The organism is Oryzifoliimicrobium ureilyticum (assembly GCF_037199735.1).
Taxonomy (GTDB): Bacteria; Pseudomonadota; Alphaproteobacteria; order Rhizobiales; family Rhizobiaceae; genus Rhizobium; species Rhizobium ureilyticus.
This window is the reverse complement of sequence record NZ_JBBBVQ010000012.1, coordinates 114630-170236: the sequence shown is the minus strand read 5'-3', so window position 1 is coordinate 170236 and position 55607 is coordinate 114630. Positions and strand designations below refer to the sequence as shown.

Annotated in this window: 58 protein-coding genes (2 of these 58 cut by a window edge); 39 read left to right on the top strand and 19 right to left on the bottom strand. The window is 57.4% G+C overall.

Annotated features, from left to right (window positions below; all coding sequences use genetic code 11):
• On the top strand, positions 1–539 hold the 3' portion of the coding sequence (thpR, locus tag VQ830_RS17340) for an RNA 2',3'-cyclic phosphodiesterase (RefSeq protein WP_337269391.1). 49 nt of this gene lie to the left of the window's left edge; the window shows 539 of its 588 coding nt (coding positions 50–588); its start codon lies off the left edge, out of view; the stop codon is at positions 537–539.
• Here thpR and VQ830_RS17335 read toward each other — a convergent pair.
• Positions 452–958, bottom strand: a complete 507-nt coding sequence (locus tag VQ830_RS17335) for a low molecular weight protein-tyrosine-phosphatase (protein ID WP_337269390.1) — start codon at positions 956–958, stop codon at positions 452–454. The two genes, thpR and VQ830_RS17335, sit on opposite strands and share 88 nt — an antisense overlap.
• Positions 959–1079: 121 nt before the next feature.
• Here VQ830_RS17335 and VQ830_RS17330 point away from each other — a divergent pair, with 121 nt between their 5' ends.
• Complete coding sequence (locus VQ830_RS17330) at positions 1080–1385, top strand: 4a-hydroxytetrahydrobiopterin dehydratase (protein ID WP_337269389.1); 306 nt, start codon at positions 1080–1082, stop codon at positions 1383–1385.
• A gap of 105 nt (positions 1386–1490) precedes the next feature.
• Positions 1491–1880, top strand: coding sequence for a YkvA family protein (locus VQ830_RS17325; RefSeq protein ID WP_337269388.1), 390 nt, complete (start codon positions 1491–1493; stop codon positions 1878–1880).
• A gap of 85 nt (positions 1881–1965) precedes the next feature.
• On the opposite strand, the gene VQ830_RS17320 is transcribed toward VQ830_RS17325, so the two are convergent.
• The gene (locus VQ830_RS17320) at positions 1966–2526 is read right to left on the bottom strand and encodes a sigma-70 family RNA polymerase sigma factor (RefSeq protein WP_337269387.1); all 561 of its coding nucleotides are present in this window, start codon (positions 2524–2526) and stop codon (positions 1966–1968) included.
• Positions 2527–2848: 322 nt separating this feature from the next.
• On the opposite strand from VQ830_RS17320, the gene VQ830_RS17315 reads away from it, so the two are divergent.
• Entirely contained in the window at positions 2849–3415 is a 567-nt protein-coding gene (locus VQ830_RS17315; RefSeq protein WP_337269386.1) for an invasion associated locus B family protein, read from the top strand.
• Between the two features lie 239 nt (positions 3416–3654).
• On the top strand, positions 3655–4890 hold the full coding sequence (rlmN, locus tag VQ830_RS17310; RefSeq protein ID WP_337269385.1) for a dual-specificity RNA methyltransferase RlmN: 1236 nt from the start codon (positions 3655–3657) through the stop codon (positions 4888–4890).
• A 23-nt stretch (positions 4891–4913) separates the two neighbouring features.
• On the opposite strand, the gene VQ830_RS17305 is transcribed toward rlmN, so the two are convergent.
• Both VQ830_RS17305 and VQ830_RS17300 read right to left on the bottom strand, forming a co-directional pair.
• Positions 4914–5555: a LysE family translocator gene (locus VQ830_RS17305; RefSeq protein ID WP_337269384.1), complete on the bottom strand. Its 642-nt coding sequence runs from the start codon at positions 5553–5555 to the stop codon at positions 4914–4916.
• Positions 5556–5588: 33 nt separating this feature from the next.
• Positions 5589–6461, bottom strand: a complete 873-nt coding sequence (locus tag VQ830_RS17300; RefSeq protein WP_337269383.1) for an aldo/keto reductase family oxidoreductase — start codon at positions 6459–6461, stop codon at positions 5589–5591.
• A gap of 100 nt (positions 6462–6561) precedes the next feature.
• Between VQ830_RS17300 and VQ830_RS17295 the strand changes: the two genes are divergently transcribed.
• Entirely contained in the window at positions 6562–7479 is a 918-nt protein-coding gene (locus tag VQ830_RS17295; RefSeq protein ID WP_337269382.1) for a LysR family transcriptional regulator, read from the top strand.
• Between the two features lie 6 nt (positions 7480–7485).
• Here VQ830_RS17295 and VQ830_RS17290 read toward each other — a convergent pair whose 3' ends face one another.
• Both VQ830_RS17290 and VQ830_RS17285 read right to left on the bottom strand, forming a co-directional pair.
• A complete protein-coding gene (locus VQ830_RS17290) occupies positions 7486–8343 on the bottom strand; it encodes an SDR family NAD(P)-dependent oxidoreductase (protein ID WP_337269381.1) in 858 nt (285 codons plus the stop codon).
• A 60-nt stretch (positions 8344–8403) separates the two neighbouring features.
• Positions 8404–8583 (bottom strand): hypothetical protein, encoded by a 180-nt coding sequence (locus tag VQ830_RS17285; protein WP_337269380.1) that lies wholly within the window; start codon positions 8581–8583, stop codon positions 8404–8406.
• Between VQ830_RS17285 and VQ830_RS17280 the strand changes: the two genes are divergently transcribed.
• Entirely contained in the window at positions 8582–9805 is a 1224-nt protein-coding gene (locus VQ830_RS17280; RefSeq protein ID WP_337269379.1) for an argininosuccinate synthase, read from the top strand. The genes VQ830_RS17285 and VQ830_RS17280 overlap by 2 nt on opposite strands.
• 78 nt (positions 9806–9883) lie before the next feature.
• Here VQ830_RS17280 and VQ830_RS17275 read toward each other — a convergent pair whose 3' ends face one another.
• Positions 9884–10309, bottom strand: a complete 426-nt coding sequence (locus VQ830_RS17275) for a hypothetical protein (RefSeq protein WP_337269378.1) — start codon at positions 10307–10309, stop codon at positions 9884–9886.
• 264 nt (positions 10310–10573) lie between these two features.
• On the opposite strand from VQ830_RS17275, the gene VQ830_RS17270 reads away from it, so the two are divergent.
• The 4 genes from VQ830_RS17270 to ppa all read left to right on the top strand — a co-directional run bounded on the left by VQ830_RS17270 (position 10574) and on the right by ppa (position 16224).
• Complete coding sequence (locus VQ830_RS17270; RefSeq protein WP_337269377.1) at positions 10574–12661, top strand: M3 family metallopeptidase; 2088 nt, start codon at positions 10574–10576, stop codon at positions 12659–12661.
• 187 nt (positions 12662–12848) lie between these two features.
• Positions 12849–14669 (top strand): translational GTPase TypA, encoded by a 1821-nt coding sequence (typA, locus tag VQ830_RS17265; RefSeq protein WP_337269376.1) that lies wholly within the window; start codon positions 12849–12851, stop codon positions 14667–14669.
• Positions 14670–14921: 252 nt separating this feature from the next.
• A complete protein-coding gene (locus VQ830_RS17260; RefSeq protein ID WP_337269375.1) occupies positions 14922–15428 on the top strand; it encodes a GNAT family N-acetyltransferase in 507 nt (168 codons plus the stop codon).
• A 259-nt stretch (positions 15429–15687) separates the two neighbouring features.
• Positions 15688–16224 carry an inorganic diphosphatase gene (ppa, locus tag VQ830_RS17255; protein ID WP_337269374.1) on the top strand — a complete coding sequence of 179 codons (537 nt, stop codon included), beginning with the start codon at positions 15688–15690 and terminating at the stop codon, positions 16222–16224.
• On the opposite strand, the gene VQ830_RS17250 is transcribed toward ppa, so the two are convergent.
• The 8 genes from VQ830_RS17250 to hemC all read right to left on the bottom strand — a co-directional run bounded on the left by VQ830_RS17250 (position 16217) and on the right by hemC (position 22811).
• A complete protein-coding gene (locus VQ830_RS17250; RefSeq protein WP_438618122.1) occupies positions 16217–16555 on the bottom strand; it encodes a DUF167 domain-containing protein in 339 nt (112 codons plus the stop codon). The two genes, ppa and VQ830_RS17250, sit on opposite strands and share 8 nt — an antisense overlap.
• Positions 16531–16821, bottom strand: a complete 291-nt coding sequence (locus VQ830_RS17245; RefSeq protein WP_337269372.1) for a YggT family protein — start codon at positions 16819–16821, stop codon at positions 16531–16533. The genes VQ830_RS17250 and VQ830_RS17245 overlap by 25 nt, the downstream gene beginning before the upstream one ends.
• 195 nt (positions 16822–17016) lie before the next feature.
• Positions 17017–17784 carry a glutamine amidotransferase gene (locus tag VQ830_RS17240; protein WP_438618104.1) on the bottom strand — a complete coding sequence of 256 codons (768 nt, stop codon included), beginning with the start codon at positions 17782–17784 and terminating at the stop codon, positions 17017–17019.
• On the bottom strand, positions 17759–18244 hold the full coding sequence (locus VQ830_RS17235) for a tellurite resistance TerB family protein (RefSeq protein WP_337269371.1): 486 nt from the start codon (positions 18242–18244) through the stop codon (positions 17759–17761). The genes VQ830_RS17240 and VQ830_RS17235 overlap by 26 nt, the downstream gene beginning before the upstream one ends.
• 14 nt (positions 18245–18258) lie before the next feature.
• A complete protein-coding gene (locus VQ830_RS17230; RefSeq protein WP_337269370.1) occupies positions 18259–19854 on the bottom strand; it encodes a heme biosynthesis protein HemY in 1596 nt (531 codons plus the stop codon).
• Positions 19855–19856: 2 nt separating this feature from the next.
• Positions 19857–21092: a hypothetical protein gene (locus VQ830_RS17225; RefSeq protein WP_337269369.1), complete on the bottom strand. Its 1236-nt coding sequence runs from the start codon at positions 21090–21092 to the stop codon at positions 19857–19859.
• A gap of 88 nt (positions 21093–21180) precedes the next feature.
• Positions 21181–21876 (bottom strand): uroporphyrinogen-III synthase, encoded by a 696-nt coding sequence (locus VQ830_RS17220; protein ID WP_337269368.1) that lies wholly within the window; start codon positions 21874–21876, stop codon positions 21181–21183.
• Between the two features lie 5 nt (positions 21877–21881).
• Positions 21882–22811, bottom strand: coding sequence for a hydroxymethylbilane synthase (gene hemC / locus VQ830_RS17215; protein ID WP_337269367.1), 930 nt, complete (start codon positions 22809–22811; stop codon positions 21882–21884).
• Positions 22812–22883: 72 nt separating this feature from the next.
• Here hemC and tsaD point away from each other — a divergent pair, with 72 nt between their 5' ends.
• From tsaD to VQ830_RS17190, 5 genes are read left to right on the top strand one after another with little or no spacing between them, the layout of a single operon-like run.
• Entirely contained in the window at positions 22884–23981 is a 1098-nt protein-coding gene (gene tsaD, locus VQ830_RS17210; RefSeq protein ID WP_337269366.1) for a tRNA (adenosine(37)-N6)-threonylcarbamoyltransferase complex transferase subunit TsaD, read from the top strand.
• Positions 23978–24961, top strand: a complete 984-nt coding sequence (locus VQ830_RS17205) for an NAD(P)H-dependent glycerol-3-phosphate dehydrogenase (protein ID WP_337269365.1) — start codon at positions 23978–23980, stop codon at positions 24959–24961. Before tsaD ends, VQ830_RS17205 begins: the two co-directional genes overlap by 4 nt.
• Positions 24962–24969: 8 nt before the next feature.
• Complete coding sequence (locus VQ830_RS17200; protein ID WP_337269364.1) at positions 24970–25263, top strand: YciI-like protein; 294 nt, start codon at positions 24970–24972, stop codon at positions 25261–25263.
• A gap of 5 nt (positions 25264–25268) precedes the next feature.
• Positions 25269–25700 (top strand): EVE domain-containing protein, encoded by a 432-nt coding sequence (locus VQ830_RS17195; RefSeq protein WP_337269363.1) that lies wholly within the window; start codon positions 25269–25271, stop codon positions 25698–25700.
• 4 nt (positions 25701–25704) lie between these two features.
• The gene (locus tag VQ830_RS17190; protein WP_337269416.1) at positions 25705–26352 is read left to right on the top strand and encodes a class I SAM-dependent methyltransferase; all 648 of its coding nucleotides are present in this window, start codon (positions 25705–25707) and stop codon (positions 26350–26352) included.
• Here VQ830_RS17190 and VQ830_RS17185 read toward each other — a convergent pair.
• Complete coding sequence (locus VQ830_RS17185; protein WP_337269419.1) at positions 26342–26698, bottom strand: hypothetical protein; 357 nt, start codon at positions 26696–26698, stop codon at positions 26342–26344. The two genes, VQ830_RS17190 and VQ830_RS17185, sit on opposite strands and share 11 nt — an antisense overlap.
• A 289-nt stretch (positions 26699–26987) precedes the next feature.
• Here VQ830_RS17185 and sdhC point away from each other — a divergent pair, with 289 nt between their 5' ends.
• The 15 genes from sdhC (at position 26988) to lpdA (ending at position 43027) form a co-directional block, all read left to right on the top strand.
• A complete protein-coding gene (gene sdhC / locus VQ830_RS17180) occupies positions 26988–27383 on the top strand; it encodes a succinate dehydrogenase, cytochrome b556 subunit (RefSeq protein ID WP_337269362.1) in 396 nt (131 codons plus the stop codon).
• 10 nt (positions 27384–27393) lie between these two features.
• The gene (gene sdhD, locus VQ830_RS17175) at positions 27394–27774 is read left to right on the top strand and encodes a succinate dehydrogenase, hydrophobic membrane anchor protein (protein WP_337269361.1); all 381 of its coding nucleotides are present in this window, start codon (positions 27394–27396) and stop codon (positions 27772–27774) included.
• A 7-nt stretch (positions 27775–27781) separates the two neighbouring features.
• Positions 27782–29623: a succinate dehydrogenase flavoprotein subunit gene (sdhA, locus tag VQ830_RS17170; protein ID WP_337269360.1), complete on the top strand. Its 1842-nt coding sequence runs from the start codon at positions 27782–27784 to the stop codon at positions 29621–29623.
• Positions 29624–29640: 17 nt separating this feature from the next.
• Positions 29641–30420: a succinate dehydrogenase iron-sulfur subunit gene (locus VQ830_RS17165; RefSeq protein ID WP_337269359.1), complete on the top strand. Its 780-nt coding sequence runs from the start codon at positions 29641–29643 to the stop codon at positions 30418–30420.
• A 187-nt stretch (positions 30421–30607) separates the two neighbouring features.
• Entirely contained in the window at positions 30608–31129 is a 522-nt protein-coding gene (locus VQ830_RS17160; RefSeq protein WP_337269358.1) for a protease inhibitor Inh/omp19 family protein, read from the top strand.
• A gap of 142 nt (positions 31130–31271) precedes the next feature.
• Positions 31272–32432, top strand: a complete 1161-nt coding sequence (gene zapE / locus VQ830_RS17155) for a cell division protein ZapE (RefSeq protein WP_337269357.1) — start codon at positions 31272–31274, stop codon at positions 32430–32432.
• 181 nt (positions 32433–32613) lie between these two features.
• The gene (gene mdh / locus VQ830_RS17150) at positions 32614–33576 is read left to right on the top strand and encodes a malate dehydrogenase (protein ID WP_337269356.1); all 963 of its coding nucleotides are present in this window, start codon (positions 32614–32616) and stop codon (positions 33574–33576) included.
• Between the two features lie 21 nt (positions 33577–33597).
• The gene (sucC, locus tag VQ830_RS17145) at positions 33598–34794 is read left to right on the top strand and encodes an ADP-forming succinate--CoA ligase subunit beta (RefSeq protein WP_337269355.1); all 1197 of its coding nucleotides are present in this window, start codon (positions 33598–33600) and stop codon (positions 34792–34794) included.
• Between the two features lie 6 nt (positions 34795–34800).
• Entirely contained in the window at positions 34801–35703 is a 903-nt protein-coding gene (sucD, locus tag VQ830_RS17140; protein ID WP_337269354.1) for a succinate--CoA ligase subunit alpha, read from the top strand.
• Between the two features lie 163 nt (positions 35704–35866).
• Entirely contained in the window at positions 35867–38851 is a 2985-nt protein-coding gene (locus tag VQ830_RS17135; RefSeq protein ID WP_337269353.1) for a 2-oxoglutarate dehydrogenase E1 component, read from the top strand.
• Positions 38852–38861: 10 nt separating this feature from the next.
• Complete coding sequence (locus tag VQ830_RS17130; protein WP_337269352.1) at positions 38862–39221, top strand: hypothetical protein; 360 nt, start codon at positions 38862–38864, stop codon at positions 39219–39221.
• Complete coding sequence (gene odhB, locus VQ830_RS17125; RefSeq protein ID WP_337269351.1) at positions 39211–40473, top strand: 2-oxoglutarate dehydrogenase complex dihydrolipoyllysine-residue succinyltransferase; 1263 nt, start codon at positions 39211–39213, stop codon at positions 40471–40473. The genes VQ830_RS17130 and odhB overlap by 11 nt, the downstream gene beginning before the upstream one ends.
• Before the next feature lie 15 nt (positions 40474–40488).
• Entirely contained in the window at positions 40489–40902 is a 414-nt protein-coding gene (locus VQ830_RS17120; protein WP_337269350.1) for an MAPEG family protein, read from the top strand.
• A gap of 22 nt (positions 40903–40924) precedes the next feature.
• Positions 40925–41563 carry a LysE family transporter gene (locus VQ830_RS17115; RefSeq protein ID WP_337269415.1) on the top strand — a complete coding sequence of 213 codons (639 nt, stop codon included), beginning with the start codon at positions 40925–40927 and terminating at the stop codon, positions 41561–41563.
• A gap of 60 nt (positions 41564–41623) precedes the next feature.
• A complete protein-coding gene (gene lpdA, locus VQ830_RS17110; protein ID WP_337269349.1) occupies positions 41624–43027 on the top strand; it encodes a dihydrolipoyl dehydrogenase in 1404 nt (467 codons plus the stop codon).
• Between the two features lie 91 nt (positions 43028–43118).
• On the opposite strand, the gene VQ830_RS17105 is transcribed toward lpdA, so the two are convergent.
• Complete coding sequence (locus tag VQ830_RS17105; protein ID WP_337269414.1) at positions 43119–44195, bottom strand: TraB/GumN family protein; 1077 nt, start codon at positions 44193–44195, stop codon at positions 43119–43121.
• A gap of 172 nt (positions 44196–44367) precedes the next feature.
• A complete protein-coding gene (locus VQ830_RS17100; RefSeq protein WP_337269348.1) occupies positions 44368–45303 on the bottom strand; it encodes a tyrosine recombinase XerC in 936 nt (311 codons plus the stop codon).
• Between the two features lie 144 nt (positions 45304–45447).
• Here VQ830_RS17100 and VQ830_RS17095 point away from each other — a divergent pair, with 144 nt between their 5' ends.
• From VQ830_RS17095 to VQ830_RS17060, 8 genes are all read left to right on the top strand, one after another.
• Positions 45448–46365 carry a GNAT family N-acetyltransferase gene (locus VQ830_RS17095; protein ID WP_337269347.1) on the top strand — a complete coding sequence of 306 codons (918 nt, stop codon included), beginning with the start codon at positions 45448–45450 and terminating at the stop codon, positions 46363–46365.
• Positions 46366–46596: 231 nt separating this feature from the next.
• A complete protein-coding gene (locus VQ830_RS17090; protein ID WP_337269346.1) occupies positions 46597–48813 on the top strand; it encodes a primosomal protein N' in 2217 nt (738 codons plus the stop codon).
• A 76-nt stretch (positions 48814–48889) separates the two neighbouring features.
• A complete protein-coding gene (locus VQ830_RS17085; RefSeq protein ID WP_337269345.1) occupies positions 48890–49279 on the top strand; it encodes an AGROH133_08824 family phage infection protein in 390 nt (129 codons plus the stop codon).
• A gap of 255 nt (positions 49280–49534) precedes the next feature.
• Complete coding sequence (locus VQ830_RS17080; protein WP_337269344.1) at positions 49535–50101, top strand: F0F1 ATP synthase subunit delta; 567 nt, start codon at positions 49535–49537, stop codon at positions 50099–50101.
• Positions 50101–51630, top strand: a complete 1530-nt coding sequence (atpA, locus tag VQ830_RS17075) for a F0F1 ATP synthase subunit alpha (RefSeq protein ID WP_337269343.1) — start codon at positions 50101–50103, stop codon at positions 51628–51630. The genes VQ830_RS17080 and atpA overlap by 1 nt, the downstream gene beginning before the upstream one ends.
• A 25-nt stretch (positions 51631–51655) precedes the next feature.
• On the top strand, positions 51656–52540 hold the full coding sequence (locus tag VQ830_RS17070) for a F0F1 ATP synthase subunit gamma (RefSeq protein WP_337269342.1): 885 nt from the start codon (positions 51656–51658) through the stop codon (positions 52538–52540).
• Between the two features lie 24 nt (positions 52541–52564).
• Positions 52565–54001 (top strand): F0F1 ATP synthase subunit beta, encoded by a 1437-nt coding sequence (gene atpD / locus VQ830_RS17065; protein WP_337269341.1) that lies wholly within the window; start codon positions 52565–52567, stop codon positions 53999–54001.
• A gap of 74 nt (positions 54002–54075) precedes the next feature.
• Positions 54076–54483 carry a F0F1 ATP synthase subunit epsilon gene (locus VQ830_RS17060; RefSeq protein WP_337269340.1) on the top strand — a complete coding sequence of 136 codons (408 nt, stop codon included), beginning with the start codon at positions 54076–54078 and terminating at the stop codon, positions 54481–54483.
• A gap of 321 nt (positions 54484–54804) precedes the next feature.
• Here the strand turns inward: VQ830_RS17060 and VQ830_RS17055 are convergent, their stop codons facing one another.
• On the bottom strand, positions 54805–55607 hold the 3' portion of the coding sequence (locus tag VQ830_RS17055; RefSeq protein WP_337269339.1) for an OFA family MFS transporter. It continues 847 nt past the right edge of the window; only the last 803 of its 1650 coding nucleotides appear in the window; the start codon falls outside the window, past its right edge; it ends in the stop codon at positions 54805–54807.

Genomic DNA, 55607 nt, shown 5'->3' with positions numbered 1-55607 from the left:
GCCTTTCATTGTTGCGCGGTGGTCTTCCCGGAGCCAGATGGATCGATGTGGAGAATTACCACATCACACTCCGTTTCATCGGCGATATAGACGGGCGGACCGCTGATGAGATTGTCGACCGGCTTGACCGCATCGACCGTCGGGAATTCCAGATCAGACTTGAAGGCATCGGCTCTTTCGGTTCCAAAAAGCCACACAGTATTTGGGCGGGCGTGTCGCCTTGTCCGGAAATGGTGGCTCTACAGGGCGAAATAGAGCGGATTTGCCAGCGCATCGGCTTGCCGCCTGATCCCCGCAAGTTTTCGCCCCACGTCACTCTGGCGCGCCTTAAATCGTCGCGCGTCGACGACGTCGTGCACTATCTCAGCGGACGGGGCAATTTCCACACGCTCAACTTCACGGTGCCGCGTTTCGTGCTCTTATCGTCGAAAGAATCGGTTGGCGGCGGCCCCTATCTGACCGAAGAGATCTTCCCGTTGCGCGAAAGCGTGGGAGCATCTTCCAGCAGCTTCCTGCAACCCGACAAGAGTCTCGTATAAACGAGTTCGAAGTCTTCAAGGTCACCATAGTAGGGTTCTTGGATATCTTCGCCCGTTTCGAGCGCCAGATCTCCGAAGAGGTGGATATTTGCCGAGTGTGGGGCAAGCCGGCGTAATTCGCCCATATGACCGCGGTCCATCGCCAGAACAAGATCGAACGCCGTAAAGTCGTTCGGCTTCAGGCGTCTGGCCTTTTGGCGGGAAATGTCGATGCCGTGTTTCTTCGCGGTGGCGACAGCGCGGTTGTCCGGCGGTTGGCCAACATGCCATCCGCCTATGCCCGCAGAATCGATCGTGAAGCGTCCAATAAGACCTGCCTTTTCCGCAAGATGTGTGAAAATGCCTTCTGCCAGCGGCGAGCGGCATATATTGCCAGAGCAAACGAAGAGGACGCCGAAACGATTTTCCGTGGCCGACATTGTTATCTCTCATCGATCCGATCGCATGCGACCGGCGTAATGGCCCGGGATGGAGCCGGTGGATGATCGGTTCTTCATTCAACGAGGCCGGATTATCCTCTAACCGATAAGGATATCAAGAATGGCAAGACGCAAGTTTGAAGAAGCAGAGATCAAGGCAGAATTGGGAAAGCTTCACGGCTGGGCTCTGGCAGATGATGCCGGTTCTATCAATAAGCAGTTCGCATTCTCGAATTTCCCTGAGGCGTTTGCCTTCATGACCGAAGTTGCGCTGACGGCAGAAAAACTCGACCATCATCCCGACTGGCGCAATGTCTATTCACGCGTAGACGTTAGTCTGTCCACACACGACGTTGGCGGGCTGACCGAGCTTGATTTTAAGTTGGCGCATGCAGCAGATCGCGCGGCCAGCCGTTTGCGGGTTTAATTCGCCTTACCCACGCCCCATATCAACCGCATGAATAGGTTTGCGCATCGGGATCCGTTGGATGATATCGGATTGGCGCATCTTGACCCCCATGGGAAGAACGCGATGGACGACATCAAATACGGTGAGATCTTGTTGCCGGGCGACGAGGAAACCCAGAATGAACGCGAGCGGACGGTTCGCAAGAAATTTTGGCCGACCTTTCGTCGCGCTGTGAGACACATTCCCTTCTCGCGCGATGTGGTCGCCGCCTTCTATTGCGCGCTCGATCCTCAGACGCCGACACGCGTGCGGGGCATCCTTCTTGCTGCGCTCGCCTATTTCGTCATGCCGATCGATATCATCCCGGACTTCTTCGCCGTTATCGGTTTCTCTGACGATGTTGCCGTTCTGTCCGCAGCTTTCGCGCTGGTCAATCGCCATATCAATCAGGCGCATTATGAGGCCGCCGATCGCGCCCTTGCTGACGAAACGGCTGCGACAAAGGCAAGCTAAAGCCTCGATCAGCTGTCCGTCGAAGCGAGGGGAATGTCGCTGCATGTTCTGAGTGCAAGAACCTGCTGCCTTCTTTGGCGCGGGTTCAGTCCCGGTCGTCTTCCAGGATCCGGCGCAGCTTTGTAAAGGCAAGGCGGATGCGCGATTTGACGGTCCCCAGCGGCAGCCCGGTTTCTTCGGCAATTTGAGAATGCGATTGCCCGATAAAGAAGGCGCTGCGCAACAGGTTGCGTTGTTCTTCCGGCAATTCGTTCAACGCCATTCGAACCCGTTGGTCACGCTCGTCATTGCTCACGAGGTCATCGGGGCTCTCTTCCGGCAAAGGCAGGAGGGTAGGATCGCTTTCATCCAGCCGGCGCGTATTTGCGCGTCTTGCAAGGTCGATCTGTCGATTGCGGGCAATGCGAAAAATCCAGGTCGACAGCGATGAGCGGGCGGGATCGTAAAGGGCGGCCTTATGCCAAACCACTGTCATCACATCCTGAACGAGTTCCTCCGCTTCGGAGGAAGACATTTTACGTCGAAGAAGCCAGGACTTCAGGCGCGGTGCGAAATAGTCGAAAATATCGGCAAATGCTTGTTGGTCTCGATGATCCGCTACCGCCTTTGCGAGCTCGGCGAAGCGTTGTCTTTCTTCAGTCTCCATATTGTACCCGGCATCCCCCGCTAAGAAACTGATGACTTGATTGTTACCCTAAAGACCTACGAGGCTTTTTAAAAAGGTCAAACTCTTGCCTCTTTCTTTTTGTCTTAAATTTTTTCGCAGGGCGAGTCTCGCCGTGAACGCATCAACCTCCATAATCTTGCTCTATCATGCCTGAACTTGGGTAGAAATGGCACCGTCAATGGCAATTTCCTATAAGCGTTGACGCTTTGGTAACCTGAATAAAGTCAAAATAAAGCAGATCGTGATCAAGCGACGTTCACCTCGTACTGAGCCCGCATCGCAAGAACCGGCAGGAAATTCCATGTTTGTTAGAAGTCTCGCAATTGCCCTCACACTCGTTCTCGCTGGTGCTGGTGTTGCATCTGCCCAACCGAAGAAGAAGGCACAGCCACAAGAGCAGCCTGCGCAGGCTGCACAGCCGGCTGCATCTTCGGCTCCCACCCGAATCCAGCAGTTCCAGGCATGGGGCGCATATTCTTATAAGTCCGGCGCCAACACCGTCTGCTATGTGCTGTCCGTACCGACGCAGAAGTCGCCAAACAATATCGATCATGGCGAAAATTTCTTCATCGTCTCGCAGCGCCCGGGTCAGAACATCTCCTACGAACCCCAGGCGATGATGGGCTATAGTGTCAAGGAAGGCTCCAAAATCAACGTGACGATCGACAACAAGACCTTTGTCATGTTCACCAAGGACAAGGCCGGCTGGGTTGAAAATGCCGCTCAGGAACCTGCTCTTGTCGCTGCCATGAAAACCGGTCACGCGATGACTGTCGCTGCGACGTCCAAGCGCGGCACCGGAACTTCGTACAGCTATTCCCTGGCGGGCATTTCTGCAGCATTGAAGCAGATCGAAAGCTGCAAATAACAGTGTTGAGGTCGATCGATCTTCCCAAGGCCGGCGCAAGCCGGCCTTTCGCTTTTGGTTGACCGGCAAATCGCGGGCAGGGAGGTGACGCGGCTTTGAATTCATGCTAGAGGGCGCACAAATGCGGCGTGATGCGACCTCAAGACGCCGCCAAATTTTCTAACGACATGCGCCTTACTCTTACCGGATCGCTTGTATTCCGGCGTCTGATGCGCGTGGTTGAATTCGGGATTGAGATCATGTCCGTCACGGATGCTGTTGCCGTTAAATCGTCTTTTTCGCCGGTGCCGGCGACAGCCGAACAGAACACAAAGCCGTCTCTCATCGGGTTGTCACGCGAAGAGATGGGGGATGCCCTTCGCCAGAAAGGCGTACCGGATCGCCAGGTTAAGATGCGCGTGTCGCAGATCTGGAACTGGGTCTATGTCCGCGGTGTTTCGGATTTCGATCATATGAGCAATGTTGCGAAAGACATGCGCGACATGCTGAAGACGCATTTCACGATCGCTCGGCCTGAGATCGTCGAAGAGCAGGTCTCCAACGACGGTACGCGCAAATGGTTGCTGCGGTTTCCGCCACGCGGCGCAGGACGGCCCGTTGAGGTCGAAACTGTCTACATTCCCGAGGAGGGGCGCGGCACGCTCTGCATATCGAGCCAGGTGGGCTGTTCGCTGACCTGCTCCTTCTGTCATACCGGAACGCAGCGTCTCGTTCGCAACCTCACCGCTGAGGAAATTTTATCGCAATTGCTTCTTGCACGCGACCGGCTAGGTGATTTTCCAGATCGTGATGTTCCTGTGGGTGCCATGGTGCCCGCGGAAGGTCGCAAGGTCAGCAATATCGTCATGATGGGCATGGGAGAGCCGCTCTACAACTTCGAGGCCGTCAAGCAGGCGCTTTTGATCGCGTCGGATGGAGATGGTCTGTCGCTTTCCAAGCGGCGCATTACGCTGTCTACCTCTGGCGTCGTGCCAGAAATCATTCGCACGGGCGAAGAGATTGGTGTGATGCTGGCGATCTCGCTGCATGCGGTGCGCGATGATCTGCGTGATATCCTCGTTCCGATCAACAAAAAATATCCATTGAAGGAACTGATTGACGCGTGCCGGAAGTATCCAGGGCTTTCCAATGCGCGGCGCATCACTTTCGAATATGTGATGCTGAAGGACGTCAATGATAGCCTCGAGGATGCCAAAGGCCTTATTCAGCTTCTGAAGGGCGTTCCGGCCAAGATCAATCTTATCCCCTTCAATCCCTGGCCCGGCACAAATTATCAGTGCTCGGAGTGGAGCCAGATTGCGCGCTTTGCCGATTTTATCAACAGCGCCGGCTATGCCTCGCCAATCCGCACGCCACGCGGACGCGACATCCTGGCCGCTTGCGGCCAGTTGAAGTCTGAATCCGAACGCATGCGCAAGACCGAACGGCTTGCTTTCGAAGCGATGATGATCGCCAATCACGGCGCCGACGACTAAGGAACGGGCCGCCGACTCTTGGGTCAGCGTGCCTGCGTCAGCAAGATCTTTGCCGCGAAGGCCGAAAAGACGGCGGCAAAGCTGTAGTCCATTCCCCGCAAAACCTTGCGATTGTTCTGCAGCCAAGTTGACAGCCGGTCGGCTCCAAAGACGATGAGCGTGTTGACCGGCATGCCGATGACAATAAAAAACAGACCGAGGAAAATCAGCTTCTGCGTCACGGCAGGATCGCCGGCAGTGACGAACTGAGGTAAGAAGGTCATGAAAAAGATGATGACCTTCGGGTTCAGAAGATTGACTGAAAAGCCGCTGGCCATATTGGAAAGAGCTGATTTTTGCTTGGTCTCGGTTTTCACGACCGCAAGCTTTGAGCCGAAGCGAACGGCTTGGACGGCGAGCCAAAAAAGATAGGCCGCCCCGCCCGTCTTCAAGATCAAGAAGGCAGTCGGCGAGGCGGTGATGAGGGCGCTGACGCCGAATGCGACCAGCATCGTGTGAACCACGATGCCAAGGCTGGTTCCGAACACGACCCACAGGGCAGGTTTGCGCCCTTGCGACAGAGCGCGGCTGATCGAAAGCGTCATATCCGGACCTGGGGTGGCTGCCAGAAGGAGGCTTGCTGCCGAAAATGTTAGAAGGGTCGGTAAGTTCGGCAGAAAGTCCATCACAGGCTCCGGGGAGATCGAATTTCCTCGATCTTATCCCTGTTTTCCGATCCCGTCGAGTTGCGCCAGGGCATCGGCAGGCAATGTTAACGAAGCTGCCGCAAGGTTTTCCATCAGATGGTTGACCGATGACGTTCCCGGGATCAGCAGAATATTGTCTGACCGCTGCAAGAGCCAGGCCAGCGCGACTTGCATCGGCGTTGCGCCGAGCGTTTTCGCAACCGTATCGAGCGTCGAGGACTGAAGCGGCGAGAAGCCCCCAAGCGGGAAAAACGGTACATAGGCGATACCCTTTGACGCCAGTTCGTCAATCAAGGCGTCATCCTGCCGATTGGCAAGATTATACTGATTTTGAACGCAGACGATGTCGCAAATCTTGCTTGCCTCTGCGACTTGCGCCGATGTCACATTGCTGAGACCGATATGACGGATCAATCCCTTGCGCTGAAGGTCCGCCAAAACGGTGACCTCGGCCTCCAGCGAGCCTTCGGCTGGGCCATGGACATCCAGCATGCTGCGGAAGTTGACGACGTCGAGAACATCAAGGCCTAGATTGCCCAGATTGTCATGGATCGCTTGCGTAAGCGCTTCGGGCGAGGTGGCCTTAAGCCACTCGGCCTTTTCGCCGCGCACAGCGCCGACTTTGGTGACAATGACAAGATCGTCCGGATAGGGGTGAAGTGCTTCCCGGATCAGCTTGTTCGTTACATGAGGGCCGTAAAAGTCACTGGTATCGATGTGATTGACGCCCTGCTCGAGCGCAGTGCGCAGCACATCGAGCGCGGCCTTATGATCTTTCGGCGGACCAAAGACGCCTGGGCCAGCAAGCTGCATGGCGCCGTAACCCATGCGTTTGACGGCTTTATCGGCGAGACGGAAGGTTCCTGCCTGATCGATTGTTGTCATGGTCTTTGCTCCTTCATTGTGGTGTGACCCGTAAGATAATCCTTGAGTGGCTGCGCGATAACAGGCAATAATCCTGACAGGTTGTGCGGGATAGCGAACAATGAAGGTGGAACTCGGGGATCTTCAGGCCTTTGTTGCCGTTGCACGCGCCGGTGGATTTCGCGAATGCGCACGCCATAGCGGGACAAGCGCCTCGGGACTGAGCGAGGCGGTACGCCGGCTCGAAACGCATCTTGGCGTCAGGCTTTTGCATCGCACGACGCGCAGCGTGTCCCCTACCGAAGCCGGTCGCGGTCTTCTAGAGAGGCTGGCTCCGGCGCTGGCCGAGGTGGAAGCCTCGCTCGACGTTGTCAATCTCTTTCGTGACCGCCCGGCTGGGCTGTTGCGACTGAACGTGCCGATCAGCGCTGCACGTCTTGTTTTGCCGCGTATCGTTCCGCCCTTTTTAACTGCCTATCCTGAGATTCGCCTTGAGGTCGTGACGGAGGACAGCTTCGTCGATGTGCTCGACAGAGGTTGCGATGCCGGCATCCGATATGACGAAAAGCTCGAACAGGATATGATCGCCGTACCGATCGGGCCACGGGTTCAGCGTTTTGCCACCGCTGCCGCGCCATCCTATCTCGATCGGCGTGGACGCCCGCAACATCCGCGCGATCTTCTCGAGCATGCCTGTATGCGGGGCCGTTTTCCCAGCGGAACGATGTTCCCTTGGGAATATGAAAAAGACGCAGAGATCTTCAAAATTGAACCGTCCGGACCGCTGCTGATTGAAGGCAATGCAGGCATTGATCTCGCCGTCGAGGCGGCTCTCGCAGGCATGGGCATCATCCATCTTTTTGAGGACTGGTTGCGGCCTCTTCTCGAAAACGGCAGCCTGGAGCCTGTTCTTGAATCCTGGTGGCAGCCATTTTCCGGCCCCTTTCTCTATTATCCAGGACGCCGGCTAACGCCGGCGCCATTGCGGGCCTTTATCGATTTCATCAAGAAGCCAGGGATGTTCGGACCTGCTTTATAAACGCCATCAGCCCTTTTCGACGAAGGAGCGAAAGGCATCGGCGTAATCCTTGTGCCAGCGCGACAAGGGCGGCCTGTTCTCGATGATGTCGCCGATTGCCCATGCCATGCGCTTTTCATCCAATGCGCGCGACACGTCGTTATCTGGGCAAAGAATGTAAAAGTCGCCGCGCTCCAGGCTTTCGAGCATAAAGTCCACGGTCTGGTCCGGTGTCCAGGCACCGGATGGTTTTTCCGTGCGGCCATTGGCCGTCAGGCCGGTGAAGACGAAGCCGGGGATCAAAAGGTGGGCCGTCACATGACAGCCTTCGGTATTCCGTAACTCATGCTGGAGCGCCTCCGTAAAAGCCTTCACGCCAGCCTTGGCAACGTTATAGGCGGGATCGCCCGGCGGCGTGGTGATGCCTTGCTTGGAGCCCGTATTGATAATCAGCGCGGTATCGCCGTGCGCAATCATCTTGGGTGCGAACACCCGCGTGCCATTGATCACCCCGCCGAGGTTTACGGCGAGCACATCGTCCCAATTTTTCTGCGGGCCGAACAGAGCGCTGCCCGGCTGAATGCCGGCATTGTTCATGAGGACATGGACCTTGCCGAACTTCTGCAGAACGGCCTGCTCGAGCGCTTCCACGTCTTCGCGCTTGGAAACATCAGCGGCGATTGCAACCACCTCGCTGTCGCCTTTTTCATGAAGAGCTGCGACTTGCGAGGCGGCTGCTTTCAGGCGATCGCCCTCCAGATCGACGAGCACAACACTCATCCCCTTTCGGGCAAAGGTCTTGGCTGCAGAAAGGCCGATGCCTGAAGCAGCTCCCGTAATGACGGCGACATTGCCTTTGGCCAGAGCTGGGTGAGAAGCGGTCATGATTATTCCCTTCTATCTCTTGGTTGGTCTTGAGGGATATGGAAGCCGAGGCGACAAGCGTCAACGGAGTTCTCGCCAGGCTTGCTGAAAGGCCGCGGAATCCCTTTCGGCCGGATGACATTCGGCACCAGATCGCGCCGGGTTTTCCTTGCGCGTCGCAATAAAACCGCTAAAAGTGCCGAAATTCCAAGTAACTTCGGGTTCACCCCCTTCCTTTTTGATAGACGGATTATCTGCCATGGCTCTTCCGAAAGACGTAAAGAAGGTCGTGCTCGCCTATTCCGGCGGTCTCGACACCTCCATCATCCTGAAATGGCTTCAGACCGAGCTCGGGGCTGAAGTCGTGACGTTTACGGCCGATCTCGGTCAGGGTGAGGAGCTTGAGCCAGCGCGCAAGAAAGCCGAAATGCTCGGCATCAAGGAAATCTTCATCGAGGATGTCCGCGAGGAGTTCGTCCGCGATTTCGTTTTCCCGATGTTCCGCGCCAATGCCGTTTATGAAGGCGTATACCTGCTCGGTACTTCGATCGCCCGTCCGCTGATTTCCAAGCATCTGATCGAAATCGCCAAGAAGACCGGCGCCGATGCTATCGCGCACGGCGCAACCGGCAAGGGCAACGACCAGGTTCGTTTCGAACTATCGGCCTATGCCCTCAACCCGGATATCAAGATCATCGCCCCTTGGCGCGACTGGTCGTTCAAGAGCCGAACTGACCTTCTGGAATTTGCCGAAAAGAACCAGATCCCGGTTGCCAAGGATAAGAAGGGCGAGGCACCGTTCTCCGTCGACGCCAATCTTCTGCACTCCTCCTCCGAAGGAAAAGTCCTGGAGGATCCGTCTCAGGAGGCGCCTGAATACGTGCATATGCGCACGATTTCTCCCGAGGCTGCTCCCGACCAGGCAACGACCATCAAGATCGGCTTCCGCAAGGGTGATGCGGTATCCATCAATGGCGTTGAGATGAGCCCTGCAACGCTTCTTGCGAACTTGAACAACTACGGCCGTGACAACGGGATTGGTCGCCTTGACCTCGTCGAAAACCGTTTCGTCGGCATGAAGAGCCGCGGCGTCTATGAAACCCCAGGCGGCACGATTCTTCTTGCTGCTCACCGTGCTATCGAATCGATCACACTGGATCGCGGTGCGGCCCATCTCAAAGACGAACTGATGCCGCGTTACGCCGAACTGATCTATTATGGCTTCTGGTTCTCGCCGGAACGCGAAATGCTGCAGGCGGCCATCGACTTGTCGCAGAAGAACGTCGAGGGCGAGGTTACCCTCAAGCTCTACAAGGGCAACGTCATGGTAATCGGACGCGAGAGCGAGAAATCTCTTTATTCCGACAAGCTCGTCACCTTCGAAGACGATCAAGGAGCCTATGACCAGAAAGATGCGGCAGGCTTCATCAAGCTGAATGCGCTGCGTCTTCGCACCTTGGCAAAGCGCAATCTCAAGGGATGATCATGTCGGGGCGCTCGATCCCATCATATCGAGCGCCCCGATCATGGTTCGGCCAGACGAATTTTGGATCGCTGCTATTTAGCCCATAAAGTTGACGACGGACCGAAGTCGGTCGACGTCATAGGCGTCGCCAATCGATGTGGCGATCTGTAGCCTGTCCCGATAATAATCGCGAAAATTGAAATTCGTGGCATCGCTGACGCCGGACAGATCGACAACATTACCCATCGTGTCGATGGTTTGCATCGGCAAGGGTTCCGATAACGTTGCAAATGTCTCGCCATCGATCGACCCTTGATCGAAGCTCTCTCGCGCGAGACGACGAAGTTCGGCCGCACTGATACTGTTGAAGTCTGGCTTTTCGACCGCGTCTTGACGCACTTCAAACGTCGGCCGAATCTGAGTTAGAGATCCGAACGTTCCATCTGCTGATCGCGCCGCAGAGGGCTTGTCTTTTTGACCGAAGAGCCAGCTCTGCGAAGAACGCACTGGAAAAATTTCCATGGCAATGCTCCCGCATTCTGAGGCCCGAATCTATCGAAATGGCCCGCATATCGTCAATCGTTAACAAATGGTTAATTTTTACGGGCGATTTCTTGGAAATTCAGCTTGGTCCAAGTGTTGCTGCCCTGGGCGGCATGTCATCGGCAGTCGCGCGCCTCACTGCCTAATATCGATTGTCAGGTGGTTCGGAAAACAAAGCGGTGCCTGAGCCTTGCCGCTTTTCCTTGGCAGTATAATTTGGACAAAAAGCAAAGGATGCATTTCATGACCCTGCCATCATCGATCAATCCCGCTCTTGTCGAATGGAACGGCTTTGAAGGATTGCCGCGCTTCGAGGCTTTGAAGGATGAGGACTTCGCGCCGGCTTTCGATGCGGCTTTGGCTACGCATCAGGCTGAGATCGATGGTATTGCCAACAATCCGCAGGCTCCGACTTTCGACAACACCATTGCAGCGCTCGAAGCGGCGGGCGACGAACTTTCTCGCGTCTCGTCACTATTTTGGAACCGTGCCGGCGCTCATACGAACGACACGATACAGGCGCTCGAACGCGAAATTTCCCCTAAAATGTCTCGGCACTATTCGCGGATCAATATGAATGCCGCCCTTTTTGCCCGTGTCGACACGCTGTGGCAAAAGAAAGAGGAGCTCGGCTTAACGGTCGAGCAGGCGCGGGTGCTCGAACGGTACTGGAAGGGTTTCGTCAAGTCGGGCGCAAAGCTTGCTAAAGCCGAGCAGGAGCGTCTGGCCGAAATCAATGAGATGCTCGCCGGCCTTAGCACGCGCTTCGGTCAAAATGTTCTGGCCGATGAGCGCAGCTGGTCGCTTCTTCTTTCGGACGAGTCCGAGCTTGCCGGTTTGCCGGATTTCCTTCGCGATGCCATGGCTGCGGCAGCAAAAGAACGCGGCGAAGATGGCAAGTACGCGGTGACTTTGTCACGCTCCATCATCGAACCGTTCCTCACCTTTAGCGAAAGACGAGATCTGCGCGAACAGGCCTTTGCGGCTTTTGCAGCGCGCGGGGCCAATGACGGTCCGACAGACAACCGAAAAGTCGTCACCGAAATTCTCAGTCTGCGCAGTGAGGTCGCCACGCTTCTCGGCTATCCGCATTTTGCGGCGCTGAAGCTGGACGACACGATGGCCAAGACGCCTGAGGCGGTCGACAGCCTGCTGCGCCAAGTCTGGGAAAAAGCCGTGCGCCGGGCGGCTGAAGAGGAGGCCGATATTGCAGGCCTCATTGCCGAGGACGGCAAAAACCATTCGGTCATGCCTTGGGACTGGCGCTTTTATGCCGAGAAGATTCGTGCGCGAAGGTTCGATTTTTCTGAAGCGGAGCTGAAGCCCTATCTGCAGCTCGAAAAGATGATCGATGCCTGCTTCGACGTTGCCGAGCGCCTGTTCGGCATTCGCGCCGTCGAGAAGACGAATATTGTTGCTTATCATCCCGATGTGCGGACCTTTGAAATCCGCGATGCGGAGGGAACGCTGATTGCGCTTTTCCTTGGCGATTATTTTGCCCGCAGTTCCAAGCGTTCGGGCGCCTGGATGAGTTCGTTCCAGCCGCAACACAAGCTGCCGCTAAAGAACGGTCGGAACGGCGAAATCGGCATCATCTACAACGTGTGCAACTTTGCCAAACCTGCCGAAGGCAAGCCTGCGCTTCTATCGCTTGACGATGCACGGACCCTTTTCCACGAGTTCGGTCATGCCCTGCATGGCATTTTGTCGAACGTCACCTATCCCTCGGTTTCCGGTACGGGTGTTTCACGCGACTTTGTCGAATTGCCCTCCCAGCTTTACGAGCATTGGCTGACGGTGCCGGAAATCCTGACGCGTTATGCAGTCCACTATGAAACGGGCGCCCCCATGCCTCAGGCGCTTCTCGACAAGGTTCTGGCCGCGCGGACTTTCAATGCAGGCTTTAACGCTGTCGAATTTACCTCCTCGGCCTTGGTCGATATGGCGCTCCACACACGCAATGAAGGCAAGGATGCGATGTCGGTGCAAAGCGAGGTTCTTTCCGACCTCGGCATGCCGCAAGCCATGGCCATGCGCCATGCCGTGCCGCATTTCCAGCACATCTTTTCCGGTGGATATTCAGCTGGTTATTATTCCTACATGTGGTCGGAAGTCCTTGATGCCGATGCCTTTGCTGCTTTCGAGGAAAGCGGCAATCCCTTCGATCCCGTCATGGCTCGCAAGCTGAAGAATAATATCTACTCGGTCGGCGGCTCGATCGATCCGGAAGAGGCGTACAAGTCGTTTCGTGGCAAACTACCCGATCCGCAAGCAATGTTGAAGAAGAAGGGCTTGGTTTTTGCGGAGGCGATTGCCGGCAGCGACGCCTGATAAACCGGGCGCGCGACGCACATAAAAATGACCTGTTGCGCTTCGATTGTGGCGCCTGGTAGCCCGTCTAAGTGACGATTGCGCCGGGCCCCCCTTTCGCAAATGCGAAAAACAGGGTATGAGCGCGCCAACGAAATATGGCGCCTCCGCATTTAATTGACCGCGCCTCAGCCTCAGAGATATCAAAATGGCCCTTCGCAACATCGCGATCATCGCGCACGTTGACCATGGAAAAACGACACTCGTTGACGAGCTTCTGAAGCAGTCTGGCGCCTTCCGCGAGAACCAGCGCGTCATGGAACGTGTCATGGACTCCAACGACATCGAAAAAGAGCGCGGCATCACGATCCTTGCCAAGGCGACGTCGATCGAGTGGAAAGATACGCGTATCAACATCGTCGACACCCCCGGCCACGCCGACTTCGGTGGTGAAGTCGAGCGTATCCTTTCCATGGTCGATGGCGCTATCGTTTTGGTGGATGCTGCTGAAGGCCCGATGCCGCAGACGAAGTTCGTCGTCGGCAAGGCGCTGAAGGTTGGTCTCCGCCCCATCGTTGCGATCAACAAGATCGACCGTCCGGATGCGCGCGCCGATGAAGTCATCAACGAAGTCTTCGACCTTTTCGCGGCGCTCGATGCGACCGACGAACAGCTGGACTTCCCGATCCTTTACGGTTCAGGCCGTGCAGGCTGGATGAACTACGATCCGGCAGGCCCGTCCGATCAAGGGCTTGCGCCGCTTCTCGACCTCGTCGTCAAGCATGTTCCCGAACCGACCGTACAGGAAGGCCCGTTCCGGATGATCGGTACGATCCTGGAGGCAAACCCCTTCCTCGGCCGCATCATCACCGGTCGTATCTCCTCCGGATCGATCAAGCCAAACCAGGCCGTGAAGGTTCTTGGTCAGGACGGCAAGATGATCGAACAGGGCCGCATTTCCAAGATTCTGGCTTTCCGCGGCATCGAACGTCAGCCGATCGAAGAAGCGCAGGCAGGCGACATCATTGCGATTGCCGGTCTTTCCAAGGGCACGGTCGCCGATACGTTCTGCGATCCGGCGGTTTCAGAGCCTTTGAAGGCCCAGCCGATCGATCCGCCTACCGTGACGATGACCTTCCTCGTCAACGATTCGCCGCTGGCCGGCACTGAAGGCGATAAGGTAACGAGCCGCGTCATTCGCGATCGCCTGCTCAAGGAAGCTGAAGGCAATGTGGCGCTGAAGATCGAGGAAAGCCCCGACAAGGATTCCTTCTTCGTCTCCGGTCGTGGTGAATTGCAGCTTGCCGTTCTCATCGAGAACATGCGCCGCGAAGGTTTCGAGCTTGCCGTTTCTCGTCCGCGTGTCGTGATGCACAAGGACGAAGAAACGGGCACTCTCATGGAACCGATCGAAGAAGTCGTTATCGACGTCGACGAAGAGCATTCCGGTGTTGTCGTTCAGAAGATGTCCGAGCGTAAGGCCGAGATGGTCGAACTCCGTCCGTCCGGCGGCAACCGCGTTCGCCTGCGTTTCTTCGCGCCGACGCGCGGCCTGATCGGATACCAGTCCGAACTTTTGACGGATACCCGCGGCACTGCCATCATGAACCGCCTGTTCCACGATTATCAGCCTTACAAGGGTGATATCGGCGGACGCGTCAACGGTGTTCTTCTCTCCAATGAATCGGGTGAGGCGGTTGCCTACGCTCTGTTCAATCTGGAAGATCGCGGTCCAATGATCATCGATCCGGGCGAAAAGGTCTATGCTGGCATGATCATCGGCATCCACTCGCGCGACAATGACCTCGACGTGAACGTCTTGAAGGGCAAGAAGCTCACCAACATCCGTGCCGCCGGCAAGGATGAAGCCGTTAAGCTGACGCCGCCCGTTCGCTTCACGCTGGAGCGTGCGCTTTCCTGGATTCAGGACGATGAATTGGTTGAAGTGACGCCGAAGTCGATCCGTCTTCGCAAGCTTTATCTCGACCCGAATGATCGTAAGCGCTTCGAAAAAGCTAAATACGCCTGATAGATCCAGCAGCGCGCATCCGGTTGGATGGGCGCTGTCACCAGGCGAAAGCCGATCTATTATAGGTCCGTCTGATAAGAAGCCCGGTTCGTGCCGGGCTTTTTTGCGTTCAAAGCCTGTTTGACCGCTTGTTCAAAACGTTAAAAAAGTATTAACATCACCGTGTTGTTCACGGAAAAACTCTGTGGGCAATCCGCCTAATTGCCTGTTTGCATATGGTTAATTGTCCCTCGCCCTACCAGAGTAATCTTTATGAAGACACTGTCGATCGATGTGAGGAGAGCTGAGCCCGACGATGCGGAAGCCATTTCCGAGGCGCACCGTGCAGCGTGGCAGCATACCTATGCCGGTATCATACCGCACCGGCCTCTGACGCAGATGATCGAGCGGCGGGATCATAACTGGTGGCGCAAGGCCACCCGCGGTCCTGCGACTTTACTGGTTCTCGATGTAGCGGGAACAATCGCGGGCTACGCCACCCTTGGTCTCAATCGCGCCCGCGCTCTGCCGCAGGAAGGCGAGATCTACGAACTTTATCTGCGTCCGGAGTATCAAGGTGTCGGGCTCGGCCGGATGCTGTTCGGCGAGGCGCGTCGTTTGCTGCGGTCGCTGGGCTGCAAGGGTCTCGTTGTCTGGTGCCTGGAAGAAAATGAAAATGCCGCGCAGTTTTACCGCAATCATGGCGGGATCGACTACTGCGAGGGCATTGAAAGCTTCGAGCATCGACAGCTGAAGAAGATCGGGTTCATCTGGGGCTGACTTTTGGACCGATTGCGTAGCCAATTGCGTTGAAGAACACTTCCTGCACACGAGTCGTAACCGACTGAAGCTGGCTGCTTTCGGTCGTACGTCGATCCGGATGAAGACTCTGCTGGCCAGCGGGAGGCTGTATCCTTGAAAGCGACTTCATCTCTGCCCGAAATCCGCTTGCACGTTAAGCATTGCCTGATGTGCCGTGTTGCGTCACAGCTTGAAACCGATTAACTGGCTTCGGACAATTTGTTGCGGGAGCTTTTAAATGCGTATCGACGCCATATCCATTGGCAAGAACCCTCCGGAAGATATCAACGTCATCGTTGAAGTTCCTGTCGGTGGCCATCCCATCAAGTACGAAATGGATAAGGAGGCCGGTGCGCTGATCGTCGACCGCTTCCTCTATACGCCAATGACGTATCCGGGCAATTACGGCTTTGTGCCGCATACTTTGTCTGACGACGGCGATCCGGTTGACGTGCTGATCTGCAATACCCGTCCGCTGGTTCCCGGCTGCGTGATCAATGTGCGCCCGATCGGCGTCATGGTCATGGAAGACGATGGTGGTCAAGACGAGAAGATCTTGGCTGTTCCGGTGCCGAAACTGACACGCCGCTACGACAAGATCGCCAACTACACCGATCTGCCGGAAATCACCTTGAAGCAGATCGAGCACTTCTTCGAGCACTACAAGGATCTGGAACCTGGCAAGTGGGTCAAGATTGCCGGCTGGCAGGATGTCGACGTCGCCAAGCGGTTGATCCTCGAAGCCATCGACCGGAACAAGGCTCACGCTAAGTAAGCTTCACAAGTTCTGTTAGTTTAACGATCAAATCCTCCGGCTCGCCATCGATCCGGAGGATTTTTTGTCGGCTCGTTTCGCCTGAGATAAGCGTGAGCGAGGACTTCGCGATTCTTAGTTTTTTGGCCAGCAGAGCAATCAGTGCTTTGTTGGCCTTTCCTTTTTGGGGCACCGGGCAAACGCGGATCTTGAGATACGCCTTTTCTTCCGGACCCACTTCCACGCCATCAATCGAATCGCTGCCCCCATTCGGCGTCAGTTTCACCGAAAGAACGACCTTATCGCCTTGGGCTCTCCAGGGGGTGATTAGGCGAGCGCCGGGTAGATCGATGTCCACATCAACTGCCGGATGAAGAAAATGATCAGCATGAGGATGATCGGCGAGATGTCGATGCCGCCCATGTTCGGCAGAATGCGCCGAATGGGAGCGAGAGCCGGTTCAGTCGCGGCGTAAAGAAACCTGCCAACCGCGTTGACGAACTGGTTGCTCGAATTGATTACATTAAACGCGTACAGCCACGAGAAGATGGCGCTCAGAACGAGTATCCACCAGTAGAGGCTCAAAGCGAGGTCGATGGTCTGAAATAGCGCAAGCATCTCGATCTCCGATTCATTCGTGGCGACATGTAGACATTGGGACACAAGCCGACAAGAGGCCGTAGAGACGACCTTTCAAGGCGGTTAGCGCTTTCTTGTACTTGGTGCGTGCCAGGGTTGCTGGCGGATTTCAATCTCAGGCGTAAGATGCAGTAGGGCCGCAGCGACTCGATGGGCGCCATTAGGGCCTGCCGCTCAGGCAGCAGTCCCGGACAAGACGTTTCTGCTGTCCTTCTTTTCCTCAAAAACGATGTCGAGAAATTCATCGAGCCAGGCTTTGAGAGGCGCATCGTACAGCATGCGTCCTTCCAAGTGGTCGCGGCCATGCTGCGCGTTTGGCAGGCTAAAGCGTTCCTCGCCATGGACGACCCAGCGCTGCATCATGGCGCGGGTGAGTTCTGCATGGAATTGAACCCCCCATGCAGCCTTCCCGTACCGAAAGGCCTGGTTTGGATAGGTATCGCCTTCCGCCAGAAGATCTGCACCGCGCGGCAAATCAAACCCTTCGCGATGGAAATGATAGACCATCTTCGGCCACGTCATCAAACGCCGACCTTTTTCCGTAGGGCGGAGCGGATACCATCCAATTTCGGTCAGCCCCTCGGGATTGGGCCCAACCTTCCCGCCCAAGTGCCGCACCAGCATCTGGGCGCCGAGGCAAATGCCGAGAAAGGGCTTTTCTTCCTTGAGCGGGACATTCAACCATTCGGTCTCGCTGCGAATGAAATCATCCGAGTCATTGGCGCTCATGGGACCGCCGAACACCACCGCTCCGCCATGTTCCCTAAGCGTCTCGGGCAACCTATCCCCCATCGCCGGTCGGCGAATATCGAGCGGATAGCCTTTCGCAGCCAAAAGCTGGCCGACGCGCCCTGCGCTCGATCGCTCCTGGTGGAGCACGACGAGGATGGGCCGCTTTCCTGCCTCCTTCACGGGTTCAGTCAGCATCATCTTCAACAACATGCCCTTCACCGAGGCGTGCTGCCGCCTCCTGCCGCTTTTGGATACGCTCGCGTGCGGAAACGCCGAGAAGATCGGCGATACGCCAGATCACGTGATCTTCCATTTCGCTGCGTTCGCCATCGGCATAGACGATGTCCCAGAGAATGCCGATCAGTTCCAGTCGCTGGTCGTTGTCCAGATGCTTTTTCAGATCAGAGGTGAAGCGGTAGTAATCGACGGCAGCGCTTTCTGCCTCTTCGCTGGCGCGCAACAACTGATCAAGCTGTCCGCTGTCGAGCTTATACTGTTCTTTCATCAGGGAACGGAGCCGCTTTTTCTCGCTCTCCTTGATCTTGCCGTCCGCCTCCATCACCTGCATGCAAAGAGCAGCGACGGCGATTCTTGGATCATCCGGTTGCAATTCGTGACGGTAATGATCACTGGTCAAGCTATGAAAAAATTGCTGGATGCGTTCGAGCATGGGCAGGTCCGTTATTAGAAGAGGCGGAGGCGGCTTTTGTCATCAGGCTGCGCTTTAGGGTCCTTTACCCCCGGATCGTCAGGCCGGCCGCCGAAGAAGGGCTGCTCGGGCCTTATTTTTACGTCCCGGTTTTGCGCCTGTTCGGTTTTGATCAATTCCGTGCTCTTTGCCGTTTCCTTGACGGGTGCAGCTGCTTTCACTTCGACGATTGCGCGGTCGGCCAGGGATTTTTCTGCGTTCTCAGCAACTGACGTCCCAACCGGCGGCAAGGTCTTTAGTGCCGTGTCGAGCAAGGCAGCGTGGTCTTCGGTCGGCGCGTCGGCCTGATCGAACGGTGCCTTCCATGTGAATGCATCGAGCTTGCCTGTTACCGGGGAGAGTGGGAGCCATTTTTGCGAAACGAACCCATCGGCAACCCAAGCAGGATCGCGCGGTGCCTTCAGCGCTTGGGCCAGCCAGTGACGAATACGGCCCTGATCCTCGGTTTCGGCCTCCTCCAGATCTGCAAGGAGCAGGAAAACGCCTTCCCGCGGTGCTATGCGCGCCGCAGCCTCAGCCTTGGCGCGGGCCTTTGCAAATTCGCGTGCGTCTAGCGCAGCGTGGGCCACGATCAGCAGCGATTCGATGTTGTTGGGCCTGATCGCCTCCAGCTTTTCGGCGCGTTTGAGACGATCGCGCGCCGAGTCGCCGCTTCTCGCGCGGACATAGGTTTCGGCAATTTCAGGATGTGGCGTCTGTTTCCAGGCGTGTTCGAGAATGTGGGCTGCCTTGCGCAGCTTGTCTTCGCGGAATAGCGCCTTGGCAGCGATAACAGCGGCCGGTTCGAAATCACTCACCAGCTTCAGTGCGGCCAGCGCGTCGTCGCGCGCGCCTGTCGGATCGCTTTCCAATCGCTCGGTCGCTCGGGCGGTTAGAAGCACTGCGCGCAGGCGCTCAGCCTGAGGCTTTTCGAAAACATGTGCTGCCTTTTGCTGGTCCAAGAGACGCAGGGCGTCATCCCAGCGACCGGCCTGCGAGCGCGATTCCAGCGTTGCTTGGGCGGCCCATGGCAGGTACGGCGCTTGATCGGCTGCTTTTTCGGCATATTGCCGGGCTGCTTCATTGGCGCCAAGTCGCTTGGCCTCGAGATAAAGACCTCGAAGGCCAAGTTCTCGAGTTTCAGGGTCTTCTGCCATGGCCTCGAATTTGGCGCGCGCTTCGTCATTGCGCCCTTCGATCAAGGCGGCCTGAGCTTCCAGCAGATGAATGAGAGGCTCCTGGTCGGCGCGGATCAGGCTGCGGGAGCGGGCCGCCATTTTTCGTGCGAGGAGCGCATTGCCCGCTCCCGCTGCGATCAGACCGGTCGAGAGGGCTTGGTAGCCCCGATCACGCTTGCGCGAACGAAAATAGCGCTTCACGCTATGAGGCGAAGTAATGACGAGGCGGATGAGCCAGATGCCGATCAGAAGCGCGGCAACGAGCGCGATCAGCGCCGTGGCGGCAACGATCAGCCGCGTTTCATAAAGCTGACCTTCCCATAATAATGATACATCGCCGGGGCGATCGGCCAGCCAGGCAAAACCATATCCCAGCGCCAGAACCAAGAGCACGAAAATGACGAGGCGTATCATATTCAGCCCTCCTTACCGGTTTGGGAAATGGCTTTCGACAACGTGGATCCGACGAGATCTTCAACGCGCGTGCGTGCTTCCAGTGATTTTTCAAAAGCGGCGGAGGCCTGCTTTGCGACATCAGGCAGATGAGCCCATTCACCGGACGCACCTTGCAGTTCGCCGTTCTTCACCTTGTCCTCAAAACGTGCCGCAATCGCCTCAACGCTATCGCCCTCGACCGCGCCGACAGGGCGGACTTTGACGAGAGATTTTGCGCTTGCCGTCAGCCGGGTCCACCACTCCGCGTTAGGATCCGGACGATTGGCAGCTTCCACCATAGCCGTTGCGACATCTGGAACCTGACGCATCAGCTCAGCCCGCGAGGGAACACCGCTTTCGGCAAACGGCTTCAGCTGTGCGACGGTCTCGTCATCCGGTGCGATCTTTCCGTATGTCTCGAGTTCGGCGGTGAAGTTCCCGCCGCGATCAATGGCGCCCTTCAGGGCGGCGGCTGCCACTGCTTTTGCGACGGCAACGTCCTGACGCGGCTCATTCAGCTTCTTTTCGGCTGCATCAAGCCGGCTCGAGACATCGTTGTCAGCCTTACTTTGCTGTTCCGATGTCTGGGTGAGCGTCGAGCGGAGCTGGGCAATCTCCTGGCTGAGCGAGGCTATTTTCTGGTCGTCGGCTGGTGAAGCCTCTGTCGATCCTTTTGAAGCTTCGAGCGCGGCGAGCCGCTTTTCAATCGCCTCGTTTCCCGCCCCTCCCGGTGCGGCGGCGATGTTGCTGACGGTCTGCTTCAGTCCTTCGATTTCCGCTGATATTTGCGCAATGCGTTCGTCATCCTGCGCCTGCCGCGATGGCATCGCGTATTGAATGGCCGTCGAAGCAAGAAGGGCAATCAAGCCGCCCAGGATACCGGCAGCAATCAGCTTCGAGGTTGTAGCCTGCGGCCTGGCTTCAGCAGTCGTCATAGAAGGAGTGGGCTCGCTGACGGGCTCTTGGTTGCCCTCTGTCGACAGACGCTCGTCTTCCTCAGCCGGCGCGGCTGCTTGAGCCTCCGGTTTCTCACTCTTGTCAGGCCCGGTTTCCAGAGGCTCGAACATGGTCTCGGGATGAGGCTTCGGGCTTTCCGACGCACTCTTATCCTGATCCGTCTCTTTTTCTTTGGTCGAAGAGAAGTCCTTCGCGTCCAAATCGAGCGTTACCGGTTCTTCGGTGTCTTTAGAGTGGCGTGGCGGATTTCCCGATACCATGGCGTCCTCTTTTTCCTGCACTGCAACGAAACTAGTTAGGGATGCCATGCAAGGAAAGAGCCACGGCGAAATTTGGGCGGCTTGAGCCTCAAAGAAGTGAAAGAAGAGTGCCCTCGTCCGGTGTTTGGGCGATTTTCACCACCGGTTGATAGGAAGGAGGCACCTTGGAAGCGACGGCGGCGCTTAGGCAAAGGACGTTTGCTTTCGCGATTTCTTCAGCGCCATCTGCCACTGCAAAAAATAACTGCGCTGTGTGAGCTGAATAAAGAAGGACGGCATCAAGGCGCCCGCCTGCCGCACGACGCAGGCTGTCTTTATTCTGCGCCACAACACGCATTGCATAAGATTCGACGACGTTGACCTTGATTCCCAGCTCTGTTGCGCGTGCCTCAAGCGTCCCAGCCCGCGGTTGGCCTGCAAGATAGAGAACGTCGTGAACGCCCTGTGCATTCAACATCTCGGCCAATTCCGCTCCGCTGCCATGCGAGGCATCGACATGGATGAAGCCTGCCTTGCGGGCAGCTTCCGCTGTGGCCTCGCCCACCGCAAAAACGGGTCTCCCATAATGCGGGGCAATTTTGTCAGGCAGTTTGGCAAGCGCTCTGACGGCTTGCGCACTGGTGATAACCAGAGGGCTTGGATTGTCTTCCAGCGCATTTATCGCTGCCTCAGGATCGGAAAAGGGTTCCGTCACTGGAAATACAACCGGTTCGTGACCGAGCCCGATAAGCTTCTGCGCTGTTCGTTTTGCGCTGTCGCTCGGCCTTGTCACCAGCACGCGCATCGACGTCAGCTCCAGGCTTCGAAGAATCCGCTTCCGGCGCGGGCGCGGACATCCTGACCGACAAGCAGCCCAAGGGCTGCGGCGTCACGCCGGTTGCCGTCGATCGTCGCGGTGTGTTCATGCTGGCCGTCCGGAGTGATGATCAGCCCGTTGAAGTGGATCTGATCGCCTTCGCAAATTGCATAGCCGGCTATTGGCGTTCGACAGGAACCATCCAGCGCGCTGAGAAAGGCGCGTTCACAGGAAACGCAGTCGTAGGTCGCATCGTCGTTGATCGCAGCCAAAAGCGCGAGAACGCGTTCGTCATTAGTGCGGCTTTCGATTGCGATCGCGCCTTGAGCCGGCGCTGGCGGAAATACATCGGGTTCAAAAATTTCGGTGAGAACCTCGACCTTGCCCAGACGCTTCAACCCTGCCAGGGCCAAGAGGGTTGCGTCCGCCTGACCTTCGGCAAGTTTGCGCAACCGGGTTTCCACCTGGCCACGAAAAATTACGACATTGAGGTCAGGGCGGCGGCGACGGATCAGCGCTTGCCGGCGCAACGAGGCTGAGCCCACCGTTGCCCGCTTCGGCAAATCGTCGAGATGGGGTGCCGTGCGGCCAATCAAGACGTCTCTGATATCCTCGCGCGGTAGGCAAGCCGATAAGATAAGACCTTCCGGCAGTCGTGTGGACATATCTTTGGCCGAATGGACCGCAAAATCGAGATGGCCCGCAAGAAGCTGGTTCTCGAGCTCAAAGGTGAAAAGACCTTTGCCACCGATCTCCGTCAACGGGCGATCTGTAATCTTGTCACCGCGGGTCGTGAGAACGACAATTTCGAACATTTCCTCCGGAAGACCGTGGGCTGCCATCAGCCTGTCGCGGGCTTCGGTCGCCTGCGCAAGGGCTAATGGGCTACCGCGTGTGCCGATCCGGAAAGGTTTTGTTTGCATCCGCTTCGATCCATTGTTACCGGAAGTTCCGTAAACGGCTTTCCGGTTCATCGCAATTCAAGATAAGGCGTTATGGCTCCCTTTCTACGCATCCTGGGCATTGAAACAAGCTGTGACGAGACAGCTGCCGCTATCGTCGAGCGGGCTGCCGACGGTGCGCCGAATGTCCTGTCCGACGTTGTGCTCAGCCAGTTGGACGAGCACAGCGCCTATGGCGGAGTTGTGCCGGAAATCGCTGCGAGGGCCCATGTCGAGGCGCTGGATACCCTGATCGAGGAGGCGCTTGCTCGCGCCGAAATGTCGTTGTCCGATGTCGACGCGGTTGCCGCAACCTCTGGGCCGGGCCTCATTGGCGGCCTGCTGGTTGGTCTGATGACCGGCAAAGCAATTGCCAAAGCATGCGGCAAGCCGCTTTATGCCATCAATCATCTGGAAGGCCATGCGCTTACGGCGCGGCTCACCGACCATCTCGACTTTCCATACCTCATGCTTCTTGTGTCCGGCGGGCACACGCAGCTCATTCTGGTGCGCGGCGTCGGCGAATATGAGCGCTGGGGAACCACCATCGACGATGCGCTGGGCGAGGCTTTCGACAAGACGGCAAAGCTTTTGGGTCTTCCCTATCCTGGCGGTCCAGAGGTTGAGAAGGCGGCCGCACGCGGCGATGCCAAACGTTTCGACTTGCCACGGCCGCTGGTCGGCGAAGCAAGGCTCGATTTTTCCTTTTCAGGCCTCAAGACTGCGGTTCGCCAGACCGCAATGGATATTGCACCCGTTAGCGATCAAGATGTGGCCGATATCTGCGCATCGTTTCAAAGGGCGATTTCCCGCACTCTCCAGGACAGGGTTGGACGCGGACTTCAGCGTTTTCTTCATGAGTTTCCGAACACGCCGGAAGAGCCCGCGCTTGTGGTGGCCGGCGGTGTTGCGGCAAATCAAGAGGTGCGCCGGACGCTGGAGTTGCTTTGCGCCAAGCATGGTTTTCGGTTCGTCGCGCCGCCGATGCGGCTTTGCACCGACAATGCCGTGATGATCGCTTGGGCCGGTCTGGAGCGTATGGCCAAAGGCTTTGCGTCAGATGATCTCGACGTTCAACCGCGCTCGCGCTGGCCACTCGATCAAAATGCTGAACGGATGATTGGCTCCGGAAAACGAGGTGCCAAGGCATGAGTGGTCGCGTCGCCGTCATTGGAGCCGGTGCATTTGGAACGGCGCTTGCCGCTGTGATCGCGCTTGCTGGTCGCAATTCCGTTGTTCTGGTCGGGCGCAATCCAAATCTTATGGCCGATCTTGCGTCCGAGCGGCTTCATGATGCCGCGTTGCCTGGAATTTCTTTGCCGGAGACGCTTGAGTTTTCGGCTGAGCCCGATGCTGTTTCCGGCGCCGATATCGTTTTGCTCGCCGTTCCCTCGCAGGCGCAGGACGACGCCGCACGCCATTACGGACCTTTTCTGGCGCCGGAGGCGGTGGTGGTCAGCTGCGCCAAGGGGCTGGAGCGCACCACCGGCAACGTCCTGACCGATATGCTGCAGGAAAGGCTTCCGCATCACTCCGTCGCTGTGCTGTCGGGACCTGGGTTTGCTGCCGATATCGCTCGCGGCCTGCCGACGGCCATGGTCGTTGCCGCCGCAGATTGGCCACTGGCCGAACGTCTGGCGCAGGCGGTCTCGGGCCCGAGCTTTCGTCTCTACGCGTCCATCGATCGACGCGGCGTACAGCTCGGCGGCGCGCTGAAGAATGTGCTTGCCATCGCCTGCGGAATTGTCGAAGGCCGAGGGATCGGGGACTCGGCGCGCGCAGCGCTGATTGCGCGCGGGCTTGCAGAAATGTCGCGGCTGGTGGCGGCCTGCGGCGGCGATGCGGAGACCGCACGCGGCCTATCCGGCCTCGGAGACCTTGTTCTGACGGCCACCAGTCGGCAATCGCGCAACCTGCGTTTCGGGATCGCTCTCGGCAGAGGAGAAGCCGTCGATGTACGACAGGGAACGCTGATAGAGGGTGCCTTCGCGGCCTCTGTCGCAGCGCAGCTTGCAGCTGGACATCAGATCGACATGCCGATCACGGCCGCTGTTTCGGCAATTATCGCGGGCGGTCTTGATATCGACACTGCCATCGAACAGCTCATGAACAGACCCATCAAAAGCGAATAGGACATATCATGCTTTTTGCCATTCTATGCCGCGACAAGGCCGGACATCTTGATCTTCGGATGGAAACCCGCCCTGTTCATGTCGATCACCTCAACGATCTCAATGCGAAGGGCATCCTCAAGATGGCCGGGCCATTCCTTGATGACGACGGCAAGCCTTGCGGCAGCCTGGTTATCGTGGAGGCCGACAGCAAGGATGATGCGCAGCGTCTTGCCGATGCTGATCCTTACACGAAGGCTGGCCTTTTTGAGAGCGTGGAAATCCGCCCCTTCAACTGGGTCTTCAACAAGCCGGGAGCGTAAAGGGCATGGCGCATTGGCTGTATAAGTCCGAGCCGTCAGCATGGTCCTGGGAGCAGCAGAAGGCGGCTGGGGGAAAAGGTACGGAGTGGACCGGTGTTCGCAACTACTTGGCACGCAACAACATGCGGGCCATGAAGCTCGGCGATAAGGGCTTCTTCTACCATTCCAATGAAGGGTTGGAGATCGTCGGGATCGTCGAGGTTGCGGCCTTGTCCCATCCCGATTCCACGGCAAACGGCGATGCACGCTGGGACTGCGTGGATATTCGCGCTGTCCGCGACATGCCAAAGCCTGTGTCTCTGAAGGATATAAAAGCCAATCCCAAGCTATCGCAAATGTCGCTCGTGACCTCGATGCGTCTTTCGGTTCAGCCCGTAACGGATGACGAATGGGCGGAAGTGTGCCGCATGGGTGGACTTGAAAACCCGCCGGATTGATCGCTTGAGGACCGATCCGGACGACTTCATCCTCGCAAATACGAGCATTCTTGCGCCACCGCATGTTCCCGAAGTGCGGCTTCATCTCGCGAGCGAGGTGCATGACCTGTGGACGAAAACCGAGGAAGAGCTTAATCAACTGGGCGTGCCACCGCCGTTCTGGGCCTTTGCCTGGGCCGGCGGACAGGGTCTTGCCCGGTATATCCTGGATCACCCTGCAAGTGTTGCCGGGCGGCAGGTGCTGGACTTCGCCACGGGCTCTGGGCTCGTTGCGATCGCGGCAGCCAAAGCAGGCGCGCAATCGGTCGTCGCGGTGGATATCGATCCCTGGGCGGCTTCGGCTGTTCGACTTAACGCTGACGAAAACAAGGTTTGCCTCACCGTCCTCAGCGAAAACATCATCGGGACCGACATCGACGCCGACATCCTTCTGGCGGGGGATGTTTTTTACGACCGTGCCTTTGCCGATGCACTTCTGCCATGGTTCGACCGATTGCTGAGGCAGGGGGTTACTATCTTGATCGGGGATCCTGGCCGCGCCTATCTCCCCAAAGACAGACTTCATCTGGAAGCGGTCTATGAAGTGCCGGTGACGCGCATCCTGGAAGACAGTGACGTGAAGCGCACCACAGTCTGGCGGTTCAAGGCCTAATGACGCACACGCCCGCCTCGTATTGACATCCGCTCGTATGGACTGCGTCGATGATCTTCGCCTTGGGCGCGATCGGTGCGTCCAATGAGCGCACCGGTTTTGGGGTGTCGCCGACGAAACGGATCGTAACAACGCTCGAGTTGGTCTCGCCGAGCGGAACATCGTCTTCTGTCCGTAACGAGGTACGGTGCGAGCCAATTTCAGAGGGGTTGGAATAAAGTGTTTTCAAGTCATGGCGATGATGGCGGAAAACACCATAACCGTCCCGCGCTTGCGCTGAGACGACAGGAAGAAGGCCAATGGCGGCAGTCACCGAAAACAATAAGCCGCTCCTAAGCGTGAACATCTTGCCGGTCCTTGTGCTTAACAAAAGGTTAAGACTGATCCTGCGTCAAAATATCTCTTATGTCTATGGTAACGCCTAGATTATAAGCTGCTGGCGGAAAAGAGAAATACGGATCGAAGGTTCCATAAAGCGCAAATCGATTAAATTGGATTCTGCTATGCGATTGTGCTTGTGGTCCCGGGGTTCGGTGAGTAAACGTCGCCTTTGACGCAACGCACATAAGCGAATTTGTCAATTGTGTGATGTGAGAGGCTCCCCGAGCTTTCAAAAATGACGCCGCGAGGTTCTGATGGCGAATACAACTAATAATCGGCCGATATCGCCGCATTTGCAGATTTACAAACTTATTCCAACAATGGTCATGTCCATCGTCCACCGCATCACGGGTGGCGCGCTGTATGTCGGATCGCTGCTGGTTGCCTGGTGGCTGATTGCTGCTGCGAGCGGCCAAGCCCATTACGATTGGGTCAACTGGATTTTCGGGACCATTATCGGCAAGCTCATATTGCTCGGTTACACGTGGGCGCTGCTACATCATATGGTCGGCGGCCTGCGGCATTTTTATTGGGATATGGGTTTCGGTTACGAAAAGTCCGTTTCGACAAAGATGGCCAAGGCTACGCTCGTCATTTCGCTCTGTCTGACCGTGCTGGTCTGGCTGATCGGCGTCGTTGTTCGATTCTGAGGACTTACCCATGGATATGCGCACTCCTCTCTCTAAGGTCCGTGGCCTCGGTTCAGCCAAAGATGGAACCGAACATTTCTGGCGTCAGCGACTGACCGCCGTATCAAACGTGCCGCTCATTCTGTTCTTCGTGATTTTCATGGCAATCCATGCCGGGGCGCCTTACGTAGAAGTGGTGCATGCGTTGTCGAATCCGCTGGTTGCGGTGGTCATGGTGTTGATGGTTGTCTCGGTGACCATCCACATGAAGCTCGGCATGCAAACCATCATCGAGGACTATGTCCATCATGAAGGTGCAAAGATCGCCCTTTTGATGCTCAACACATTTTTTGCGATCCTGATCGCGGGGCTCTGCCTCTTCTCGGTCCTGAAGATCGCATTTGTAGGATAGACTGATTATGGCACCGACTTCACCAGCCCAGAATGGGAAAGCCTACAACTATGTCGACCATTCCTACGACGTGATCGTCGTGGGCGCCGGCGGCGCAGGTCTGCGCGCGACGCTCGGAATGGCCGAACAGGGCTTTCGCACGGCTTGCATCACAAAAGTTTTTCCGACTCGTTCGCATACAGTTGCAGCGCAAGGTGGGATTGCCGCCTCTCTGCAGAATATGACGCCGGACAGCTGGCAATGGCACCTTTACGATACCGTCAAGGGATCTGACTGGCTGGGCGATGTCGATGCCATGCAGTATCTCGCCATGGAAGCACCGAAAGCCGTTTACGAGCTTGAACACTATGGCGTCCCGTTTTCGCGCAACGAAGAAGGCAAGATCTATCAGCGCCCCTTCGGCGGTCATATGCAGAACTACGGTGAAGGCCCGCCGGTGCAGCGTACCTGCGCCGTTGCCGACCGCACGGGTCACGCTATTCTCCATACCCTTTACGGTCAGTCTCTGCGCAACAATGCAGAGTTCTTTGTGGAATATTTCGCTCTCGATCTGATCATGAGCGAAGACGGCAGCCGTTGCACCGGCGTTGTCGCCTGGTGCCTTGATGACGGATCGATCCATCGCTTCGCCGCTAAGATGGTGGTGCTGGCAACTGGCGGCTATGGCCGCGCTTATTTCTCTGCGACCTCCGCTCACACCTGCACCGGCGACGGCGGCGGGATGGTGGCGCGTGCCGGGCTGCCGCTGCAGGACATGGAATTCGTTCAGTTCCATCCGACCGGTATTTACGGTTCGGGCTGTCTGATCACCGAGGGTGCGCGCGGTGAAGGCGGCTACCTCGTCAATTCGGAAGGCGAGCGTTTCATGGAACGCTATGCGCCATCGGCAAAGGACCTTGCCTCGCGCGATGTCGTTTCCAGGTGTATGACGCTGGAAATCCGCGAAGGGCGCGGCGTTGGCAAGAACAAGGACCATATCTTCCTGCATCTTGACCATCTCGATCCGGCCGTTCTGCACGAACGTCTGCCAGGTATTTCCGAGAGCGCCAAGATCTTTGCCGGTGTTGATGTGACGCGCGAGCCGATCCCGGTTCTGCCGACAGTTCACTACAACATGGGCGGCATCCCGACGAATTACTGGGGCGAAGTGCTGAATGCGAACAGTTCCAACCCGGAACGCATCATCCCTGGATTGATGGCCGTGGGCGAAGCGGGCTGCGCGTCTGTGCATGGTGCAAACCGCCTCGGTTCCAACTCTCTGATCGACCTCGTCGTCTTCGGACGTGCAGCCGCGATCCGCGCCGGCGAGGTCATCGACCGCGCCTCGCCTGTTCCGTCTCTCAACCTTGCGGCCTGCGACAAGATCATGGACCGGTTCGATGGCTTGCGCCATGCGAGTGGCGGGACGCCAACAGCGGTGCTGCGTGAAAAGATGCAGCGCGCCATGCAGGAAGACGCGGCGGTCTTCCGCACGCAGGAATCGCTGGAATCCGGCTGTCGCCGTCTTTCGGAGATCTGGAGCGAACTGAAGGACGTGAAGGTTTCCGACCGCTCTATGATCTGGAACTCCGATCTCGTCGAAACGCTTGAACTTCAGAATCTGATGGCCAATGCGATCGTCACCATCTACGGTGCCGAGGCTCGTAAGGAAAGCCGCGGCTCGCATGCCCGCGAAGACTATACCTCCGGGCCATTCGGCGGACGCGATGACGTCAACTGGCGCAAGCATACGCTGGCTTGGGTAAACGAGGCCGGCGATGTGAAGCTTGATTATCGCCCGGTTCATACCGAGCTGCTCGCAGACGGCATAGATCCTCACAAGATCGAGCCTAAAGCGCGCGTTTACTGATCTCAGAGGGACCGACGATGGTTGAACTCGCTCTTCCTAAAAACTCCAAGATGACCGAAGGCAAGGTCTGGCCGAAGCCGGCCGGCGCCAAGAATACGCGCGAATTTCGCGTGTATCGCTGGAGCCCTGACGATGGCAAGAACCCCTCGATCGACACGTTTTACGTCGATACTGATGACTGCGGCCCAATGGTTCTCGATGCGCTGCTTTACATCAAGAACAAGATTGATCCGACCCTGACGCTTCGTCGCTCCTGTCGCGAGGGCATTTGCGGCTCGTGCGCGATGAATATCGACGGCACGAACACGCTGGCCTGCACCAAGGGCATGGACGACATCAAGGGTTCGGTGAAGATCTATCCGCTGCCGCATATGCCCGTCGTCAAGGACCTTGTCCCGGATCTGACGGCCTTTTACGCGCAGCATCGCTCGATCGAGCCCTGGTTGAAGACGGTGTCGCCCACTCCTGCAAAGGAGTGGAAGCAAAGCCATGAGGACCGCCAGAAGCTGGACGGCCTTTACGAATGCATCTTGTGCTTCTGCTGCTCGACCTCCTGTCCCAGCTATTGGTGGAATGGCGACCGTTATCTCGGTCCTGCCGTTCTTTTGCAGGCCTATCGCTGGCTGATCGATAGCCGCGACGAAGCGACCGGTGAGCGGCTCGATAACCTTGAGGATCCGTTCCGGCTGTACCGCTGCCATACGATCATGAACTGCGCGCAGACCTGTCCGAAGGGGTTGAACCCTGCGAAGGCGATTGCCGAAATCAAGAAAATGATGGTCGAGCGTCGTATTTAAACTGCATCACAGTCAACGGCCTGCTGTTGACTGTGCTCCATCGGTCAACAACAAGACACAATGACGCGTTTCAATCTCGCTACAGGGCGGAAAGAATTGTCAGCGGCTTGATTAAAAAGATAGTTTTAAGTTAAAGCCGCTAATATTCGTCACACACGCCCTTCGGTTGACTGATCGGGAGTTCATTATGCGGATCATTTATGCGGTTGCCGGTGTTGCAGCCGCCCTGTCTTTGGCGAGCTGCCAACGCACGGCTTATAACGATGCTAGCTACAGCTCTGCGGCACCTGCGCCTTTGACCGCGCAGCCGGTGCCTTCGGTTCAGGGTGGTACGCTTCCTCCGCCGGCAGGTGCTTCGCAATTCCCGGCCGCTCCAACTGCCACAACTGCCCCCGGCGCCGGTGCGCCTGGTGCTGCAGCAGTTGCTTCGAACGCGATGGACGTTACCAAAGAATCGATGGTCGGCAGCTGGCGCGTCAATGGGAGCTGCGACATGTTCCTGACTTTGACCAATCTCGGCAGCGGTTCACGCGGTGGCACGCGCGGTTGCACCGGTGAGCTTACCACGATGGGATCGTGGGAAGTTTCCGGCAAGCAGGTGGTGCTGAAGGATCGTTCTGGCAATGCCATCGGCTCCGTCTACAAGACAGCTGACAACCGGTTCAGCGGCCAGACGAATTCCGGTCAAGCGATCAATCTCAGCCGTTGATGTGCATCCCAAGGCCGCTCGCTTCATCATGCAGGTGGCGATGGAATGCACGATTTGAACTCTCTGCGGCGTCCTCGGATCTTCCTCAAGCGGGCGCTGCAGGCCGGCGCCCAGCGTCGGAACAACAGGTGACCGTGGTTTCATGAAGCCGTTGCCCGAATATAATCTGAGTGTCGGCGAGCAGTTGAAGGCGCTGACCGCCTCGGGAAAGCTTCAGGCAGATCCAGCGCAGATGAGTGTGGCGGCCGGTCTGGACCGCGTCCTTTTCAATCTGAAGAAGAAGCGTCCTGCCGCGAAATCGAGCGCGCTCGGCTGGCTCTTCCATGCTCGCAAGAAGCCGGCCGACATCGTCAAGGGATTGTATGTCCACGGAAGCGTCGGACGCGGCAAGACCATGCTGATGGATATGTTTTTCGCCCTCGCGCCGGTTCAAAAGAAGCGCAGGGCTCATTTCCATGAGTTCATGGCCGATGTGCATAATCGCATCGCCGCTCATCGGCAGAAGTTCAAGGATGGAGAGACCAAGCAGGCAGATCCCGTGCCGCCGGTCGCTGCCTCCCTTTTTGCTGAAGCGGAATTGCTCTGCTTCGATGAGTTTACCGTGACGGATATTGCCGACGCGATGATCCTCTCCCGGCTGTTTTCAGAGCTTTTTACGCAGGGATGCGTGCTTATTGCCACGTCGAACGTCGCGCCGGACGACCTCTATAAGGATGGTTTGAACCGCTCTCTCTTCCTGCCATTTGTGGATATGCTGAAACAGCATGTCGACATCATGAGCCTGGATTCCCCGACGGATTACCGGATGGAGAAGCTTGACAGCAAGCCGGTTTATCTTACGCCGCTCGAGGAGCGCACCGATATGGCGATGGATGCGTCTTGGATGCGGGCGCTGTCAGGACGCAAGGCGCAGCCGGCAGAAATTCCAATGAAGGGGCGGATGATCCGCGTGCCGCGTGCCGCCGACCGCCTGGCACGGTTTTCCTTCACAGACCTTTGCGAACAGCCCCTTGGCGCGGCTGACTATCTGGCGATCGCGGAGCGCTACGACACGATCTTCCTCGACCATGTACCAAAGCTTGGTCCGGAAAAGCGCAATCAGACCAAGCGCTTCATCATCCTCATCGATACGCTCTACGATCATGGTGTGCGCCTTTACGTAACCGCAGACGCAATGCCGGAGGATTTGCTGATCGAGCGGCGGGGCACGGAGGGGTTCGAATTTGATCGGACAGCGTCTCGGCTATTTGAAATGAGAAGTGGCGAATATTTGGCGCGCCATGCAGAAAAAGCTACCAATTAGTAACAAATCTGTGACGTATATTCTTACGTTTACGTAAGAATTTTATTATCTAACCGTTTGAAATTGCTGCTTCCAAAATAATCGATTGCCATTTTAATGCAATCGGTCTATGCGATTGCGTCGTTGGACGACGCGAGGGTGCGCCGCCCGATCCTATTTTGGTCGCAAAGGAAACAGCGAAATGGCGCGTAATAAAATCGCACTCATTGGCTCTGGCATGATTGGTGGCACGCTTGCGCATCTTGCGGGTCTCAAGGAGCTTGGCGACATCGTTCTCTTCGATATTGCCGACGGTATTCCGCAGGGCAAAGGTCTCGATATCGCGCAATCTTCTCCCGTTGAGGGATTTGATGCCAATCTGACCGGTGCCAGCGATTACTCTGCCATCGAGGGCGCCGATGTCTGCATCGTTACCGCCGGCGTTCCCCGCAAGCCGGGCATGAGCCGCGACGATCTTCTCGGCATTAACCTCAAGGTCATGGAGCAGGTCGGCGCAGGCATCAAGAAGTATGCTCCGAACGCGTTCGTCATCTGCATCACCAATCCTCTCGACGCGATGGTCTGGGCGCTGCAGAAGTTCTCCGGTCTGCCGGCCAACAAGGTCGTCGGCATGGCTGGCGTTCTCGACTCCTCGCGCTTCCGCCTGTTCCTGGCGCGCGAATTCAACGTATCGGTCCAGGATGTGACGGCCTTCGTTCTCGGCGGTCATGGCGACACGATGGTGCCGCTGGCACGTTACTCCACGATTGCCGGTATCCCGCTTCCCGATCTCGTCAAGATGGGCTGGACCACGCAGGAAAAGCTCGATCAGATCATTCAGCGTACCCGTGACGGCGGCGCAGAGATCGTTGGCTTGCTGAAGACCGGCTCTGCCTATTACGCGCCGGCCGCATCCGCAATCGAAATGGCTGAAGCATATCTCAAGGACAAGAAGCGCGTGCTGCCCTGCGCGGCCCATCTTTCCGGCCAGTACGGCGTGAAGGACATGTATGTCGGCGTTCCCACCGTGATCGGTGCCGGCGGTATCGAACGCGTGATCGAGATCGACCTCAACAAGTCCGAGCAGGAAGCCTTCGACAAGTCGGTCGCTGCGGTGGCCGGCCTGTGCGAGGCCTGCATCAACATCGCGCCTGCGCTGAAGTAATCGAAACAGAGGATAGCCTCAATGAATATCCATGAATATCAGGCCAAGGCGCTGCTGAAGACCTTCGGCGCGCCTGTCGCCCAGGGTGTGGCGATCCACTCGGCCGAGGAAGCCGCCGCTGCCGCAAAGCAGCTGCCAGGCCCACTTTACGTCGTGAAGAGCCAGATCCATGCCGGTGGCCGTGGAAAGGGCAAGTTCAAGGAACTGCCTGCCGATGCCAAGGGTGGCGTGCGTCTCGCCAAATCCATCGACGAGGTGGTGGCGCATGCTAAGGATATGCTGGGCAACACGCTGGTAACGGCTCAGACCGGCGAAGCCGGCAAGCAGGTCAATCGTCTTTACATCGAAGACGGCGCTGACATTTCGCGCGAACTCTATTGTTCGCTGCTGGTCGATCGCTCTGTCGGCCGCGTTGCCTTTGTCGTTTCGACGGAAGGTGGCATGGACATCGAAGCCGTTGCCCACGACACACCGGAAAAGATTCACACCATCGCCATCGACCCGCAGACTGGCGTCACGGCCGATGACGTAGCGAAGATCTCCGCTGCTCTTTCGCTCGAAGGCGCTGCCCTTGAGGATGCCAAGTCGCTGTTCCCGGCGCTTTACAAGGCCTTCAACGAGAAGGACATGGCCCTGTTGGAAATCAACCCGCTGATCGTCATGACCAATGGCCATCTGCGCGTTCTTGATGCCAAGGTTTCCTTCGACGGCAACGCGCTGTTCCGTCACGACGACGTGCGTGCGTTGCGCGATGAAACGGAAGAAGATTCCAAGGAAATCGAAGCTTCCAAGTGGGATCTGGCTTACGTTGCTCTTGATGGCAATATCGGCTGCATGGTCAACGGCGCCGGTCTCGCGATGGCGACGATGGATATCATCAAGCTTTACGGCAAAGAGCCGGCAAACTTCTGCGACGTCGGCGGTGGCGCTGGCAAGGAAAAGGTTGCGGCGGCCTTCAAGATCATCACTGCTGACCCGAAGGTCGAGGGTATTCTCGTCAATATCTTCGGCGGGATCATGAAGTGCGACGTTATCGCCGAGGGCGTTCTGGCTGCCGTCAAGGAAGTGGGCCTCAAGGTTCCGCTGGTCGTGCGTCTGGAAGGCACCAATGTCGAGCTTGGCAAAAAGATCATCAATGAATCCGGCCTCAACGTGATTTCGGCCAACGATCTGGATGACGCCGCTCAGAAGATCGTTGCTGCGGTAAAGGGAGCCTGAGGCAAGATGTCAATTCTCGTAAATAAGAATACAAAGGTTCTCGTACAGGGCCTGACCGGCAAGACCGGCACCTTCCACACCGAGCAGGCGCTTGCCTATTACGGCACGCAGATGGTCGGCGGGATCCATCCGAAGAAGGGTGGCGAAACCTGGACCGGTTCCAAGGGTGAAAGCCTGCCGATTTTTGCTTCCGTCGCGGAAGCCAAGGAAAAGACCGGCGCTGATGCCAGCGTGATTTATGTTCCTCCGGCAGGCGCTGCAGATGCAATCATCGAGGCGATCGACGCGGACATCCCGTTCATCACCTGCATCACCGAAGGCATCCCGGTCATGGACATGGTTCGGGTCAAGGCTCGTCTTGAAAAGTCCAAGTCGCGCCTCCTCGGTCCCAACTGCCCGGGCATCCTGACCCCGGAAGAATGCAAGATCGGCATCATGCCGGGCTCGATCTTCCGCACGGGTTCGGTCGGCATCGTCTCTCGCTCCGGTACGCTGACCTACGAAGCCGTCTTCCAGACCTCCAACGAGGGCCTTGGCCAGACAACGGCTGTCGGCATCGGCGGCGACCCCGTCAAAGGCACCGAGTTTATCGATGTCCTCGAAATGTTCCTCGCCGACGAAGCAACACAGTCGATCATCATGATCGGCGAAATCGGTGGCTCGGCGGAAGAAGACGCTGCCCAGTTCCTCATCGACGAAGCCAAGAAGGGCCGCAAGAAGCCGATGGCCGGCTTTATCGCCGGTCGTACTGCGCCGAAGGGCCGTACGATGGGCCATGCCGGCGCCGTGGTTTCCGGTGGCAAGGGCGATGCTGAATCCAAGATCGCCGCCATGGAAGCGGCCGGCATCAAGGTTTCGCCATCACCGGCTCGCCTCGGCAAGACCTTGGTTGAAGTCCTGAAGGGCTAAGCCCACTTAAGAGCCGGGCGGATCATCGGCATCCGCAGTCTCCGCCCGGTCCGATCTTTCAGCGGATGTGCTGCACGTTTGCAGCGATAAATGCGGCAGCCGGCACAATTTCCGGCACTCTCATCAACGTGAGGAGGCGGGCGCGCGGCGTTCGCATATCATCATGGCACGTCAAGAAGCCAACGAGCAGTTCCAGATCACGTCGTTCCTGGATGGCGCGAATGCAGCCTATATCGAACAGCTGTATGCGCGGTATGAAGAGGATCCGTCCTCAGTCGACGACCAGTGGCGCACCTTCTTCAAGGCGCTCGAGGACGATCCAAACGATGTGAAGAAGGCGGCCAAGGGCGCGTCCTGGCGCAAGAAGAACTGGCCTTTGAGCCCGAAGGGCGATCTCGTTTCGGCGCTGGACGGCGACTGGGGCATGGTCGAAAAGGCCATCGAGACGAAGGTGAAAGCCAAGGCCGAAGCTGCCGGAAAGCCGGTTGAAGGTCCCGATATCCTCCAGGCAACGCGCGATTCCGTTCGCGCCATCATGATGATCCGCGCGTATCGCATGCGTGGCCATTTGCATGCAAAGCTCGATCCGCTTGGCCTTGCTGCCCCTGTTGAGGATTACAAGGAACTTTCTCCGGAATCCTACGGCTTCACTGAAGCCGATCTCGACCGCAAGATCTTCATCGACAACGTGCTCGGCCTTGAATACGCGACCGTGCGCGAGATGCTTCAGATCCTCGAGCGCACCTATTGTTCGACGCTGGGCGTCGAGTTCATGCATATTTCCAATCCGGACGAAAAGTCCTGGATTCAAGAGCGTATCGAAGGTCCTGACAAGGGCGTCGCCTTCTCGCCAGAAGGCAAAAAGGCCATTCTCCAGAAACTGGTCGAAGCCGAAGGCTATGAGCAGTTTCTCGACGTCAAGTTCAAGGGCACGAAGCGTTTTGGTCTTGATGGCGGCGAGTCGCTCATTCCGGCGCTGGAACAGGTCCTGAAGCGTGGCGGACAGCTTGGCCTTAAGGAAGCCGTGTTCGGCATGGCGCACCGTGGCCGTCTCAACGTGCTTTCACAGGTCATGGGCAAGACGCACCGCGCTATTTTCCATGAATTCAAGGGCGGCTCCTATGCGCCTGACGATGTGGAAGGCTCGGGCGACGTCAAGTACCATCTCGGCGCATCTTCGGACCGCGACTTTGATGGCAACAAGATCCACGTCTCGCTGACGGCCAACCCTTCGCATCTTGAAATTGTCGATCCCGTCGTCATGGGCAAAGCCCGCGCAAAGCAGGATATGCGCGCAACCGTCTTCGACGGCGATGTTATCCCGCTTTCAGAACGCGCCAAGGTCTTGCCGCTGATCATCCACGGCGATGCGGCTTTTGCCGGTCAGGGCGTCGTTGCTGAAATTTTAGGTCTCTCCGGTCTTCGCGGTCACCGTGTTGCCGGCACCATGCATGTGATCATCAATAACCAGATCGGCTTTACGACGAACCCCGCGTTCTCGCGCTCTTCGCCCTATCCATCTGACGTTGCCAAGATGATCGAAGCGCCGATCTTCCACGTCAACGGCGATGATCCGGAAGCGGTTGTCTATGCTGCGCGCATCGCGACCGAGTTCCGCATGAAGTTCCACAAGCCGGTCGTGCTGGACATGTTCTGCTACCGTCGCTACGGCCACAACGAAGGCGATGAACCATCCTTCACGCAGCCGAAGATGTACAAGGTCATTCGTGGCCATAAGACTGTTCTGCAGCTCTATGCCGAGCGTCTGATCGCCGAAAGCCTTGTTACCGAAGGCGAACTCGAAAAGATGAAGGCCGACTGGCGTGCCAATCTCGAGCAAGAGTTTGAGGCCGGTCAACACTACAAGCCGAACAAGGCTGACTGGCTGGACGGTGAATGGTCCGGTCTGCGTGCCGCCGACAATGCCGACGAGCAACGTCGCGGCAAGACAGCGATGCCGATGAAGACACTCAAAGAGATCGGTCGCAAGATCTCGACGATCCCGGAAGGCTTCAAGGCGCATCGCACGATCCAGCGTTTCATGGAAAACCGTGCGCAGATGATCGAAACCGGCGAGGGAATCGACTGGGCCATGGCGGAAGCGCTGGCTTTCGGCTCGCTTTGCCTTGAAGGTCACAAGATCCGTCTGTCTGGCCAGGACTGCGAGCGCGGCACATTCTCGCAGCGCCATTCCGTTCTTTACGATCAGGAGACCGAGGAGCGCTATATCCCGCTCGCCAATCTTTCGCCGAGCCAGGCTCGTTACGAAGTCATCAACTCGATGCTTTCGGAAGAAGCGGTCCTCGGCTTCGAATATGGCTATTCCCTTGCGCGTCCAAATGCGCTGACGCTCTGGGAAGCCCAGTTCGGCGATTTCGCGAATGGTGCGCAGGTCGTGTTCGACCAGTTCATCTCGTCGGGCGAGCGCAAGTGGCTGCGTATGTCCGGTCTCGTCTGCCTTCTGCCGCATGGCTACGAAGGTCAGGGACCGGAGCATTCCTCGGCACGTCTTGAACGCTTCCTGCAGCTTTGCGCAGAAGATAACATGCAGGTTGCAAACTGCACGACGCCGGCAAACTATTACCACATCCTGCGCCGTCAGCTGAAGCGTGACTTCCGCAAGCCACTGATCCTGATGACGCCGAAGTCTCTTCTGCGTCACAAGAAGGCTGTTTCCACTTTGGCCGAGCTTGCGGGCGAATCTTCGTTCCACCGCTTGCTTTGGGACGATGCCGAAGTGATCAAGGACGGCCCGATCAAGCTCCAGAAGGACAACAAGATCCGCCGCGTCGTCATGTGCACCGGCAAGGTCTATTACGATCTACTGGAAGAGCGTGAAAAGCGCGGCATCGACGACGTCTATCTGCTGCGTATCGAACAGCTCTATCCATTCCCGGCAAAGGCGCTCATCAACGAGCTTTCGCGCTTCCGCAATGCCGAGATGGTCTGGTGCCAGGAAGAGCCGAAGAATATGGGCGCTTGGTCGTTCATCGACCCTTATCTCGAATGGGTATTGGCCCATATCGATGCCAAGTATCAGCGCGTTCGCTACACAGGACGCCCGGCCGCAGCATCGCCTGCGACGGGTCTGATGTCGAAGCATCTTGCTCAGCTGGCCGCATTCCTTGAGGATGCGCTCGGCGGCTAAGGGGCTCTCGATGGCTTATTTTGTTCCCCGGCTGCAGCCGCCGCGATCACGCTTTCCACAGGATGGGACAGCGCGGGAAATGGCAGCGCTGCAGAGGCATTCAGACGACTTGCGCCAGGTGGCAGCGGCAAAGACAGCCGCTGCCGTTAGGCCTATGCTGGATGGCGAGGGGTCTTGGGGATCGGTCATCGTTGACGTCAAACATGGTCAGGAAGTTCAAGTGTTGGTCGATGACGATTCACTCCGTCACGCCGACCCTCGTTTCCGACAGGATCTACTCACCATACCACCTCTCATCTTGCGGCCGCATCCGGCGGTAAACGCGGGCTTATCATCACAGGCACATCAGGATTTGAAACATGGCCACTGAAATTCGCGTACCCACTCTTGGCGAGTCCGTCAGCGAGGCGACCGTCGGCACCTGGTTCAAGAAGGTCGGCGATGCCATCAAGGCTGACGAGCCCATTCTTGAACTTGAAACAGACAAGGTAACGATCGAAGTGCCAGCGCCGGCATCCGGCACATTGGCGGAAATCGTTGCGCAGGCTGGCGAGACCGTTGGTCTCAACGCATTGCTGGGCCAGATCGCCGAGGGCGGCGTGGCCGCCGGCGCCGCCGCTGCGCCGGTCGCTTCAAAGCCGGAAGCTGCTGCCCCGGCTCCGGCTGCACAGCCGGCAGCGGCTGCTGCTCCAGCCGCTCCTGCTGCGGCAGGCTCCACGGCAACCAGCATGCCGCCTGCTCCCTCAGCTGCCAAGATGCTGGCTGAAAACAACATGTCCGCTGATCAGGTTGATGGCAGCGGAAAGCGTGGTCAGGTCCTGAAGGGCGACGTTATTGCCGCCGTCGCAAAGGGAATTTCGGCACCAGCCGCTGCCGCACCCGCGCCTGCTGCAGCACGCGGCCCCTCAACGGTTGAAGATGCTGGCCGTGAGGAACGTGTGAAGATGACGCGTCTTCGCCAGACGATTGCCCGCCGTCTGAAGGACGCGCAAAACACGGCGGCTATGCTGACCACCTACAACGAGGTGGATATGAAGGCCGTCATGGATCTTCGTGCCCGCTACAAGGACGTGTTCGAAAAGAAGCACGGCGTAAAGCTCGGCTTCATGGGCTTCTTCACCAAGGCTGTCACGCACGCCCTGAAGGAACTGCCTGCCGTTAATGCCGAGATCGACGGCACCGACATCATCTACAAGAACTACTGCCATGTCGGCGTTGCCGTTGGCACCGATAAGGGTCTTGTCGTTCCGGTCGTTCGCGATGCCGATCAGATGTCGATTGCGGAAATCGAAAAGGAAATCGGCCGGCTCGGTAAGCTTGCCCGCGATGGCGCGCTGTCCATGGCTGAAATGCAGGGCGGCACCTTCACGATTTCGAACGGCGGCGTTTATGGTTCGCTGATGTCATCGCCGATCCTCAATGCACCGCAGTCCGGTATTCTCGGCATGCACAAGATACAGGATCGTCCGGTTGTCGTCGGCGGTCAGATCGTCATCCGTCCGATGATGTATCTTGCTCTTTCCTACGACCACCGTATCGTCGACGGCAAGGAAGCGGTGACGTTCCTGGTTCGCGTCAAGGAAAGCCTGGAAGATCCAGAACGCCTGGTTCTGGATCTCTAATAGAAAGCAAGTCGCATGGAACCGCTCAGCTCCGAAGCAACTCCTTATTTTATGCTGCTGGCGCTGAGCGTCGTGCTCTTGGTTTTTCATATCGTGCTGCAAGGCATGCTTGCGACGCGCGAGCTCGGCTCCCAATGGAATGCCGGGCCCCGCGACGAGGGACGAAAGCCCCAGTCACCTATTGCCGGACGTGCAGAGCGTGCGTCCAGCAATTACCGTGAGACCTATCCTGCTTTCATCGGGCTCATTCTAGCTTTGATCCTGCGTGGAGATGGATCGGCGCTCGGTCTCATTGGCGGAGGTCTCTGGGCACTTTGCCGGATCGTTTACATTCCGCTGTATCTCGCGGGAATTCCTTACATAAGATCCCTGGTGTGGCTGGGTGCGATTTTGGGTCTTGCGCTCATGCTGGTTGCATTGTTTTTGTAAAGACGGGCGAAAAATGAGCGCGCTGCATCCCTATCTCTTCGAACTTGCTTCCTTGATGGCTGTGTTTTCCTTTGCCATCGTTGCGCCGGGGGCTGATCTTGCCATGGTCATGCGCCAATCTATCCTGCAGGGCAGACGTGCGGCGATCGTCACCAGCATCGGGATCGGGACATCCTTGATGTTCCACGTCACCTATACGATCCTTGGGCTCGGTTTGATCATTTCCCAGTCGATCTATCTCTTCAATATCGTGAAGTGGTGCGGCGTCGCTTATCTCCTATATATCGGCGTCAAATCCTTGCGCGCCGGCAAAACCGAGATGAATGTCGAGGCTTCCAGCAGGGATGAGCCGCCTCAGCAATCCACCATCCGCGCCTTCCTGCTCGGCTTTGCGGCCAATGCGCTCAATCCAAAAGCGGTGTTTTTCTTCCTGTCGATCTTCTCAACAGTGGTCAGCGCACACACGCCGATGCAGGTTAAGTTCGGCTATGGACTGGTGATGGCGACAGCGCTGATCGCCTGGTTCATCGGCGTCAGCCTATTCATGACCACTCCCAAGATGCGCGCCGGATTTTCGCGCGCAAGCCAGTGGATCAACCGCGTCAGCGGCGCGGTCTTTATCATGCTTGGCCTGAAGCTCGCAGCGGAGAAGGCCGGCTAAGTTCTTCCGGAAACTCGAATATCAGTGGCGTTTCAGACGCCAAGAACGAAGGAAATTGTTATGTCTTACGATCTCGTCGTCATCGGTACCGGCCCTGGCGGTTACGTCTGCGCCATCAAGGCAGCGCAGCTGGGCATGAAAGTCGCCGTCGTTGAAAAGCGGGCAACCTTCGGCGGTACCTGCCTCAATATCGGCTGCATTCCTTCCAAGGCCCTATTGCACGCCTCCGAGGTCTTCCATGCGACGCATCATCTCGACACACTTGGCATCGAAGTGTCTGGCGCCTCGCTCAATCTCGGCAAGATGATGGCGCACAAGGATGCGACCGTGAAGTCGAATGTCGACGGCGTCGCCTTCCTGTTCAAGAAGAACAAGATCGACAGCTTTATCGGCACCGGGAAGATTGCCGCTGCCGGGAAAGTTTCCGTAACGGGTGAAGACGGCAAGGTTCAGGAGATCGAGACGAAGAATATCGTCATCGCTACAGGCTCCGACGTTGCCGGCATTCCAGGTGTATCGGTTGACATTGACGAAAAGGTTATCATCTCCTCCACCGGCGGTATCGCTTTGGAAAAGGTACCGGAGCATATGATTGTCGTCGGTGGCGGTGTCATTGGCCTTGAACTTGGCTCCGTCTGGATGCGGCTCGGTGCGAAGGTCACCGTGGTTGAATATCTCGACAACATCCTTGCGGGTATGGACGGCGAAGTTTCCAAGCAGTTCCAGCGCATTCTTGCCAAGCAGGGCATGACCTTCAATCTCGGTTCGAAGGTGACCGGCGTTGAGAAGACCGCAAATGGCGCCAAGGTTCGTTTTGAGCCGGTCAAGGGTGGCGATGCTCAGGAGATCGAAGCGGATGTGGTTCTGGTCGCAACCGGCCGCAAGCCCTATACCGCAGGTCTTGGCCTGGAAGAGGTGGGCGTTGCGCTTGATAATCGCGGCCGTGTCGAAATCGATGGCCACTATCGCACCAACGTGCCCGGCATCTACGCGATCGGCGATGTGGTGAAGGGCCCGATGCTGGCGCACAAGGCGGAAGACGAAGGCGTTGCATTGGCCGAAATTCTGGCTGGCCAGCATGGGCACGTTAATTACGATGTCATTCCCGGCGTCGTTTACACCCAGCCTGAGGTTGCTGCTGTCGGCAAGACGGAAGAAGAGCTCAAGGCAGCTGGTGTCGCCTATAAGGTCGGCAAATTCCCGTTCACGGCCAATGGCCGCGCCCGGGCCATGCAGGCAACGGACGGCTTTGTTAAAATCCTGTCTGACAAGCAGACAGATCGTCTGCTCGGTGCCCATATCATCGGCTTCGGCGCGGGCGAAATGATCCATGAAGCGGCTGTGGTGATGGAATTTGGCGGATCGGCAGAAGATCTGGGCCGTACCTGCCACGCCCACCCCACCATGTCGGAAGCCGTCAAGGAGGCTGCTCTTGCCGCCTTCTTCAAGCCGATCCACATGTAAAACGGTATTCGGCTTCTTTTCGGAAGTCTTCAAAAATTGGCGCTCCAGACGAAAGTCTGGAGCGCTTTTTTATGATAGCTCAACATCCGTCTCAATCGACGGCGGTGACTGTAAAGCCCTCTGCACGCAAGCGTTCGATCAGGCCTTGCTTGCCGGGCAGATGCAGAAATCCGACGGCAATGAGTGCATTTCCCGCCTCCAAGATGGGCTGTGCCCGCTCGGCCATGCGCTTGTTGCGGTCGATGATCACCCGCTGCTCGAAATCGTCATCGCCCTCCGGATCCTCCGGCGATGCGTTGACCGCTTTCAGCATGGGCACGATCGCGCCGGAATTTTCCTGGAGATAGAGATCTGTCATCGTCTCGACGACGTCATTCATCTTGTCGCCAAGCTTAAGCGTATCGATGACCGATTTAAGCTGGGTCTTGTCGGGAACGGAAACCATGGTCTCAGCCTGTTCGATCATGGTCTCAAGGCCCTTGACCACCTTGCCGTCTTTCAAAGCGCTGACGGCGAGCTTCTGATCGAGAAACTGTTTTCCAGCAGCTTTGCGGGCAATTTCACAGGAAGGAACGGAAAGAACGCTCATCAGCATCCAAGGCCGCATGCGCTGTACGGCGGCGGCTGGGATGCCCCGCTTCTTCAAGCCTTCATCGAGCAGGGCAAAGTTGTCTTTTGATAGGAGTGACGCGAGCGTCGTCCCATCGGTGTACATCGTCAAGTCCGGGCGCGCCAAAAAAGCGGCGGCAACCTTCTTTTCATCCAGAATCTCATCCGATTCGATGACAACGGTGTTGGCCTGGCGATAGGCGGACTGCACCTTGTCAGACAGGTTTACAACACGCTCGTCGGTCACATGCATGGTACCGAGCAAGAAGGAGGGCGAGATGCCGGGTTTTTCAATCTTCCATAGAACGCCCTGACCGTTCGGCGTTGCGGCGGCCTCCTGCATGATCTTTTCGTAGCCAGCCGGATCTTTCCCCTTCATTTCAGCAAGAAGATCGACGCCGCGGCATTGCGGTTCTTGCGCGGCGTTTGCAGGCTTGACCGTCACAACGGCGGCTAGCAGCGCCGCGAGAAGAAGCAGATGGAAGCCCGCGATCAGCCAGAGAAGCACATCGCCAGCCTGCCGGCGTCTCAATGTCCGATGTTCGATGGAGAGGCTCATTTCGTTTGTCTCAGCCGGAGTGCGCGCATTGCCGTCTTCAACCGTTGCAGGCGGCTCGGCTAGGACCAGCCATCGACCGCGCCAGATATTTGAAGTCGGCATAGTTTTATCTGCCGAGGCCGTAGGAGCGTTTAAGAAACATGCCTAACGAGCGATTAAAATCGGGCCTTTCTCACGCCCGGGGATGAGCCCGGTCGTAGATCTCCAGTAAGCGGGCCGTATCGACGCCGGTATAGACCTGTGTGGTCGAAAGGCTGGCGTGGCCAAGCAGTTCCTGAATGGTGCGAAGGTCGCCGCCACCTGCCAGAAGATGCGTTGCAAACGAGTGCCGAAGCGCGTGTGGGGTCGCGTTGTCCGGCAGGCCAAGCGCGCTGCGCATTTTCTGCATGGTCCGCTGAACGATGGCGGGCTGGAGCGGGCCGCCGCGTACGCCCCGAAACAAAAGCTCTTCATCAGCCAGATGATAGGGGCAAAGTTTGCGATAATGCTCGACGGCCTGATGAACGACGTTCAGAACGGGCACGAGGCGTGTCTTGTTGCCTTTGCCGACGATCCGTAGCGACGTCGCGCCTCTACGAAGGTCAACTGGAAGGAGCGACAGAGCTTCGGAAATACGAAGTCCGCATCCGTATAGAAGCGTCATGACGGCAGCATCGCGCGCAGCAACCCACGGCTCTTCATGCAGCTGCGCTTCTACACTCGATACGGCAATAGCATCAGTGTCCGACAATGGCTTCGGCAGTGACTTCGGCTGCTTGGGGGAGCGAACCGCAGTGGCGCCCGCCGCGTTGATCAGCCCCTTTTTTTCCAAATGGCGTAGCAAAGAGCGCAGTCCTGCAAGATTGCGCCCGAGCGATCGCGCGCCTGCACCCTCTTTCCTTCGGTTTGCCAGGAAGGCGCGGAAATCCGCAGGCTTAAGAGAACGAATATCGCTAAGGCCGGGTGAACCGCCGAGATGCCCGGCAAGAAAGCCGAGAAATTGACGAGTATCGCGCTCGTACGCGTCCAGCGTATGGCGCGAAAGCCGTCTTTCCCTCTCCAAGTTCTGCAGCCAGGCGGCGCGTTCGGCAAGGAGTGCGGGATCAGCAATAATCAGAATCTCGTTCACGGGGTTGCCTTGATTTTGTCTGCGTTTCCGCCAATTTTGCAGTTGGGTCGTTATAGAATTGCTAATGCTCTCCAAGCATTTGTCATGCTTCGATCACATTCATCGGCTGCGGTAAGGCATCCTATAAAAGAGGCAGAAAGCGGCATGGCAAGACGCCAATCTTCGACGGCAATCGGGCAGCTTGCTGATGCCATCGCACTCGTTTCCCACGGTCGCCCCGGCCATATCGTCGATACCTTGATTGCCGAGCGCGGCCAGCGGATCGTCGGCAGCGCATTCTGGCCGGCCTTGCGCCCTTTTCTCTATGCTCTGCTACGCTACCATCGGGCTATCAAGTTTGCCGATGATGTCGCCAACATGCCCGGCTTTCAATGCTTTGAATATATGAGCGACCTGCTGCAACTCAATATCAGGGTTCGCAACAAAGAGCGCATTCCGGCGTCCGGCGGTTTCATCCTTGTCAGCAATCATCCGACCGGAATTGCCGATGGCGTCGCCGTCTTCGATCTCCTGAAAGACAGGCGCCCTGACATGATGCTGTTTGCCAATCGCGACGCGGTGCGGGTCAATCCCCGATTTGCCGAGATGATCATTCCGGTCGAGTGGCGCGAAGAGTTCAAAAGCAAACTGAAAACGCGCGAAACGCTTCAACTGACGAACCATGCCGTGAAAGAAGGCAAGGTGACGATCCTCTTTCCATCGGGACGGATTGCCTATTGGGCCGATGGCAAGCTGAATGAGCGTCCGTGGAAGACTTCAGCGGTTGGTCTTGCCCGTAAGTATAATCTTCCCATTCTTCCTGTTCATCTGACCGCGCGCAATTCCGGCCTGTTTTACTGGTTTGCAAAGTGGTCGACGGAACTGCGTGACATGACGGTGTTTTACGAACTCTTGAACAAACGCGGCAACCGCTTCGACTTCAATGTTGGTCATCTGATTCCAGTCGATGCCTTGGAAGGCGATACGGCCGCGGTAACGCAGGCGCTCGAGCATCATACTGTGTTTGAGCTTGCTGCCGACGCGGATGCGCGGTTTGCGCCCCTCGCGCTTGAACGAGTGTGAGCAAGGTTCAAACGAGCGCGGCCGAAGCGCTCATTCGCCATTGTGCAAGGCCCTTGGCATCCCTTAATAAGCTCCCATGTTGCTCATCTCTTTCTGTTCTGAATATCGGCTGCGATCCGGGCTTGACCGGCAGGCGATCTGGCCTGCCGCGATCCTTTCGCGTTCAAACGATCTTGATTGCCAGGTTGATCGGCGTTTGTCTTCTGGCACCTCCAGGCGTAGTTCGGCGCGATGAGCAGCGAATCCAGCGATCTCTTCGGCGAAATATTCAAGGCGCCTGCCCTAAGCCGCACCGTTCCTGTCATGGTTCCACTGCCAGCGCCCTCGGCCTATTCCTATGCCGTGCCGGAGGGAATGGCGGTCGAAGCAGGCTCGCTGGTACAAGTGCCGCTTGGGCCGCGCCAGGTGATCGGCGTTGTCTGGGACGGAGAGGGAGATGGTGTCGATCCGAAAAAGTTGCGCCCGATCAGCCACGTCTTCGACTGTCCGCCCCTGACAAAGGAGATGCGCTCTTTCATCGAGTGGGTGGCTTCCTATACGTTGTCACCGCCTGGACTCGTGGCACGGATGGCCTTGCGCGCGCCGAACGCGTTCGAGCCGGAGCCGATGATTGAGGGTCTGCAGTTTGTCGGCGGTTTCCCTGATCGTATGACGCCGGCGCGCGGGCGGGTTTTGGAGGCGGCATCCTCAGCACCGTCCTGGACACGCACGGGACTTGCCCATGCAGCAGGTGTATCGCCCAGCGTTGTCGATGGTTTGATCGCGCAGGGCATCTTCGAAACGATCTTCCTGCCGCCACCCCCGGTGGTTGCAAAGCCCGATCCAGATTATGCCGCGCCTCGGCTTGAAGGTCCGCAGACTTCAGCGGCAGCCGAACTGCGTGAAGAGATCGCCAAGGGCGGCTTTTGCGTATCGCTGATCGACGGTGTCACCGGCTCGGGCAAGACGGAGGTCTATTTCGAAGCCATCGCCGAGACGCTGCGGCGCGGGAAGCAGGTGCTGATCCTGCTGCCTGAAATCGCGCTGACGGCCGGCTTTCTGTCGCGCTTTGAAGCGCGTTTTGGATCCAAGCCCGCCGAATGGCACTCCGATCTCGCCCCGCGCATGCGTGAAAAGGTCTGGCGCCAGGCTGTCATGGGGGAGGTGAGGGTTGTCGCCGGGGCGCGCTCGGCTCTTTTCCTGCCATTCGAAGATCTTGGGCTGATCGTCGTGGATGAAGAGCATGATCCCGCTTACAAGCAGGAGGACCGCATCTTCTACAATGCGCGCGACATGGCAGTGGTGCGAGCCAGGATCGGCCAGTTTCCGGTCGTGCTCGTTTCAGCGACGCCATCGGTGGAAAGCCGTGTCAACGGCCAGTCGGGCCGCTATCGGACCGTTCATTTGCCAACGCGTTTCGGCGATGCGGCACTCCCTGACCTTCATCTTCTCGACATGCGCAGGCATCCACCGGAGCGTGGCGGTTTCCTCTCGCCGCTTCTCGTGCGTGAAATCGGACGAACCAAGGAGAAAGGCGAGCAGTCGCTTTTGTTTCTCAATCGTCGCGGCTATGCACCGCTGACGCTGTGCCGCGTCTGCGGACATCGCTTCCAATGCCCGCAATGTTCGAGCTGGCTTGTCGAACATCGCTTTCGCCAGCAGATCCAGTGCCATCAGTGCGGTTATTCGCAGCCCACGCCAGAAGCTTGTCCCGAATGCGGAACGCTCGATCATCTTGTCGCCTGCGGCCCAGGGGTGGAGCGGATTGCCGAAGAGGTGGAACGGCATTTTCCTGAAGCGCGCACCATCGTGCTTTCGTCCGACATAACGGGCGGCGTCAAGCGGTTGCGCATGGAGCTTGATGCTATTGCCGAAGGCCAGGCTGATATCGTGATCGGCACACAGCTCGTGGCAAAGGGCCATAATTTTCCGCTTATGACTTTGGTCGGTATCATCGATGCGGACCTTGGCCTTGCCAACGGCGATCCAAGGGCTGCGGAGAGAACCTTCCAGCTGTTGTCGCAGGTGACGGGTCGTGCCGGCCGTACCGGCCTTAAAAGCCGGGGACTGATCCAGACCTATCAACCGCAGCATCCGGTGATGCAGGCGATCGTTTCGGGCGATGTCGAAGCCTTTTACGAACGAGAAGTTGTTGAAAGGGAAAGGGCTCATTTGCCGCCTTTCGGACGTCTGGCATCCATTATCGTATCGGCTGAAACGCGCCAGGATGCGGAAGGTTATGCGCGTGCGATGCGCGCCAATGCGCCGCATGCAAGCGGCATCGATCTGCTTGGTCCAGCCGAGGCTCCGCTTGCGCTTGTGCGTGGGCGATATCGTTTCCGGCTGCTGGTTCACGCCCGTCGTCATTGCGATATGCAGGCATTTTTGCGCAAGTTGATGGAAAGCGCGCCGAAAATCCGTGGCACCCTTCATGTGCAGGTCGATGTCGATCCGCAAAGCTTTCTTTAAGCGCGGGCGGCTGAACGGTTTAATATCCGCCGACTTCGTGTCATAAGGCCGCGAGATTTGCTTCCAGGACAGACTGATGGAACTTTACTTTCCGACCGAATTTGGAGAGCGGCTTGCCTTCCTTGCCGCAGCCGTGACAGCATTGCTAGGGCTCTTTATGATGTTTGCCCCCGGCTACGCGCAAAAAATTCAAGGGCTTATGCCAAGGGAAGGGCGGCGTGACGGCTTTGCCGAAACGCGCTCTACCGGCGGATTTTACCTGGGATTTGGCCTGGCGGCGATCTGCCTTGCACAGGATTGGATCTACATGGCGCTCGGAGCCTCCTTCGCGATGGCGGTCTTCGCAAGGCTGATTTCCCTGTTGTCCGATAAGGGCAATACCATCGCAAATTATCTGCTGCTCATCGCGCAGATCGTTTTGGCCGCTTTGCCACTCGGCTATGCCGGGGGATTTTTCGCGAACTGATAGAACCGCCAATCTGGGACGAATGAGACTGTTTTCTCCGTTTAAAGAGTATTTTTAACTGTGAAATGTGCACTAAGGCCACATTCAAGCCATAGGCGTGTTGCGAGTCCTGATATCCTATGTTAGACGGACCCCCGAAATTCGGAATAAGCAAGGGTCTTCCTTGCGGATTTCTGGGGGAAATCATCGCGAATTCAGAGGTATAGGCACCGCACTACCGGTGGCGGGTATCTCGGTTCGAAATCAGGGAAAATTGTGCCCGTGGCAGACACGTCCCAGCTTATTTCTGGTGTCGCAGAACGATATGCCTCGTCGTTGTTCGAGCTTGCCCTTGAAGAAGGTGCGCTTGATGCCGTTTCTTCCGATCTTGGTCGCCTGCAGGCCATGCTTGACGAGAGCGAGGATCTGCGCCGCTTCGTGAGCAGCCCGGTCTTTTCGGCCGATGAGCAGCTCGCAGGCATCTCGGCCCTTTGCGAAAAGGCCGGTATCTCAGGCTTCGTCGGCAACTTCGTTAAGCTGGTTGCTCGCAATCGCCGTCTGTTTGCTTTGCCCGGCATGATCAAGGCCTACCGCGTTATTGCTGCGCGTCATCGTGGTGAGCTGACAGCCGATGTTGTTTCGGCCCATGCGCTCTCCCCCGAGCAAGAAAATGAACTGAAGGCGGCGCTGAAGGGCGTCACCGGGAAAGACGTCGCGGTTTCCGTGACCGTCGATCCTTCGATCCTTGGCGGTCTGGTCGTGAAAGTCGGCTCCCGTCAGATCGATACGTCGCTTCGCACCAAACTTTCTACCCTCAAGCTTGCACTGAAAGAGGTTGGCTGATGGATATCCGCGCCGCGGAAATTTCCGCAATTCTCAAAGATCAAATCAAAAATTTCGGCCAAGAAGCTGAAGTTTCGGAAGTCGGCCAGGTTCTTTCCGTCGGTGACGGTATTGCCCGCGTTTACGGTCTGGACAATGTTCAGGCCGGTGAAATGGTCGAGTTCCCGAACGGAATTCGCGGCATGGCGTTGAACCTGGAAAGCGACAACGTCGGTGTCGTTATTTTCGGTTCCGACCGTGACATTAAGGAAGGCGACACCGTCAAGCGTACGGGCGCCATCGTGGACGTGCCGGTTGGTCCGGAACTGCTCGGCCGCGTCGTTGACGCGCTCGGCAATCCGATCGACGGCAAGGGTCCGATCAACTCGGCCAAGCGTGCACGCGTTGACGTTAAGGCTCCTGGCATCATTCCGCGCAAATCGGTTCATGAGCCGATGTCGACCGGCCTGAAGGCAATTGATGCCCTCATCCCAGTTGGCCGTGGTCAGCGCGAGCTCGTCATTGGTGACCGCCAGACCGGCAAGACCGCTATTATTTTGGACGCCTTCCTCAACCAGAAGCCGATCCACGACAATGGCCCGGAAAACGACAAGCTGTTCTGTGTATACGTCGCCGTCGGCCAGAAGCGTTCCACGGTTGCCCAGTTCGTGAAGGTTCTCGAAGAGCGTGGCGCTTTGAAGTACTCGATCGTCGTTGCGGCCACCGCTTCCGATCCTGCTCCGATGCAGTTCCTGGCGCCATTTGCCGGATGCGCAATGGGCGAATATTTCCGCGACAACGGCCAGCACGCTCTGATCGCTTATGACGATCTGTCCAAGCAGGCTGTGTCCTACCGCCAGATGTCTCTGCTTCTGCGTCGTCCGCCAGGCCGCGAAGCCTATCCCGGCGACGTTTTCTATCTGCACTCGCGCCTGCTTGAGCGCGCTGCAAAGATGAGCGACGAGCGCGGCGCTGGTTCGCTGACAGCTCTGCCTGTCATCGAAACGCAGGGTAACGACGTTTCGGCGTTCATTCCGACCAACGTGATTTCGATCACCGACGGCCAGATCTTCCTTGAAACGGACCTCTTCTATCAGGGTATCCGTCCAGCCGTTAACGTCGGTCTGTCGGTGTCGCGCGTCGGTTCTTCGGCTCAGATCAAGGCGATGAAGCAGGTTGCCGGTTCGATCAAGGGTGAGCTCGCGCAGTACCGCGAAATGGCTGCCTTCGCGCAGTTCGGCTCGGACCTTGATGCTGCAACGCAGCGCCTTCTGAACCGCGGTGCACGCCTGACGGAGCTTCTGAAGCAGCCGCAGTTCTCGCCGCTGAAGACGGAAGAGCAGGTCGCCGTGATCTTCGCCGGTGTCAATGGCTACCTCGACAAGCTGCCGGTTACTTCTGTTGGCAAGTTCGAGCAGGGCTTGCTGTCCTACCTTCGATCCGAAGGTAAGGCGATCCTCGACGCGATCCGCACAGAAAAGGCGATCAGCGACGACACCAAGGCGAAGCTGGTTTCGGCTCTCGACAGCTTTTCCAAGTCGTTCACCTGATCGGCATCAATTAGGAAAATAACGGATGCCTTCACTCAAGGATCTGAAAAACCGGATCGTCTCCGTCAAGGCGACGCAGAAGATCACCAAGGCGATGAAGATGGTCGCTGCGGCGAAGCTTCGGCGCGCCCAGGAAGCGGCCGAAGCCGCAAGGCCCTATTCTGAGCGTATGGCGGCCGTTCTCGCCAATATCGCCGGCGCTGTCAGCGACGCCGACGGCGCTCCGCTGCTGATGACCGGCACGGGCAAAGACCAGGTTCACCTCCTGGTCGTATGCACTGCAGATCGCGGTCTGGCAGGCGGTTTCAACTCACAGATCGCGCGTTTTGCGCGCGACCACATCCGCAAGCTCGTTGCCGAAGGCAAGACGGTTAAGATCTTCACCGTCGGCAAGAAGGGCTACGACATCCTGCGCCGCGAGTTCGGCTCGATGATTATCGAGCGCAAAGAGTTGCGGGATGTCAAGCGGATCAGCTTTGAGACTGCAGACGAGATCGGCCGGCGGTTGATCGAGATGTTCAATGCGGGCGAATTCGACGTTTGCACGCTGTTCTATTCCGAGTTCAAGTCGGTGATCAGCCAGATACCGACAGCCCAGCAGCTTATCCCTGCAACGGCTCCGGCTGTTTCCGAGCAAGACTCCGCTCACAGCAATGCTGTCTATGAATATGAGCCGGATCCGGCCAGCATTCTCGAGGATCTTATCCCGCGTAACATTTCCGTCCAGATCTTCAAGGCTCTGCTGGAGAATGTTGCTGGTGAGATGGGCGCAAAGATGAGCGCCATGGACAATGCGACGCGGAACGCCGGTGAAATGATCAACAAGTTGACGCTGAGCTACAACCGCCAGCGTCAGGCTCAGATCACCAAGGAACTCATTGAAATCATTTCGGGCGCGGAAGCGCTCTGAGACCCAGGGAAAGAGGGTAGAAACATGGCTAAGGCAACCGGCAAAATCACGCAGGTTATCGGCGCCGTCGTCGACGTTGCGTTCGAAGGCGAACTGCCGGCGATTCTGAACGCGCTCGAGACGACGAATGGCGGAAATCGTCTCGTTCTCGAAGTTGCTCAGCATCTCGGCGAAAACGTGGTCCGCACCATCGCGATGGACTCGAGCGAAGGTCTGGTCCGCGGTCAGCAAGTGGCCGACACCGGTGCACCGATCTCGGTTCCGGTTGGCGCTGAGACGCTCGGCCGCATCATGAACGTCATCGGTGAGCCGGTCGACGAACTTGGCCCGGTTACAACGTCCGGCCGTCGTGCGATCCACCAGCCTGCCCCTGAGTATGTCGAGCAGTCGACGGAAGCGAACATTCTGGTCACGGGCATCAAGGTCGTCGATCTTCTCGCGCCTTACGCCAAGGGCGGTAAGATCGGCCTGTTCGGCGGCGCCGGCGTTGGCAAGACCGTTTTGATCATGGAGTTGATCAACAACGTTGCTAAAGCACACGGTGGCTACTCGGTATTCGCCGGTGTGGGCGAGCGTACCCGCGAAGGGAACGATCTTTATCACGAAATGATCGAGTCCAAGGTCAACGTCGATCCGCATGAGAACAACGGTTCTGCTGCCGGTTCCAAGTGCGCGCTCGTCTATGGCCAGATGAATGAGCCGCCAGGCGCTCGCGCCCGCGTTGCACTGACGGGTCTGACCGTCGCTGAGCACTTCCGTGATGAAGGCCAGGACGTTCTGTTCTTCGTGGACAACATCTTCCGCTTCACGCAGGCTGGCTCGGAAGTGTCGGCTCTGCTCGGCCGTATCCCTTCGGCCGTTGGTTATCAGCCGACGCTGGCCACGGACATGGGTGCTCTGCAAGAACGCATCACCACGACGACCAAGGGATCGATCACCTCGGTTCAGGCTATTTACGTTCCGGCCGACGACTTGACCGACCCTGCGCCGGCAACGTCCTTCGCCCACTTGGATGCAACGACCGTTCTGTCGCGCTCGATTGCTGAAAAGGGTATTTACCCGGCTGTGGACCCGCTCGACTCTACGTCGCGCATGCTCGACCCGATGATCATTGGTGAAGAGCATTACGAAGTTGCCCGTAAGGTTCAGTCGACGCTGCAGCGCTACAAGTCTCTGCAGGACATCATCGCGATCTTGGGCATGGACGAACTGTCTGAAGAAGACAAGCTGATCGTTGCGCGTGCTCGTAAGATCGAGCGCTTCCTGTCGCAGCCGTTCCACGTTGCTGAAGTGTTCACCAACGCGCCTGGCAAGCTGGTTTCGCTCGAAGACACGATCAAGGGCTTCAAGGGCCTGGTTAACGGCGAGTACGATCACCTTCCGGAAGCTGCCTTCTACATGGTCGGCGGTATCGACGAAGCGATCGAAAAGGCCAAGAAGCTCACGGCTGCTGCAGCCTGATCTTGATCACGTGGTGCGTCGGCAGGTTCGACGCACTGCTCCTGCATTTTGAGAACATCAAGAAGTGAAGCGTCATGGCTGACAATTTCAATTTCGAGCTCGTTTCCCCTGAGCGTCTGCTTCTTTCGGAGCAGGTAACGGAGGTCGTTCTTCCGGCCACCGAGGGCGAAATGACCGTCATGGCCAACCATGCGCCGACAATGACGACCATTAAGCCGGGCATCGTCAGCGTGCGTAACGCTGCCGGCACGAAGAAAGACTATGTCGTGTTCGGCGGGTTCGCAGATATTCTGCCGACCGGTTGCACGCTGTTGGCAGAATCGGCGATCGCTGTGCAGGATATTGCCAAAGACGAACTGCAGCGTCGTATCGATGCAGCGCGTAAGGAAATGGAAGACGCCGAACATCACGAGCACAAGTCAAAGCTCGAGCACTTCATCATGGAGCTCACGCACCTGCGGGGCGTTGTTCAGCAGGATTGATCTTCTCGCTCGATATCCCATTGCGGATGCGCTCGTCTGTTTCGGCGGGCGCCTTTTCTTTTGTGATGTTCACACATCCAATGTCTTACTGGGCGAGATGAAGTGCTTCAGCAAGCCCACGGGATGACCGGACTCTTCAGCCGTCATTCACATGGCTCTCTCGTGCAAGAGACAATAGTGTCCACTCTCTCGCTTTGCTTTCCTAAGGTGCTGAGCCATGTCTGAGAGCTGCAGGCACCTGCTCCTACTGCATTGTCCCCGCATAAAAAAGAGCGCTCTGTGTTGTCCGCAGAGCGCTCGTGAGATGTCATTTCGTCTTGCTTAGCTGAAGAGCACCAAGCTGCTCTTCAAGGTCATCCAAACGCCCCACAGAAGCGGAATAACGACGACAGCCCAAGCAAGAAGCGCCTTGGCATCAAACTGTCCGGTTCCAATTCCAAAGGACCCCGTTGGACCTGCTGAGGCTGCTGCTGTCTTCGCCTGCAGTTCGGCCACCTCTGCGTCAGACATGAACCACTTGCTGGATAGGGGTCTGACGCAAGCATTGGCAATAAGGCCAAGGGCGAGCATTCCAGCAAGGATGTACATCGTCCCGGAATAGAGAGCAGGACCAGGCGACACGCCGGCCGAGATTTGCGCCTCGCGGATATAGTTGACGACGTTCGGTCCGAAGATACCGGCAACAGACCAGGCAGTCAGGAGTCGGCCGTGAATGGCTCCGACGAATTGTGTCCCGAAGATATCGGCAAGATATGCCGGCACCGTCGCGAAGCCACCGCCATACATCGACAGGATGATGCCGAAGGAAAGCACAAAGAGCGCTTTTGATCCCATTGTCGCGAAGGTTGGCGCAAGAGCGTAAAGAATGATGCCGATGATGAAGAAGCAGAAATAGGTATTCTTGCGGCCCAGGCGATCCGACAGCGAAGCCCAAAAGAAACGGCCGCCGATGTTGAAGAGCGATAAAAGACCTGTGAAGCCGGCCGCAATCGCAGCGATCTGGACCTTCTGTCCGGCGTCGAGCTGTGCGAAGGCCACGCCAGGCTGACCAATCAGAGAACCTGCGAAGATTTCCTGCAGCATTGGCGAAGCCATGCCGAGAACGCCAATGCCGGCCGAGACGT

Excerpts from the sequence above, each read along its gene's own strand:
- VQ830_RS17335 (WP_337269390.1), bottom strand. The coding sequence starts at position 958 with ATGTCGGCCACGGAAAATCGTTTCGGCGTCCTCTTCGTTTGCTCTGGC.
- VQ830_RS17330 (WP_337269389.1), top strand. The coding sequence starts at position 1,080 with ATGGCAAGACGCAAGTTTGAAGAAGCAGAGATCAAGGCAGAATTGGGA.
- VQ830_RS17325 (WP_337269388.1), top strand. The coding sequence starts at position 1,491 with ATGGACGACATCAAATACGGTGAGATCTTGTTGCCGGGCGACGAGGAA.
- VQ830_RS17320 (WP_337269387.1), bottom strand. The coding sequence starts at position 2,526 with ATGGAGACTGAAGAAAGACAACGCTTCGCCGAGCTCGCAAAGGCGGTA.
- VQ830_RS17315 (WP_337269386.1), top strand. The coding sequence starts at position 2,849 with ATGTTTGTTAGAAGTCTCGCAATTGCCCTCACACTCGTTCTCGCTGGT.
- rlmN (WP_337269385.1), top strand. The coding sequence starts at position 3,655 with ATGTCCGTCACGGATGCTGTTGCCGTTAAATCGTCTTTTTCGCCGGTG.
- VQ830_RS17305 (WP_337269384.1), bottom strand. The coding sequence starts at position 5,555 with ATGGACTTTCTGCCGAACTTACCGACCCTTCTAACATTTTCGGCAGCA.
- VQ830_RS17300 (WP_337269383.1), bottom strand. The coding sequence starts at position 6,461 with ATGACAACAATCGATCAGGCAGGAACCTTCCGTCTCGCCGATAAAGCC.
- VQ830_RS17295 (WP_337269382.1), top strand. The coding sequence starts at position 6,562 with ATGAAGGTGGAACTCGGGGATCTTCAGGCCTTTGTTGCCGTTGCACGC.
- VQ830_RS17290 (WP_337269381.1), bottom strand. The coding sequence starts at position 8,343 with ATGACCGCTTCTCACCCAGCTCTGGCCAAAGGCAATGTCGCCGTCATT.
- VQ830_RS17280 (WP_337269379.1), top strand. The coding sequence starts at position 8,582 with ATGGCTCTTCCGAAAGACGTAAAGAAGGTCGTGCTCGCCTATTCCGGC.
- VQ830_RS17285 (WP_337269380.1), bottom strand. The coding sequence starts at position 8,583 with ATGGCAGATAATCCGTCTATCAAAAAGGAAGGGGGTGAACCCGAAGTT.
- VQ830_RS17275 (WP_337269378.1), bottom strand. The coding sequence starts at position 10,309 with ATGGAAATTTTTCCAGTGCGTTCTTCGCAGAGCTGGCTCTTCGGTCAA.
- VQ830_RS17270 (WP_337269377.1), top strand. The coding sequence starts at position 10,574 with ATGACCCTGCCATCATCGATCAATCCCGCTCTTGTCGAATGGAACGGC.
- typA (WP_337269376.1), top strand. The coding sequence starts at position 12,849 with ATGGCCCTTCGCAACATCGCGATCATCGCGCACGTTGACCATGGAAAA.
- VQ830_RS17260 (WP_337269375.1), top strand. The coding sequence starts at position 14,922 with ATGAAGACACTGTCGATCGATGTGAGGAGAGCTGAGCCCGACGATGCG.
- ppa (WP_337269374.1), top strand. The coding sequence starts at position 15,688 with ATGCGTATCGACGCCATATCCATTGGCAAGAACCCTCCGGAAGATATC.
- VQ830_RS17245 (WP_337269372.1), bottom strand. The coding sequence starts at position 16,821 with ATGCTTGCGCTATTTCAGACCATCGACCTCGCTTTGAGCCTCTACTGG.
- VQ830_RS17240 (WP_438618104.1), bottom strand. The coding sequence starts at position 17,784 with ATGTTGTTGAAGATGATGCTGACTGAACCCGTGAAGGAGGCAGGAAAG.
- VQ830_RS17235 (WP_337269371.1), bottom strand. The coding sequence starts at position 18,244 with ATGCTCGAACGCATCCAGCAATTTTTTCATAGCTTGACCAGTGATCAT.
- VQ830_RS17230 (WP_337269370.1), bottom strand. The coding sequence starts at position 19,854 with ATGATACGCCTCGTCATTTTCGTGCTCTTGGTTCTGGCGCTGGGATAT.
- VQ830_RS17225 (WP_337269369.1), bottom strand. The coding sequence starts at position 21,092 with ATGGTATCGGGAAATCCGCCACGCCACTCTAAAGACACCGAAGAACCG.
- VQ830_RS17220 (WP_337269368.1), bottom strand. The coding sequence starts at position 21,876 with ATGCGCGTGCTGGTGACAAGGCCGAGCGACAGCGCAAAACGAACAGCG.
- hemC (WP_337269367.1), bottom strand. The coding sequence starts at position 22,811 with ATGCAAACAAAACCTTTCCGGATCGGCACACGCGGTAGCCCATTAGCC.
- tsaD (WP_337269366.1), top strand. The coding sequence starts at position 22,884 with ATGGCTCCCTTTCTACGCATCCTGGGCATTGAAACAAGCTGTGACGAG.
- VQ830_RS17205 (WP_337269365.1), top strand. The coding sequence starts at position 23,978 with ATGAGTGGTCGCGTCGCCGTCATTGGAGCCGGTGCATTTGGAACGGCG.
- VQ830_RS17200 (WP_337269364.1), top strand. The coding sequence starts at position 24,970 with ATGCTTTTTGCCATTCTATGCCGCGACAAGGCCGGACATCTTGATCTT.
- VQ830_RS17195 (WP_337269363.1), top strand. The coding sequence starts at position 25,269 with ATGGCGCATTGGCTGTATAAGTCCGAGCCGTCAGCATGGTCCTGGGAG.
- VQ830_RS17185 (WP_337269419.1), bottom strand. The coding sequence starts at position 26,698 with ATGTTCACGCTTAGGAGCGGCTTATTGTTTTCGGTGACTGCCGCCATT.
- sdhC (WP_337269362.1), top strand. The coding sequence starts at position 26,988 with ATGGCGAATACAACTAATAATCGGCCGATATCGCCGCATTTGCAGATT.
- sdhD (WP_337269361.1), top strand. The coding sequence starts at position 27,394 with ATGGATATGCGCACTCCTCTCTCTAAGGTCCGTGGCCTCGGTTCAGCC.
- sdhA (WP_337269360.1), top strand. The coding sequence starts at position 27,782 with ATGGCACCGACTTCACCAGCCCAGAATGGGAAAGCCTACAACTATGTC.
- VQ830_RS17165 (WP_337269359.1), top strand. The coding sequence starts at position 29,641 with ATGGTTGAACTCGCTCTTCCTAAAAACTCCAAGATGACCGAAGGCAAG.
- VQ830_RS17160 (WP_337269358.1), top strand. The coding sequence starts at position 30,608 with ATGCGGATCATTTATGCGGTTGCCGGTGTTGCAGCCGCCCTGTCTTTG.
- zapE (WP_337269357.1), top strand. The coding sequence starts at position 31,272 with ATGAAGCCGTTGCCCGAATATAATCTGAGTGTCGGCGAGCAGTTGAAG.
- mdh (WP_337269356.1), top strand. The coding sequence starts at position 32,614 with ATGGCGCGTAATAAAATCGCACTCATTGGCTCTGGCATGATTGGTGGC.
- sucC (WP_337269355.1), top strand. The coding sequence starts at position 33,598 with ATGAATATCCATGAATATCAGGCCAAGGCGCTGCTGAAGACCTTCGGC.
- sucD (WP_337269354.1), top strand. The coding sequence starts at position 34,801 with ATGTCAATTCTCGTAAATAAGAATACAAAGGTTCTCGTACAGGGCCTG.
- VQ830_RS17135 (WP_337269353.1), top strand. The coding sequence starts at position 35,867 with ATGGCACGTCAAGAAGCCAACGAGCAGTTCCAGATCACGTCGTTCCTG.
- VQ830_RS17130 (WP_337269352.1), top strand. The coding sequence starts at position 38,862 with ATGGCTTATTTTGTTCCCCGGCTGCAGCCGCCGCGATCACGCTTTCCA.
- odhB (WP_337269351.1), top strand. The coding sequence starts at position 39,211 with ATGGCCACTGAAATTCGCGTACCCACTCTTGGCGAGTCCGTCAGCGAG.
- VQ830_RS17120 (WP_337269350.1), top strand. The coding sequence starts at position 40,489 with ATGGAACCGCTCAGCTCCGAAGCAACTCCTTATTTTATGCTGCTGGCG.
- lpdA (WP_337269349.1), top strand. The coding sequence starts at position 41,624 with ATGTCTTACGATCTCGTCGTCATCGGTACCGGCCCTGGCGGTTACGTC.
- VQ830_RS17105 (WP_337269414.1), bottom strand. The coding sequence starts at position 44,195 with ATGAGCCTCTCCATCGAACATCGGACATTGAGACGCCGGCAGGCTGGC.
- VQ830_RS17095 (WP_337269347.1), top strand. The coding sequence starts at position 45,448 with ATGGCAAGACGCCAATCTTCGACGGCAATCGGGCAGCTTGCTGATGCC.
- VQ830_RS17090 (WP_337269346.1), top strand. The coding sequence starts at position 46,597 with ATGAGCAGCGAATCCAGCGATCTCTTCGGCGAAATATTCAAGGCGCCT.
- VQ830_RS17085 (WP_337269345.1), top strand. The coding sequence starts at position 48,890 with ATGGAACTTTACTTTCCGACCGAATTTGGAGAGCGGCTTGCCTTCCTT.
- atpA (WP_337269343.1), top strand. The coding sequence starts at position 50,101 with ATGGATATCCGCGCCGCGGAAATTTCCGCAATTCTCAAAGATCAAATC.
- VQ830_RS17070 (WP_337269342.1), top strand. The coding sequence starts at position 51,656 with ATGCCTTCACTCAAGGATCTGAAAAACCGGATCGTCTCCGTCAAGGCG.
- atpD (WP_337269341.1), top strand. The coding sequence starts at position 52,565 with ATGGCTAAGGCAACCGGCAAAATCACGCAGGTTATCGGCGCCGTCGTC.
- VQ830_RS17060 (WP_337269340.1), top strand. The coding sequence starts at position 54,076 with ATGGCTGACAATTTCAATTTCGAGCTCGTTTCCCCTGAGCGTCTGCTT.